Origin of the sequence: Nocardiopsis sp. CNS-639, from assembly GCF_000381685.1 — a bacterium.
In the GTDB taxonomy this organism is placed as follows: Bacteria; Actinomycetota; Actinomycetes; order Streptosporangiales; family Streptosporangiaceae; genus Nocardiopsis; species Nocardiopsis dassonvillei.
Genome location: NZ_KB906883.1, coordinates 1 through 52,461 on the forward strand (window position 1 = coordinate 1; position 52,461 = coordinate 52,461).

At 72.6% G+C, this 52,461-nt stretch carries 41 protein-coding genes; 18 read left to right on the plus strand and 23 right to left on the minus strand.

Translation table 11 applies throughout. The annotated features are described in order from the left end of the window. Positions 1-28 precede the first annotated feature (28 nt). Positions 29-1,258 (minus strand): IS110 family transposase, encoded by a 1,230-nt coding sequence (locus tag G011_RS0126995; protein WP_019611153.1) that lies wholly within the window; start codon positions 1,256-1,258, stop codon positions 29-31. Positions 1,259-1,661: 403 nt separating this feature from the next. On the opposite strand from G011_RS0126995, the gene G011_RS0127000 reads away from it, so the two are divergent. Then, positions 1,662-2,774, plus strand: coding sequence for an ABC transporter ATP-binding protein (locus tag G011_RS0127000; protein ID WP_019611191.1), 1,113 nt, complete (start codon positions 1,662-1,664; stop codon positions 2,772-2,774). Further along, positions 2,771-3,406, plus strand: coding sequence for a histidine phosphatase family protein (locus tag G011_RS0127005; RefSeq protein WP_013154491.1), 636 nt, complete (start codon positions 2,771-2,773; stop codon positions 3,404-3,406). Before G011_RS0127000 ends, G011_RS0127005 begins: the two co-directional genes overlap by 4 nt. 278 nt (positions 3,407-3,684) lie before the next feature. Here G011_RS0127005 and argG read toward each other — a convergent pair whose 3' ends face one another. Then, positions 3,685-5,133: an argininosuccinate synthase gene (gene argG, locus G011_RS0127010; protein WP_013154492.1), complete on the minus strand. Its 1,449-nt coding sequence runs from the start codon at positions 5,131-5,133 to the stop codon at positions 3,685-3,687. A 241-nt stretch (positions 5,134-5,374) separates the two neighbouring features. On the opposite strand from argG, the gene G011_RS0127015 reads away from it, so the two are divergent. The 3 genes from G011_RS0127015 to G011_RS0127025 all read left to right on the plus strand — a co-directional run bounded on the left by G011_RS0127015 (position 5,375) and on the right by G011_RS0127025 (position 8,875). Then, complete coding sequence (locus tag G011_RS0127015; RefSeq protein WP_019611192.1) at positions 5,375-6,115, plus strand: class I SAM-dependent methyltransferase; 741 nt, start codon at positions 5,375-5,377, stop codon at positions 6,113-6,115. Between the two features lie 189 nt (positions 6,116-6,304). After that, positions 6,305-6,712: a MerR family transcriptional regulator gene (locus G011_RS0127020; protein WP_019611193.1), complete on the plus strand. Its 408-nt coding sequence runs from the start codon at positions 6,305-6,307 to the stop codon at positions 6,710-6,712. 663 nt (positions 6,713-7,375) lie between these two features. Further along, positions 7,376-8,875 carry a SulP family inorganic anion transporter gene (locus tag G011_RS0127025; RefSeq protein ID WP_019611194.1) on the plus strand — a complete coding sequence of 500 codons (1,500 nt, stop codon included), beginning with the start codon at positions 7,376-7,378 and terminating at the stop codon, positions 8,873-8,875. A 192-nt stretch (positions 8,876-9,067) separates the two neighbouring features. Here G011_RS0127025 and G011_RS0127030 read toward each other — a convergent pair whose 3' ends face one another. The 4 genes from G011_RS0127030 to G011_RS0127045 all read right to left on the minus strand — a co-directional run bounded on the left by G011_RS0127030 (position 9,068) and on the right by G011_RS0127045 (position 12,080). Next, entirely contained in the window at positions 9,068-9,268 is a 201-nt protein-coding gene (locus G011_RS0127030; RefSeq protein ID WP_013154496.1) for a ferredoxin, read from the minus strand. Further along, a complete protein-coding gene (locus G011_RS0127035) occupies positions 9,265-9,957 on the minus strand; it encodes a TetR/AcrR family transcriptional regulator (protein WP_019611195.1) in 693 nt (230 codons plus the stop codon). The genes G011_RS0127030 and G011_RS0127035 overlap by 4 nt, the downstream gene beginning before the upstream one ends. After that, entirely contained in the window at positions 9,951-11,171 is a 1,221-nt protein-coding gene (locus tag G011_RS0127040; protein ID WP_019611196.1) for a cytochrome P450, read from the minus strand. Before G011_RS0127040 ends, G011_RS0127035 begins: the two co-directional genes overlap by 7 nt. A 144-nt stretch (positions 11,172-11,315) precedes the next feature. Continuing rightward, a complete protein-coding gene (locus tag G011_RS0127045) occupies positions 11,316-12,080 on the minus strand; it encodes an SDR family NAD(P)-dependent oxidoreductase (RefSeq protein WP_019611197.1) in 765 nt (254 codons plus the stop codon). A 214-nt stretch (positions 12,081-12,294) separates the two neighbouring features. Between G011_RS0127045 and G011_RS0127050 the strand changes: the two genes are divergently transcribed. Further along, entirely contained in the window at positions 12,295-12,930 is a 636-nt protein-coding gene (locus G011_RS0127050) for a TetR/AcrR family transcriptional regulator (protein WP_019611198.1), read from the plus strand. A gap of 213 nt (positions 12,931-13,143) precedes the next feature. Here the strand turns inward: G011_RS0127050 and G011_RS0127055 are convergent, their stop codons facing one another. From G011_RS0127055 to G011_RS0127070, 4 genes are all read right to left on the minus strand, one after another. Then, positions 13,144-14,478 (minus strand): MFS transporter, encoded by a 1,335-nt coding sequence (locus G011_RS0127055; protein ID WP_196808543.1) that lies wholly within the window; start codon positions 14,476-14,478, stop codon positions 13,144-13,146. A gap of 142 nt (positions 14,479-14,620) precedes the next feature. Beyond that, on the minus strand, positions 14,621-15,154 hold the full coding sequence (locus tag G011_RS0127060; protein WP_019611200.1) for a hypothetical protein: 534 nt from the start codon (positions 15,152-15,154) through the stop codon (positions 14,621-14,623). Further along, positions 15,151-16,419, minus strand: a complete 1,269-nt coding sequence (locus G011_RS0127065; protein ID WP_196808544.1) for an aconitase family protein — start codon at positions 16,417-16,419, stop codon at positions 15,151-15,153. The genes G011_RS0127060 and G011_RS0127065 overlap by 4 nt, the downstream gene beginning before the upstream one ends. A gap of 2 nt (positions 16,420-16,421) precedes the next feature. After that, positions 16,422-17,294 (minus strand): oxaloacetate decarboxylase, encoded by an 873-nt coding sequence (locus G011_RS0127070; protein WP_026338705.1) that lies wholly within the window; start codon positions 17,292-17,294, stop codon positions 16,422-16,424. A 226-nt stretch (positions 17,295-17,520) separates the two neighbouring features. On the opposite strand from G011_RS0127070, the gene G011_RS0127075 reads away from it, so the two are divergent. Then, a complete protein-coding gene (locus G011_RS0127075) occupies positions 17,521-19,131 on the plus strand; it encodes a long-chain-fatty-acid--CoA ligase (RefSeq protein WP_196808545.1) in 1,611 nt (536 codons plus the stop codon). Between the two features lie 110 nt (positions 19,132-19,241). Then, positions 19,242-20,066, plus strand: a complete 825-nt coding sequence (locus G011_RS0127080; RefSeq protein ID WP_019611204.1) for an IclR family transcriptional regulator — start codon at positions 19,242-19,244, stop codon at positions 20,064-20,066. 278 nt (positions 20,067-20,344) lie between these two features. On the opposite strand, the gene G011_RS0127085 is transcribed toward G011_RS0127080, so the two are convergent. From G011_RS0127085 to G011_RS0127100, 4 genes are all read right to left on the minus strand, one after another. Then, positions 20,345-22,648 (minus strand): rhamnogalacturonan lyase, encoded by a 2,304-nt coding sequence (locus G011_RS0127085; RefSeq protein WP_026338706.1) that lies wholly within the window; start codon positions 22,646-22,648, stop codon positions 20,345-20,347. Between the two features lie 464 nt (positions 22,649-23,112). Beyond that, entirely contained in the window at positions 23,113-24,138 is a 1,026-nt protein-coding gene (locus G011_RS0127090) for an NAD(P)-dependent alcohol dehydrogenase (RefSeq protein WP_019611206.1), read from the minus strand. Then, on the minus strand, positions 24,135-24,950 hold the full coding sequence (locus G011_RS0127095) for an iron-sulfur cluster assembly protein (RefSeq protein WP_019611207.1): 816 nt from the start codon (positions 24,948-24,950) through the stop codon (positions 24,135-24,137). The genes G011_RS0127090 and G011_RS0127095 overlap by 4 nt, the downstream gene beginning before the upstream one ends. Before the next feature lies 1 nt (position 24,951). Then, positions 24,952-25,962 (minus strand): amidohydrolase family protein, encoded by a 1,011-nt coding sequence (locus tag G011_RS0127100; protein WP_019611208.1) that lies wholly within the window; start codon positions 25,960-25,962, stop codon positions 24,952-24,954. A gap of 271 nt (positions 25,963-26,233) precedes the next feature. Between G011_RS0127100 and G011_RS0127105 the strand changes: the two genes are divergently transcribed. After that, on the plus strand, positions 26,234-27,652 hold the full coding sequence (locus G011_RS0127105) for a helix-turn-helix domain-containing protein (protein ID WP_019611209.1): 1,419 nt from the start codon (positions 26,234-26,236) through the stop codon (positions 27,650-27,652). Between the two features lie 97 nt (positions 27,653-27,749). On the opposite strand, the gene G011_RS30350 is transcribed toward G011_RS0127105, so the two are convergent. From G011_RS30350 to G011_RS31455, 3 genes are all read right to left on the minus strand, one after another. Next, the gene (locus G011_RS30350; protein WP_019611210.1) at positions 27,750-27,965 is read right to left on the minus strand and encodes a hypothetical protein; all 216 of its coding nucleotides are present in this window, start codon (positions 27,963-27,965) and stop codon (positions 27,750-27,752) included. Positions 27,966-28,916: 951 nt separating this feature from the next. Further along, complete coding sequence (locus G011_RS31930) at positions 28,917-29,429, minus strand: hypothetical protein (RefSeq protein WP_155979848.1); 513 nt, start codon at positions 29,427-29,429, stop codon at positions 28,917-28,919. Positions 29,430-29,462: 33 nt separating this feature from the next. After that, complete coding sequence (locus G011_RS31455; RefSeq protein WP_081643044.1) at positions 29,463-30,626, minus strand: RHS repeat-associated core domain-containing protein; 1,164 nt, start codon at positions 30,624-30,626, stop codon at positions 29,463-29,465. A 510-nt stretch (positions 30,627-31,136) separates the two neighbouring features. Between G011_RS31455 and G011_RS0127120 the strand changes: the two genes are divergently transcribed. Together G011_RS0127120 and G011_RS0127125 are read left to right on the plus strand one after the other, a co-directional pair. Then, positions 31,137-32,780, plus strand: coding sequence for a glycoside hydrolase family 10 protein (locus G011_RS0127120; protein WP_019611211.1), 1,644 nt, complete (start codon positions 31,137-31,139; stop codon positions 32,778-32,780). A gap of 388 nt (positions 32,781-33,168) precedes the next feature. After that, the gene (locus tag G011_RS0127125; RefSeq protein WP_019611212.1) at positions 33,169-35,604 is read left to right on the plus strand and encodes a GH92 family glycosyl hydrolase; all 2,436 of its coding nucleotides are present in this window, start codon (positions 33,169-33,171) and stop codon (positions 35,602-35,604) included. Between the two features lie 270 nt (positions 35,605-35,874). Here the strand turns inward: G011_RS0127125 and G011_RS0127130 are convergent, their stop codons facing one another. Then, positions 35,875-37,152 carry an MFS transporter gene (locus tag G011_RS0127130; RefSeq protein ID WP_019611213.1) on the minus strand — a complete coding sequence of 426 codons (1,278 nt, stop codon included), beginning with the start codon at positions 37,150-37,152 and terminating at the stop codon, positions 35,875-35,877. A gap of 45 nt (positions 37,153-37,197) precedes the next feature. On the opposite strand from G011_RS0127130, the gene G011_RS0127135 reads away from it, so the two are divergent. Then, positions 37,198-38,619, plus strand: coding sequence for a PLP-dependent aminotransferase family protein (locus G011_RS0127135; RefSeq protein WP_026338707.1), 1,422 nt, complete (start codon positions 37,198-37,200; stop codon positions 38,617-38,619). 21 nt (positions 38,620-38,640) lie between these two features. Here the strand turns inward: G011_RS0127135 and G011_RS0127140 are convergent, their stop codons facing one another. Continuing rightward, a complete protein-coding gene (locus G011_RS0127140) occupies positions 38,641-41,157 on the minus strand; it encodes an ABC transporter permease (RefSeq protein ID WP_155979850.1) in 2,517 nt (838 codons plus the stop codon). 163 nt (positions 41,158-41,320) lie between these two features. Next, on the minus strand, positions 41,321-42,088 hold the full coding sequence (locus G011_RS0127145; protein ID WP_019611216.1) for an ABC transporter ATP-binding protein: 768 nt from the start codon (positions 42,086-42,088) through the stop codon (positions 41,321-41,323). 365 nt (positions 42,089-42,453) lie between these two features. Here G011_RS0127145 and G011_RS0127150 point away from each other — a divergent pair, with 365 nt between their 5' ends. Together G011_RS0127150 and G011_RS0127155 are read left to right on the plus strand one after the other, a co-directional pair. Continuing rightward, a complete protein-coding gene (locus tag G011_RS0127150) occupies positions 42,454-43,374 on the plus strand; it encodes a carbohydrate kinase family protein (protein WP_019611217.1) in 921 nt (306 codons plus the stop codon). Between the two features lie 218 nt (positions 43,375-43,592). Then, positions 43,593-44,387: an SDR family NAD(P)-dependent oxidoreductase gene (locus G011_RS0127155; RefSeq protein ID WP_019611218.1), complete on the plus strand. Its 795-nt coding sequence runs from the start codon at positions 43,593-43,595 to the stop codon at positions 44,385-44,387. A 54-nt stretch (positions 44,388-44,441) separates the two neighbouring features. On the opposite strand, the gene G011_RS0127160 is transcribed toward G011_RS0127155, so the two are convergent. Next, the gene (locus G011_RS0127160; protein ID WP_019611219.1) at positions 44,442-45,410 is read right to left on the minus strand and encodes a YafY family protein; all 969 of its coding nucleotides are present in this window, start codon (positions 45,408-45,410) and stop codon (positions 44,442-44,444) included. Between the two features lie 370 nt (positions 45,411-45,780). Here G011_RS0127160 and G011_RS0127165 point away from each other — a divergent pair, with 370 nt between their 5' ends. Further along, positions 45,781-46,149 (plus strand): hypothetical protein, encoded by a 369-nt coding sequence (locus tag G011_RS0127165; protein WP_231391606.1) that lies wholly within the window; start codon positions 45,781-45,783, stop codon positions 46,147-46,149. Positions 46,150-46,364: 215 nt separating this feature from the next. Here G011_RS0127165 and G011_RS0127170 read toward each other — a convergent pair whose 3' ends face one another. After that, a complete protein-coding gene (locus tag G011_RS0127170) occupies positions 46,365-47,867 on the minus strand; it encodes a nitrilase-related carbon-nitrogen hydrolase (protein ID WP_019611221.1) in 1,503 nt (500 codons plus the stop codon). A gap of 425 nt (positions 47,868-48,292) precedes the next feature. Between G011_RS0127170 and G011_RS0127175 the strand changes: the two genes are divergently transcribed. Next, a complete protein-coding gene (locus G011_RS0127175; RefSeq protein ID WP_081643046.1) occupies positions 48,293-49,459 on the plus strand; it encodes a sensor histidine kinase in 1,167 nt (388 codons plus the stop codon). Further along, positions 49,450-50,094 carry a response regulator transcription factor gene (locus G011_RS0127180; protein ID WP_019611223.1) on the plus strand — a complete coding sequence of 215 codons (645 nt, stop codon included), beginning with the start codon at positions 49,450-49,452 and terminating at the stop codon, positions 50,092-50,094. Before G011_RS0127175 ends, G011_RS0127180 begins: the two co-directional genes overlap by 10 nt. A gap of 148 nt (positions 50,095-50,242) precedes the next feature. Here the strand turns inward: G011_RS0127180 and G011_RS0127185 are convergent, their stop codons facing one another. Beyond that, positions 50,243-50,932: a lytic polysaccharide monooxygenase gene (locus G011_RS0127185; protein ID WP_019611224.1), complete on the minus strand. Its 690-nt coding sequence runs from the start codon at positions 50,930-50,932 to the stop codon at positions 50,243-50,245. 921 nt (positions 50,933-51,853) lie between these two features. On the opposite strand from G011_RS0127185, the gene G011_RS0127190 reads away from it, so the two are divergent. Next, positions 51,854-52,461, plus strand: a 608-nt coding sequence (locus G011_RS0127190) for a cellulose-binding domain-containing protein (protein ID WP_019611225.1), incomplete at its 3' end; no start/stop codon positions are given.

Below are 52,461 nucleotides of genomic sequence, written 5' to 3' on the forward strand. Positions count from 1 at the left end.
CCGAAAGACATCTCAGGTGGCCAAGTTGTCAAGCCGCGACCGCTAGATCGGAGGTGAACGCGCGTTGCTCGTCGAAGGCCTGGCCGGTTTGCAGGCAGTGGAACAGCTGTCCCAGCATCCGGTTGAGCAGGTGCCGCTGGGCCTGGGCGTGCCAGTCGCCTCGGTCCCGGCGCCGCCGGTAGTGTGCGTAGGCTCCAGAGGACCTGGTCAGCGCGGAGAACGCCCACAAGAAGCCAGCGCTGATCAGCCGGTCGTTCTTGATGAACCGCCTGCCCACGAACCGTTTCCGCCCAGAGGCGCGGGTGATCGGGGCGGACCCGGCGTAGGCCTTCAGGCTGCGTGCGTCGGCAAAGCGAGCGCGGTCGTCTCCGATCTCGGCGAGCACCCGGGCACCGAGCTGAACGCCCATGCCGGGGAAGCTGAGCAGGATCTCAGCGTCCGGGTGCGCGCGAAAAGACTCCTCCACCGCCTGGGCGAGCTCGTCGGCCGCCGCACAGGCGGCGTCCAGCTGGCGGATCAGCGCCAAGAGCTGGATGCCCATGGCGTCCTCGATCCGCTGGGGCTGGTGGGCCCAGGTGGCGCGGAAGATGCCCCGCAGCCGCTTGGCTTCTTCCTCGATGCCGCGTTGGCGGCCGGCGCGTTTGAGCGCCGATCTGAGCTGGGCCAGGGACAGGCGTGCGGCTCGCGCCGGGGTGGGTGCGGCGGCCAGAACCGCTCTGGCCTCGGAGCGCGCCAGCCCGTGCTGGCGTCCCTGGAAGGCCTCCAGAGCGGACGGGTAGTAGTCGCGCAGCAGCGAGCGGACCTGGTTGACCAGCTGCTGGCGTGCCCAGACCGTGTCCTGTTGGGCGCGGGCCATCACCGCCAAGGCGCGCACCTGTTCGCTGTCGGCGGGCAGGGGCCGGTGCGCCGCCATATCGGTGCGCAGGATGTTGGCCAGTACCAAGGCGTCGCCGGGGTCGGACTTGGCCCGGGAGACGCTGTGCCGGTCGCGGTAGCGGGCGGCGGCCAGCGGGTTGATCGCGTACACCCTCCTGTCGCCGGTGCGCAGGGCGGCGACGAGCAGACCACGGCCGGTCTCGATCGCGACCGGGACCGGGGTGGCGGCGCTGTCGCCGTGTTCGGCGAGCAGCTCCAGCAGATGCCGGTAGCCGTTGGCGTCGTCGCTGATCCGGCGCTTGGCCAGCAAGGTCCCGTCGGTATCGACCAGGGCGACGTCGTGGTGGGCCTCGGCCCAGTCAATCCCGCAGAACACCGCCATCTACTTCTCCCTCGTTGGTGTGCTGGTGGTGGGCCTGTGCGGCCCGCGCGGCGCCCTAATTCCAAGGCTCTGGGGCCTGCCATCTCAGTAGCCGTTCGCGGTACCAGCGCACCGCAGGGGCCCCGGTCTTGTTCAGAGCTCTCAGGCTCGGGATCAAGAAGTGGGGGTCGCCCTGCGGTCGGCTCGCACCACAAAGCTCAACGTTCACACCTGGGGTTGGGTTTCGCGACGGCCCGAAGGCACCGGGCGCCACCGGTCTTTCGTGAGGCCTCATCGGGCCGGGACCCATCGGGGGTCTGCCCGGTGCCCACGTGGCCGCAGCGAAACCTGTTCGTCTTTGACCAGTCCAACGGTCCCTTCAACGGGTCTGGTTGGAACCGCTTACACACGAATTAGGACCGACATGCGCTCCGAAACCTCCTCGGCCTCCCTGACCATCACCGACCTGCGCAAGGACTTCGGTGACACCGCAGCCGTGGACGGCGTCTCGATCGACGTCCCGGCGGGCTCCTTCCTCGTGCTGCTCGGACCCTCCGGCTGCGGGAAGACGACGACCCTGCGGATGCTCGCCGGACTGGAGAACCCCACCGGGGGCGAGATCCGGTTCGGCGACCGCGTCATCGCCCGCGGCGACGGGACCGAGATCGTGCCGCCCGCCGAGCGCGAGGCCGGTCTGGTCTTCCAGTCCTACGCGCTGTGGCCGCACAAGACCGTGCGCCAGAACATCGCCTGGCCGCTGACCGTGGCCAGGTGGTCCAAGGCCGACCGGCGGGCCCGCAGCGAGCAGGTGCTGTCGATGCTGTCGATCGAGGACCTGGCCGACCGCTATCCGGGGGAGATCAGCGGCGGCCAGCAGCAGCGGGTGGCGATCGCCCGCATGATCGCCCCGCAGCCCAAGGTGCTGCTCTTCGACGAACCGCTGTCCAACCTCGACGCGAAACTGCGGGTGGACACCCGGGGCGAGCTGATGCGCGTGCACCGGTCGACCGGCGCCACGAGCGTCTACGTCACGCACGACCAGGTGGAGGCGATGACGATGGCCACGCACATCGCGCTCATGAAGGACGGCCGGATCGAGCAGTTCGGCACGCCGCGGGAACTGCTGGAGTCGCCGCGCACCGCGTTCGCCGCGACGTTCGTCGGCACTCCCCCGGCCAACATCATCGAGTGCCGGGCCGGGGGCGGTCGGCTGTCGGCCCTGGGCGCCGACTGCGGCGCGGCTCCGGCGTCGGTCCCGGACGGAATCGTCCGGGCGATGTACCGGGCGGGTTCGCTCGGGATCGACCGCGACGCCTCCGCGCCCGGGTCCCTGGAGGCGGTCTTCGCCGACCAGGTGCCGATGGCCGACAGGTGGGTGGTGGGCGTGGACCTCGCCGACGGAACCCGGGTGAACGTCTCCCGGGACACGCCGGTGGACCTGCGGCCCGGGGACGCGGCCGGTCTGCGGCTGCCCGAGGCGCCGGACGCCTACTTCGACGCCGCGGGCGACCGCCTGGACACCGGGGAGGCCCGATGACGCGGCTGATCCTGGTCCGCCACGGCGAGACCGAGTGGAACGGAGAGCGCCGCCTCCAGGGGCAGCAGGACATCGGGCTGTCGGAGGCCGGACGCCGCCAGGTCGCCGCGCTGGCGGAGACGGTCCGCTACCTGGACCCCGGCTACGTCGTCACCTCCGCGCTGCGCCGCACGCGGGAGACCGCCGAGGTCCTCGGGGTCAGCCCGCACGCGCGCGACCCCCGGCTCAACGAGGCCTACCTGGCCGGGTGGGAGGGGCGGTACTCGGCGCAGATCAAGGAGGAGGACGGCGGTGTGTACGCCGCGTGGCGCGCGGGGCGGTTCCATCCCCCGGGCGCGGAGAGCTTCGGCGAACTCACCGACCGGGTGGTCGAGGGGATCGGCGCCGCCGCCCGCCGGGCGCACGCCGACGGCCACGGGACGCTTCTGGCCGTCACCCACGGGGGGCCGGTGCGGGCCTTCCTCCTGGCCGCCGTCGGGCTCGACCCGGCGCGCACGGTGCCCAGCCACCCGGCCAGTCTGAGCATCCTGGACGTCGACCCCGGGGCCGCGTCCCTCACCGAACCGGGTGCGGCCAGGCTCCGGCTGTTCAACTACTCCCCGGCGATGTCGCCGCTGGACCCGCCGGACTGACAGGCGGGGCACCGGCCCACGGCGGCACGGCCCGGCGGCTTCCGGCCGGGCGGGCGCCCGGTGCCGGATTCCCGCCCCGTGTCGGCTTCCGCGCGGGCCCGTCGGCTCGGAAGGGCCGGTCACCGCCGGGGCGGGAGCGCTCGTGCGGCGCTCCCGCCCCGGCCGCGGGTCGGTCCGGCGGGCCCTGCGCACCGGTGCGCAGACCGGAGGCCCGGATCAGCTCCGGGTCGAGGTCCGACCGGCCCCCGCGCACTGGCGCGCGGGCCGGGTCCGGATCCTCAGTCGTTGCCGGACTCCATCGCGGCGTGGTCGAGCAGGTCGTCGCTCTCAGGGGCCTGGCCGCGGGAGGCGATCGCCTCGGCGCCGCCCTCGGGCATCGCGCCGATGAGCCCGGTCGAGGCCGCCTGGGCGGCGCCGATCGACGTCGGGTGCGAGGTGCCGACCATGCCGACCCTGGAGTACTCCTCCAGCTTGGCGCGGGAGTCCGCGATGTCGAGGTTGCGCATGGTCAGCTGGCCGATGCGGTCGACCGGGCCGAACGCGGAGTCCTCGGTCCGCTCCATGGACAGCTTGTCCGGGTGGTAGCTGAACGCCGCCCCGGTGGTGTCCATGAGGGAGTAGTCCTCGCCGCGCCGCAGCCGCAGGGTCACCTCGCCGGTGACCGCCGTGCCCACCCAGCGCTGGAGGGCCTCGCGCAGCATCAGCGCCTGGGGCTCCAGCCAGCGGCCCTCGTAGAGCAGCCTGCCGAGCCGTCGGCCGTCGTTGTGGTAGCTGGCGAGGGTGTCCTCGTTGTGGACCGCGTTGACCAGCCGCTCGTAGGCCGCGTGCAGCAGCGCCATGCCCGGGGCCTCGTAGATGCCGCGGCTCTTGGCCTCGATGACGCGGTTCTCGATCTGGTCCGACATGCCCAGGCCGTGCCGGCCGCCGATGGCGTTGACCTCGTTGACCAGGTCGACGGCGGTGGCGAAGGTCTTGCCGTTGACGGTCACCGGGCGGCCCTGCTCGAAGCCGATCGTGACGTCCTCGGGGGTGATCTCGACCTCGGGGTCCCAGAACCGCACGCCCATGATGGGCTCGACGATCTCGATGCCGGTGTCGAGGTGTTCGAGTGCCTTGGCCTCGTGCGTGGCGCCCCAGATGTTGGCGTCGGTGGAGTAGGCCTTCTCGGTGCTGTCCCGGTAGGGCAGGCCGTGGGCCAGCAGCCACTCCGACATCTCCTTGCGGCCGCCGAGCTCGTTGACGAAGTCGGCGTCCAGCCACGGCTTGTAGATCCGCAGGGAGGGGTTGGCGAGCAGGCCGTAGCGGTAGAACCGCTCGATGTCGTTGCCCTTGAAGGTGGACCCGTCGCCCCAGATCTGCACGCCGTCCTCGAGCATCGCGCGCACCAGCAGGGTGCCCGTGACGGCCCGCCCGAGGGGGGTGGTGTTGAAGTAGGTGCGGCCGCCGGAGCGGATGTGGAAGGCTCCGCAGGCCAGCGCCGCGAAACCCTCCTCCACCAGCGCCTCCCGGCCGTCCACCAGGCGGGCGCCCTCGGCGCCGTAGGCGGTGGCGCGGCCGGGGACCGAGGCGATGTCGGGTTCGTCGTACTGGCCGATGTCGGCGGTGTAGGCGTACGGGACGGCGCCCTTGTCGCGCATCCACGCGACCGCCACCGAGGTGTCGAGGCCACCGGAGAAGGCGATACCGACGCGCTCGCCGACGGGGAGGGAAGTGAGTACCTTGGACATGGAAATAAGTATGCGCCCTTATGAATGAGCATGCAATCTGGGGGGCCGCATGTCGGTGTGGGATACATCCCTGACCTGCCGCGCGGGGCATCGGGGCCGGGGCCCGCTCCCCCCACCCTGCCCGGGACCGGGGCCGCCCGACCGGCGACGCGCCGGACGCTCCCGGGCGGTCGCGCCCCGCGCCCGCGGGGCCGCGGGAAAACCGCGTGCGCCCCGGGGGAGCGCGGGTTAGCGTTCCGAGATGAGCGCACAGGAGAACCACTTCGCGGAGAGCGTCGCGGCGACCTACGACGAGTCGTCGGCGGAGATGTTCGAGCCCGCCGTCCTGGGTCCGGCCGTCGACCTCCTGGAGGAGCTGGCCGGTGGCGGCCGGGCCCTGGAGCTGGGGATCGGGACGGGGCGCGTCGCGCTGCCGCTGGCCCGCCGCGGGGTTCCGGTGCACGGCATCGACCTGTCCGAGGCGATGGTCGAACGGCTGCGGGCCAAGCCCGGCGGCGACGCGGTCGGGGTGACGGTCGGCGACTTCGCGACGACCCGGGTGGAGGGCGCGTTCTCCGTCGCCTACCTGGTCTTCAACACCATCATGAACCTGACCACGCAGGACGAGCAGGTGGCCTGCTTCCGCAACGCCGCCGACCACCTCGAACCCGGGGGCCACTTCGTCATCGAGGTCGGCGTCCCCGACCTGCGCAGACTGCCGGAGGGCCAGGACGCCGTGCCGTTCCACGTGGGTTCGAACCGGCTGGGGTTCGACGTCTACGACGTCGCCACGCAGGCGATGAGCTCGCACCACGTCACGGTCGCCGACGGGCGCGGCACGTACCGGTCGGTCCCCTTCCGATACGTGTGGCCCGCCGAACTCGACCTGATGGCGCGGCTCGCCGGGATGCGCCTGCGCGACCGGTGGGACGGGTGGACCCGGGAGCCGTTCACCAGCGCCAGCCGCCAGCACGTCTCGGTCTGGGAGAAGCCCGTCGGCTGAACCCGGGGCAGGCCGGTCCTCCTGACGCGGGCGCACCGCGAGGTCCCGGTGTTCCCGCCGGACCGACAACGGCTTTACGGAGGGGGCGCGCCCGGCGGGGCCGGGTTCGCGGGGGCCACCGCGCCCGACGGCGGGCCGCGCCCCGCCGGAACCGACGTTAGAGTCGAGTGGACGAGAGGGGGTGCCGCGATGTCCGGGGCGCAGCACATGCAGATCGGCGAGGTCGCCGAGCGGACCGGCCTGTCCCTGCGCACGATCCGCTACTACGGCGAGGTCGGCCTGGTCGAGCCCTCCGCGCGCTCCCGCGGCGGCTTCCGGCTCTACACCGAGACGGACGTGGACCGCCTGAACCTCATCAAGCGGATGAAGCCGCTGGAGTTCAGCCTGGAGGAGACCCGCGAGCTGTTGGAGGCCGTCGACCGGCTGGGTTCGGCCGAGACCGGCCCCGAGGAGCGGCGGGCCCTGAGCGAGAGGCTCGACGCCTTCGAGGCGGCCATCGTCGCCCGCTGCCAGGCCCTGCGCGACCAGTTGGCGATGGCCGAGGAGTTCGCCGAGCGGCTGCGCGAGCAGCGCGCCCGGGACAACGCCACCGCCTAGCGTCCGCCGGGACCGAGCCGCCAGCACCCCGGGGCGGGAACCCGCTCCCCCGGCTCCCCGCTTCGCGGGTCACCGCACACCGGCACCGCTCCGGGACGGAACCCGCGCCCCGCGCCCGAGCCGGGGACCGGGGCGTTCCGCCGCGGCCGTGGAACACGGCCGCCTTCGCCCCCCGGGCGCGCGCCATGGACCGCGCCCCACCCCACCAGCCGCAGGCTGAAACCGTTCCCGCGAGACGCGGGCCACGGACACGGACCCGCGGCCCCGACCGCACCCGCACCCGCACCCGCACCCGCACCCGCACCGACGGTCACGGTGCGCCGCCACCAGTGGAGCGCCCACCCCCGCCCGGAGGAACAGCCGCACCCTTCCGTCGTGTGAGGGTTGTCTCAGTCGCCGCGAGTGAATCAGACTCTCACGTAAGAGTAGAGTTTCTCCGGGTCGTCACCCCGCACACGAGCGGAGGACCACCACACCCTCTTCCCGGCCCGGCCCAGGGGCACGGCCGGGCCCGCGGCGACGAAGCCGCGCCGGGGCGTCACCGACACCGCACCGGATCCCCGTGCGCACCAGCGCACCCCCGCCTCACCCGGCGCGCGTCCGCGCCGTGCACGAACGCCTGACCCGACACCGCGGTCCTCGTTGTGGGCTGCCCGAAACCCGATGGGTGCCATGAAACTGCCCGTGAAGACCCCCAGGTCACTCAAGGCCCGGATCCCCGCCGCCGCGCAGCTGCGCGCCGACGTGCTGGCCGGACTGGTCGTCGCCCTGGCCCTGATCCCCGAGGCCATCGCCTTCTCCCTCATCGCCGGGGTCGACCCCCGCGTGGGCCTGTACGCCTCCTTCGTGATGGCCGTGTCCATCGCCTTCCTGGGCGGGCGGCCCGCGATGATCTCCGCCGCCACCGGAGCGATGGCCCTGGTCGCGGCGCCGCTGTCGATGGAGCACGGCGTCGACCACCTGATCGCCGCCACCATCCTGGCCGGGCTCATCCAGGTCGCCCTGGGCCTGCTCGGGGTGGCCAGGCTGATGCGGTTCGTGCCGCCCAGCGTCATGACCGGGTTCATCAACGCCCTGGCCATCCTCATCTTCACGGCCCAGCTGCCCTACCTGGAGGGCGTGGGCGTGCCGATCTACGTCATGGTGGCCGTGGGCCTGGTCATCGTCTTCGGCCTGCCCCGCCTGACCAGGGCGGTCCCCGCGCCGCTGGTGGCCATCGTCGTGCTCACCGCGGCCGCGCTGGCCCTGGGCATCCCGGCGCAGACGGTCGAGGACATGGGCGAACTGCCCGACACCCTGCCCGTGCCGCTGATCCCGGACGTGCCCTACACGCTGGACACGCTGGTCCTGATCGCCCCCTACTCGCTGACCCTGGCCCTGGTGGGGCTGATGGAGTCGCTGATGACCGCCAAGGTCGTCGACGACCAGACCGAGACCGCCTCGAACCACGGCCGCGAGGCCCGCGGACAGGGCATCGCCAACGTGCTGGTCGGGTTCTTCGGCGGTATGGCCGGGTGCGCGATGATCGGCCAGACCATGATCAACGTCAAGTCCGGGGCCCGCACCCGCGTCTCGACCTTCCTGGCCGGCGTGTTCCTGATCATCCTGTGCGTGGCCCTGGGCGACCTGGTGGGCATGATCCCGGTCGCGGCGCTGGTCGCGGTGATGTTCTTCGTGGCCATCGTGACCTTCGACTGGCACAGCGTCGCCCCGGCCACCCTGAGGCGGATGCCCTGGACCGAGACCCTGGTCATGGTCATCACCGTCGCCGTGGTCGTGGCCACCCACAACCTGGCCCTGGGCGTGATCGTCGGGGTCGTGGTGTCCATGGTGCTCTTCGCCCGCCGGGCCGCCATGCAGGCCGACGTCACCAGCGTGCTCGACCCCGAAGGCGGCACCCGCGTGTACTCGGTCAACGGCGAGGTGTTCTTCGCCTCCACCGGCGAGCTGGTCAACCGGTTCGACTACACCGAACAGGGTCTGGAGAAGGCGGTGGTGGACATGTCCAACGCGCACGTGTGGGACTCCTCGGCCGTGGCCGCCCTGGACCAGGTCACCGAGCACTTCCGCAGGCACGGGGTGCGGGTGGAGATCACCGGCCTCAACGGGCCCAGCGCACACCTGCACCGGGAGCTGTCCGGGACCCTCACCGGCGGCCACTGACCCGGGGCGCCGGGGGGCGGTCCGCCGGAAGCGTGGCGGGCCGCCCCCGTGTTTCCTCGGACTGTGCCCCGGCCGCGGCGGTGCCGGGGAAGGACGGGCACGGCCGGGCGGGACGGGTACGGCCGGGCGGAACGGACGAGCCTGACCGGGCACGGCCGGTCGCGGGACGCGCACTCCCCCCGCCCGGCGCGGTCAGGCCTCCTCGTCCACGTGGATCGCTCCGGTGGGACAGACCTGCCCCGCCTCGCGCACGGCCGGGTACAGGTTCTCCGGCGGCCGTTCGGTGAGCAGTTCGACGATGCCGTCCTCCTCCCGCTGGTCGAACACCTCCGGGGCGAGCAGCACGCACTGACCGGCGCCGCAGCACCAGTCCTGGTCGACGGTCACCCTCATGGTCGCTCCTCCTTCGTCGTCGCGGCGTGGTCGTGCCCCTCGGCCGGGGTCGCGGGGGCGAGCCAGACCCCCGTGAGCGCGTCCACCAGTCCGGTCGCCGTGTCCTCCCAGCTGCACCGGGGCGTCGCCGTCTCCTCGGCGAGCGCGCGCTCGCGTTCGGCGCACGTATGCACGATCAGGTGGCGGGTCATGTCCTCGCGTTCGGCGCGCACCCGCGGCGGCAGGTCGGGCAGGCTGGCGCGCAGGCCGAGGAGGACCCGCCCGAGCGGGGGCGAGGTGAGCGTCTCCTCGGTCATGATCACGCGCAGGCCCGGGTCGGTCATGACCTGCGCGGAGAAGCGGGCGAACCAGCTCGGGACGCCCAGGTCCGCGAGGTGCCGGGTCACCGGCCGGACCAGGCAGGCGATCCAGTCGCCCGCCCCGGCCGGGTCGCACGCCTCCTCGACCGCCCGCGCCCACAGCGGTTCGAGCCGGTCGGTGTGCGTGCGCACGATCGCGCGCACGAGGTCGGTCCTGGTGCCGAAGTGGTAGCCGACCGCGGTGTTGTTGCCCTGACCGGCGGCCGCGCCGATGCCGCGGTTGGACACCGCGAACAGGCCGTGTTCGGCGAACAGGCGCTCGGCGGTGGACAGGATCAGTTCCCGAGTGGCGCCGGCCCGTTCGGTCCGCGTCCGCGGCACGGTCACCACCGGACCGGGACCTCGCGCAGTCCGCCCACGACCAGGCCGTCGAGTCGCCGCAGCTCCGCCGCGGGGACGGCCAGCTCCAGCGTGGGGAGTCTGCGCAGCAGCACGTCGAGCACGGCCTGGAGTTCGGTGCGGGCCAGCGCCTGCCCCAGGCACGAGTGCGCCCCGGCGCCGAAGCCCAGGTGCGGGTTGGGCACGCGCCCCAGGTCCATCTCGTCCGCGTTCTCGAACGCGCTCTCGTCCCTGTTGGCGGCGCCCATGCTGCACATGACGGTGGTCCCGGCGGGGACGGTGGCGCCGCCGATCTCGGTCTCCTCGGTGATGTAGCGCGGCAGGCCGAGCCCGGAGTTGGCGTCGAAGCGCAGCGCCTCCTCCACGGCGGAGCGCACCAGCGTCCGGTCGGCCAGCAGCCTCTCCCAGCGGCTCCGGTCGTCCAGCAGCATCGCCACCATCTTGCCGATCATGTTGGCGGTGGTCTCGTGCCCGGCGACCAGCAGGCCCATGCTGGTGGCGACCAGCGCGGAGGTGGGCAGGTCGTACCCGGCCTCGGCGGTCTCGGTGATCAGGGAGCTGATCAGGTCCTCGCGCGGCTCCGCCCGCTTGGCCTCGACGTGGCCGCCCATGTACGCGAGGAACTCGGCCTGGGCCCGGTCCATCTCCTCCTGGGTGTAGCGGGTGAGGTTGAGCAGCGCGTCCGACCAGTGGGAGAAGCGGTCGCGGTCGGAGTCGGGCACACCGAGCATGTCGCAGATGACCCACACCGGCAGGGGGAAGCCCAGGTCCGCCCTGAGGTCGGCCGGGTGGCCGCGCTCGACCATGCCGTCGACGAGCTGGTCGGCCATGGCCTCGATGCCGGGCCGCAGCGCGTTCATGCGCCTGGCGGTGAACCATTTGCCGACCAGCCGCCGCCACTGCCGGTGCTCCTCCCCGCTGTCGGGAACCGCCGCCGCCAGGTCGCTGTTGAACACGCCGCCCGTCGCGCTGGCCGAGACCCGGGCCGCGTCCTCGGCGTCGAGCCGCCGGGTGAAGCGCGGGTCGGAGAGCACCCGCCTGACGTCCTCGTAGCGGGTGACCACCTCCGCCCGGTCGCCGCTGGGCAGCCGTACCCCGGCGACGGGGCACCGCCGCCTCAGCTCGGCCCACTCGGCGGGCGGCTCCAGCGCCTCCGGGCCGGGGAAGGGGTAGTCCAGCAGCGGTTCGGTCCCGTCGGCACCCACAGCCCTCACTCCTCTGCGTCAGCGGCGTGTACACGTACAGTGAACGTCCGCCGCGGCGTTGAGTCAAGCGACTGACTTAAGAAGTGGGGCGTCGGGGCGGCCGCCGTCGCGGACCCGGGGCCGGGTCCGCGCGCGGTCGTCTCCTCAGACGGCCGACCAGCCGTTGTCCACCGGCAGCACCGCGCCGCTGATGCTGCTCGCCGCGTCGGAGGCCAGGAAGACGACGGCTGCGGCCAGCTCCTCGGCCCGCGCCACGCGGCCCATGTTGGACATGAAGGTGCCGAGGGTGGTCGGGCCGTGGGGCGCGGAGGCGACGTCGACGGTGATCGAGGTGGCCGTGCCGCCCGGGGCGACGGCGTTGACCCTGATCCCCTTGTCGCGGTACATGACCGCGGTGGACTTGACCAGGCCGACCACGCCGTGCTTGGAGGCGGTGTAGGCGGCCCCGGCGGCGCTGCCGCGCAGGGAGGCCTCCGATGCGGTGAAGACGACCGATCCCCGGCCCTGCTCCGCCATCAGGGGCAGGACGGCGCGGGTGAGCAGGAAGGGCGCGGTCAGGTTCACCCGCAGGAGCCGCTCCCAGACCGCGTCGGTGACGTCGGCGGTGGCGGACATGTCGTCCATGATCCCGGCGTTGTTGACCAGGACGTCGACACCGCCGAGGCGTTCGACGGCCGTGGCGACGACCTGGTCCACGACCTCCTGGCTGCTGAGGTCGCCGACCACGGTCTCGGCGGTGCCCCCGGCCGCGCGGATCTCCTCGGCCGCCTCCCGCGAGGTGTCGGCGTTGAGGTCGGCGATCAGGACCCTGGCGCCCTCCTCGGCGAAGCGCAGCGCGCTCGCGCGGCCGATGCCGGAGCCGCCTCCGGTGACGATGACGTTCTTGTCCTTCAGGCCCAGGCCGGTCATGGGAAGCCCTCTCGTTGCCGCTGGTGGCGGCCACGGCGGCCGCTATTGTCACTGTAGGACTTTTTGTCACTCAGAGACAAATATTGTTGTGCCTGGTCCGGGCGCCAGTAGAGTGGATCCGCCCAGGCAGCGTGCACACGGGAGGGGGACGGTCGTGCCGGGAACACCGTCCGCGCAGACGCCCCGCGCACCCTCGGGGCGGGGACGCCCGCCCATGACCGAGCGGCGCAGGGAGATCGTGCGCATGGAGATCGCGCGCGCGGCCGTGCGGCTGTTCACCGAGAACGGGGTGTCGGGCACCACGGGCGACGACATCGCGCACGCGCTCGGTATCTCCACCAGGACGCTGTGGCGGTACTTCCCCAGCAAGGAGAGCTGCGTCCGGCCGCTGCTGACGACGGGCCTGGAGCACATGGCCGAACGCCTGCGCGCCTGCCCTCCCGGGATCCCCCTCCTGGAGTACCTGGAGCGGGAGCGGTTCTTCGACGGCGAGCCGCAGGTCGTGGAGGGTCCCGTCGCCGACCTCATCCGGATGACCCGCGGCGAGCCCGCTCTCATGGCGGTGTGGCTGGAGGTCCACCACGCCGCCGAGTCCGTCTTCGCCCGGATCATCGCCGACCGCACCGGCGAGTCCCCCGACAGCCTGCCCGTCCGCGTCCAGGCGGCCACCCTCAACTCGGCGCTGCGCCTGGCCGCCGAGGAGCGGGCGCGCCTGGGGGACGACGGGCGCGGCCTTCCGCCGGAGGGAGTGGGGCCGCTGCTGCGCACCGCGCTGACCACCGCGGCCCGCGGCCTGCCCGCCTTCGGGCACGGCGGCGGGGACGAGCGCGGGGACACGCCCCCGGACTGAGACCCCTCCGGCCGCCGTGCGCGGGGGCCTGCGCACGCGGGAGCGCCGGACCGTGAAGGCGGGCCTTCGGCCGCCCCATGCGCCGGGATCCGCGGCGACCGCGGGTGCTGCGGAACCGTCCTGTCCACCGGCCGCCGTGCGCGGGGCCCGCAACCGGACGGGGTGACGCTGGGGGCTCCGGCCCGGCGGCCGCGGGCCGGGCCGGAGCCGGGTTCAGGCCGGGAGCTCCCCGTCGCGGGTGGAGCGGACCGTGAACGCCGTGACCAGGCCGACCACCGCCACCCCCATCACCCAGTACGCCGGGGACACCGGGTCGCCCGTCGAGGCGACCAGTTGGGCCGCGATGTAGGGGGCGGTCCCACCGGCGACGATGGTTCCGATGTTGAAGCCCAGGGCGACCCCGGTGTAGCGCACGGCCCGCGGGAAGAGTTCGGTGAACAGCGGGAACGCCGGGACCTGGAGCGCCGCGTTGAGGACCATGAACACCAGGTACATCAGCCCGATGACCAGCAGCCCCGAGGCCTGCGACATGACGAGCAGGATGGGGTAGGCCAGGAAGACGTACCCGACGCACCCCGCGGTGAGCACCCTCAGGCGTCCGAAGCGGTCGGCGAGCAGGCCCAGGAACGGCATGCACGCGCAGGCCGCGGCGATCACGGCGGCCGAGAGCCAGTACACGTCCTGGGAGTCGTGGCCCAGATCGTTGATCAGGTACACGTTCATGTACGTCAGTCCGACGTACCCCGTGCCGTTGGTGGCGATGGCCAGGCCGACGACCTTGAGGACGGCGCCCGGGTTGCGCCGCAGCACGTCGGTGAAGGGGCTGCGGGCCACCTCCGCCCTGGTCTCCATCTCCCTGAAGTCGGGGGTGTCCTCCAGCTTCAGCCGCGCCCACAGGCACAGCAGGGTCAGCGGGACGCACAGCAGGAACGGGATGCGCCACCCCCATGCCGTCATCTGCTCGGGGGCGAGGAGTCCGACGACGGCGCCGGTCACGGCGGCCGCGACCGCGAAGCCGAGCGTGGAGCCGGTCGGGGTGAACGCGCCGAAGAAGCCGCGCGTACCGGCCGGGGAGGACTCCGCGATGTAGGTGGCCGACCCGCCCACCTCGCCTCCGGCGGAGAAGCCCTCGGCCATGCGCACGACCACCAGCAGGATCGGGGCGATGATCCCGGCCTGCGGGTAGGTGGGCAGCATGCCCATCAGGGCGCAGCACACGCCCATGCTGACGACGGTGGAGACCAGCGCGACCTTGCGTCCGGTCCGGTCACCGAGGCGGCCGAAGAAGATCCCGCCGAGCGGCCGCATGAGGTAGCCGGACCCGAACACGGCGAGGGTGGCCAGCACCGAGGTGGCGGGGTTGGAGCTGGGGAAGAACAGCGGGGCGATGACGACGGTCAGGAAACCGTAGACGCTGAACGCGTAGTACTCGATCAGGGTCCCCACCCCACCGGCGACCGCGGCTCGCAAGGCGGTGCGCCGGTCGCGCACGGGCGCGCCGACGGGGGTCGGTGCCGGGGAGCTCCCGGCGCTGTCTGGAGAGGACAAGGCGATGCCTCCTGGTGAGGACGGGACGTGGGCGCCCGTCGGGGGTCCACGGGGAAGGACGCCTCCCCGTGGGCCGGGGCGGCGGGACGGGGCGCCGGTCCGGCGCTCCCGCGTGTCGGTGGGGCGGTCCTGACCCGGCCGGTCAGCCCGCGGTGTGTGTCGAGCGGTGCTCGGACAGGAGCAGGTTCAGGCTTCCTCCCGCCTCGATGACCTTGACCACGCGCTCGGTGAGCGGGTTTCCGGTCAGTTCGGCGTCCCGGTCGGGCATGCGTACGGACGGGCGCCGCCAGTCGACCTCGACGCGGTCCCACCGCCGGACGGCGCGGGTGATGCCCGGGACGGTCAGCAGCGGCATGCCGTTGTAGGTCTCCCCGCGCCAGAAGCCGGGTGAGAAGGACTCGGCGATCACGGCCGTCACCCCCAGGTTGCGCAGCGCGACGAGCGGGGGGTAGTGCGGGTGCCCGTAGCCGAAGTTGCGGCCCCCGACGACGACGTCGCCGGGGCGCACCTCGTCGACGAACGCGGGGTCGTAGTGCCGCATGCACACGCTCCGCAGCACGTCGGGGTCGTAGTACTTGATGTTCTCCACGCCGATGATGAGGTCGACGTCGAAGTCGTCCCCGAAGACCCAGGCGACGCGTCCCCTGATGACGTCGGGCGGCGGAAGCGGACTCATGACCCGGTCACCTCCCGCACGTCGCAGATCCGCCCGGTCACGGCGCTGGCGGCGACGGTGTAGGCGGAACCCATGTAGATGTTGGCGTCGGTGCTGCCCATGCGCCCGGAGATGTTGAGCACCCCGGTGGACACGCAGTTCTCCCCGGCCTCCAGGGGCTTCTGGTAACCGAAGCAGAAGTCGCAGCTGGACTCGGCCACGGCCGCTCCGGCGTCGCGCAGCACGTCCAGCAGTCCCTCCGCCTCGGCCTGGCGGTGGATCACGGCCGAGGTGGGGACGACGTTGAGCTGCACTCCGTCGGCGACCCGGCGGCCCCGCAGCACCCGGGCGGCGGCCCGGATGTCCTCCAGCCTCCCGCTGGCGCAGGAGCCGATGAACGCCTTGGTGACGGGGGTGCCCTCCAGCTCCGAGACCCCCCGCGTGTTCTGGCCCCTGGCCGACCCGGGCAGCACGACCTGCGGCTCCAGCTCCGAGAGGTCGATCTCGTGTACACCGGCGTAGACCGCGTCGGGGTCGCTGTACAACGGCTCGGGGACGGTGTCGGGCACCGTGCGGGCGTACTCCAGCGAGAGTTCGTCCGGGTTGAAGATCGCCGACACCGCGCCGGTGAACATCGCCATCCCGCACAGGCCCTGCCTGCGGTCGATGCTCATCGAGCGCGCTCCGGGGCCGGTGAACTCCATGACCTGGTGGGCGCAGCCGTCGGCCCCGAGCCGGGCGATGATGGTGTGGATGAGATCGCGGTTGTCCACGCCCTCGGGGAAGGCCCCGGTGAGCTCGAAGCGCACCGACTCCGGCACGTCCAGGAAGATCTGACCGGTGACCCACGCCTCCAGGAGGTCGCGCCGCACCCCCCATCCGAGCGCTCCGAAGGCCCCCAGGCCGCTGATGTGGCCGTCGAAGTGGATGAGGAACCGGCCCGGGAGGGCGTAGCCGAGTTCGGCGGCGACCTGGTGGCCGATCCCCTCGGCCTCGTGCAGGGTGATCCCGTAGAAGTCGCACCAGTCGCGGGTGACCTGGTGGACCTCCGCCTCCTTGGCGCTGCCCCGCGTGAGCATGTGGTCGATGAAGACCAGGTAGCGCTCGGGGTCGGCCAGTTCCGTGATGCCGAAGTCGTCGTGCATCTGGCGGAACATCACGTCGGTGTAGCCGGGGAAGTCGTAGGCGATCATGTGGTCGGGCCGGAACGCGCGGTTGTCGCGGGCGCGGACCTCGGTCCCCCCGGCGGCCCGGCCGAGGATCTTCTCGGTGATGGTCAGGCCCATGCTCACTCGCCTCCCCGCGCGGCGGGCAGGTAGTCCCGCTGGGCGGCCTCGACCTCGGCGAAGCCGATCAGGTCGACGAACTCGTGGTGCTGGAGCGCGTCGGCGCTCACCTGGGCGGGGGGCTCTCCCCCGGCCAGCCTGCCCAGGGCCCGGCGCATGGCCCCCGTCGCCGCCATCAGCACCTGGGTGGGCAGGAGCGCGAGCGCGACCCCGACCTCCTCCAGCACCCGGGGGGTGAACTCGCGCTCGGTCCAGGTGGACGCGGTGAGCGTGGCGACGAGGGGGACCCCCGCCGCCTCCCGGCACTTCGACCACTCGTCGACGGTGGAGAAGGTCCTGGTGACCGGCATGATCATGTCGGCTCCGGCCCCGGCGTAGGCCTCGGCGCGGCGCAGCGCGTCGTCGCCCGTGGCGTCGGTGCGCGCGATGACGAGGACGTCCTCGCCGACGGCGTCCTTGACCGCGCGGACCTTCCCCTCCCCCTCCTCCGTCGGGACCAGGGGCACCGGGTCGCCGACGCAGAGGGGACAGCGCTTGGGCGACTCCTGGTCCTCCATGAAGACGGCCGCGACCCCGGCGTCGCGGAAACGGCGGCCCGCCCGCGCCGCGTTGACGGCGTTGCCGTACCCGGTGTCGATGTCGGCGATCAGCGGGAGGCCGCTCGACTCGCGGATCCGGCGGGTCGCGTCGAGGTTCTCCGTCATCGTGTAGAGCTCGGCGTCCGGGTAGCCGAGGGAGGCGGAGACGGCGAAGCCCGAGGCGCACAGGGCCGAGAACCCGGCCTGTTCGGCCAGGCGCGCGGTGAGCCCGTCCCAGACCCCAGGCGCGTAGACCACTCCCGCGTCCATCAGCTCGCGTAGTCGCTGGGCTTCCATACCGCCTGCCTTTCGTATAGCGGAACGCGTTTCAAAAGGAGGCTAAGGAGGCGTATGATCCTGTGTCAAGGATCACTTCGGTACGTAACTCAGCCGACACTCGACGGGTCTACGTGCCGGAACGCCACATACCGACCGGGCGGTCCGTGCACGGGGGATCCCGTGTCCACACCACACGGAACACGTTTCGCACAGAACGGGAGAGTGAGCCGCGATGATCTCCGTGATGCAGACCGAACCGCTGGGGCTGCACCAGGTCTTCGACCGGGCCGAGACGACCTTCGCCGACCGCGGGATCGTCGGCCGGGAACCGGACGGCGTCCGCACCCTGGACTACGCCGCGCTGTTCGCCGGGGCCCGCGGACTCGCGCAGGTCCTGACCGGCCTCGGGCTCCGTCCCGGCGACCGGGTGGCGACCTACGCCTGGAACACCCTGGACCACATGCGCGCCTACGTCGCGATCCCCGGCGCGGGCATGGTCATGCACACCGTGAACATCCGCCTCAGCGCCGACGAGATCGCCTACACGCTCGGCCACGCCGACGACCGCGCGGTGCTCGTGGACGGGTCCCTGTGGGAGGCCTGGTCCGCCGTCGACCTCCCCGACACCGTCGAACACGTCCTCGTCATGGGCGATGCCCCCGAGCTGCCCGCCGTCCAGGGCGCGGCGCGCGTGCGCAGACTGGAACTCCCCGCGGCCCCCGAGCCCCGGAGCTGGTGGCGTCCCCGTGACGAGAACGAGGCGGCGGGCGTGTGTTACACGTCGGGCACCACCGGCCGCCCCAAGGCTGTGGTCTACAGCCACCGGTCGGTCTACCTGCACGCGCTCACCCTGTGCACGACCGACGCGTTCGCCATCGGCCACCACGACGTGGTGCTGCCGGTCGTGCCGATGTTCCACGCGAACTCGTGGAACCTGCCCTACGCGGCCCTGGTGTCGGGCGCCGGCCTGGCCCTGCCCGGCCGCCACCTGGACCCGCTGAGCCTCGCGGGCTTCGTGCGCGACGCCCGGGCGACGTTCGCCGCCGGTGTCCCCACCGTGTGGTCCTCCCTGGTCCGGGCGGTGGAGGAGGGCCGGGTGCCCGCCGACGCGCTGGCGACCCTGGACCGGGTCGTCATCGGCGGCTCCTCCGCGTCCGAGAACCTGCTCGACGCGCTCGCCGGCCTCGGGGTCCGCCCCGTCCACGCGTGGGGCATGACCGAGTGCTCACCGGTCGGTCTGGTCGCCGTGGAACCGTGCGTCGCCGACGAGGCGGCGCGTGCGGCGGCCCGACGCACGCAGGGCCGTCCCCTGCCCGGCCTGGCGGTCCGGTCGAGGGCCGCCGGAGGGGAGGTTCCCCGGGACGGCGCCAGCGTGGGGGAGCTGGAGATCAGCGGTCCCTTCGTCGTCGACCGCTACCACGCCCCCGAGCAGGACGACGGCGCCTCCTTCGACTCCTCCCCCGACGGCCGCCGCTGGCTGCGCACCGGGGACATGGTCACCATCGACGCGCGGGGGTACGTGACCCTGGTCGACCGCGCCAAGGACATGGTCAAGTCCGGCGGGGAGTGGATCTCCTCGGTCGACCTGGAGAACAGGCTGGCCGCCCACCCGCGGGTGAGGGAGGCGGCCGTCATCGCGGTCCCCGACCCGACCTGGGGCGAGCGGCCCGTCGCGGTCCTGTCCAGCACGGACGGCGGGGAGATCGCCGCGGACGAGCTGCGCGGCTTCCTGGGGGAGGGGTTCGCGCGCTGGCAGCTCCCCGACCGGTTCGTGATGGTGGAGGAGGTCCCCAAGACCAGCGTGGGCAAGTTCGACAAGAAGCGGATGCGCGCGGTGTACGGCAGTGGGAGCTGAACCGGGCGGCGGCACCGCGCCCGCCGGAACCGGATCCACGGCGTCGGGCGGGCCGCGATCCGGCCGCTACCCTGTCATCGACGGCCGCACGTGCGAGGAGGTCCCCTTCGGTGGCGACGATCGACGGTGAACCGGCCGTTGGACCCAAGGGCGTGGTCAACTCGGTGCTCCGCGCCTGTCGGCTCCTGGAGTGCTTCACCCATGAGCGGCACGCGCTCACCCTGGGTGAGCTGGCGGAGGAGACCGGTCTGAACAAGACCACGGTGCACCGCCTGTTGGCCACGCTGGTACAGGTCGGCTGGGTCAGCCAGCGCGCGGACGGCGCCTACAAGGTCAACATGCGGCTGTTCGCCGTGGGATCGACCGCGCTCGCCGAACTCAACCTGCGCGACGAGGCCGCTCCCCTGCTGCGCGGCCTGGCCGCGCGCACGGGCCACACGGCCTACCTGATGGTGCCCTCGGAGGACGGCGCGGTCTGCATCGACCTCGTCGAGGGATCGGGGCCGCTGACGATCAAGAAGATCGCCGTCGGCAGCGTGCTGCCCTTCCACGCCGCGGCGGGGCCGATGACGATGCTGGCCTTCTCCGCCGACCTGCGGGAACGGTGGCTGGCCCGGCCGCTGCGGAGCTTCACCGCGCACACCATGACCGACGAGCAGGCCCTGCGGACGCACCTGGAACGGATCGCGTCCGAGGGCTACACGGTCAGCGACGAGGACTTCCTGGACGACGTGGGCGCCGTGGCGGCCCCCGTCTTCGACTCCTCCGGAGGGCTCGCCGCCACGGTGAGCCTGGGCGGCCCCGCGACGCACTTCCGGGGGTCGGGCCTGGTCGGCCTCATCGCGGCCGTCCGCGAGGCGGCGGCCGAGCTGTCGGTCCAGTTGGGCGCCCGGCCCCGGAGCGGCCCGCCGGAGGCCGGCCCCTCCGTCCGGTAGGAGGCGGCGGTCCGCCCGCCGCCTCCCGCCGGGGCCGCCTTCGCTCGGCGCTTTCTCCGCACAAGAGGTGTCCCCCGGTGGCCGCAGTGGCCGCGCAGCACCGGCCGGGGCGCCCTCCGGCCCCCGGGCGCGGCCCGTCCCGACCGCGTGAGGACACTGCGCGGACACGACTTCCACACGGACGGCCGGTGTCGTGGTGACACCAGCCGTAAGGGGCCCGGGCCGGGAGTGTGCCGCTCCCGGCCCGGGGCCCCGACGCCTCTTCGCGCTCCCGCCCCCTACTCGGGGTAGACGGCTTCGGGGACCTGCACCCGCGCCCAGTCGGTGTCCGTGCCCAGGTGGAAGGACGTGTACGCGGGCTGGTTGTAGCCGGTCTGCTGCCGGGCCACGTCCACCCGGTACTGCGGGTCGTGCATGAGGGTGTGCAGCCGGTGTCCGGTCACCTCGGTGCTGGTGAGGATGCGCAGCGCGCCGCTGTCGCTCGTGCGCAGGACCAGCTCCTCGCGCCAGTCGCCGAGCACGTCCGCGACCAGGGCGGGGTTGCCCTTCGTCCCGTTGTTGGTGAGCGTGCCCTCGGCGGTGAGCAGGGTGCCGCGCCGCCAGTCCCCGATCCTCGGGTCCTCGGTGCCCTCGACGATCTGCGTGGTCATGTCGGCGGACCAGCGGATGCTCATGTTCGTCCCCGGGGTGCGGTCGCCCAGGAACTCCCCGTCCGCGCTCCACAGGCCCGCCTCGCCCCCGCCTCCGGGCGGCATCGAGGACCACGCCTCCAGGCCGGGGACGTCCGGGTCGACGTCGCCGACCATGCCCCGGCCGGTGTCGGTGCCCGTGTACCCGCCGAACAGCACCTCGCCGGTGGCGGCGTCGCGCATCGCGAACCCATACGGCGCGCTCGCGCCGCCCTCGTGCACGGTCCAGACCTCCAGGCCCTCGCGCCGCGAGTCGAGGTCGCCCACGTGCATCGCGTCGCCGTGCCCGAGCTTGGTCGTCTGGCCCTCGATGGCGCTCCCGGGAGGCCCCTCGGCGTGCGAGGAGTACAGCAGCGACCCGTCGTCGTCCAGGGTCGCGGAGCCGTAGACGATCTCCTGGCGTCCGTCGGCGTCCACGTCGGCCACGCCGAAAGAGTGGAAGCCCTGACCGGCCAGCGTGCCCAGTTCGGGGTCGGAGCCCCGTCCCCCGTGCGGGGAGGCGTGGAACGGGTTGTCCATGGGCACGTGGCCGCTGTCCGCGACCCAGCGCGTGCTGATGTCCTCGCCGTCGAAGTCGTAGGCGGCCACCGCCGAGCGCGTGTAGTAGCCCCGGGCGAACACCGCCGACGGGCGGGTGCCGTCCAGATAGGCCACGCCCGACAGCAGCCGGTCCACCCGGTTGCCCGGTTCGATGCGCGCCATCGCGTAGTCGCCCCACAGCAGGCCGTCGTCGCCCCGGCCCGGCTCGTAGCGGACGGTGTCCAGCTCCGCGCCGGTCTCGCCGTCGAACACCGTCAGGTACTCGGGGCCGTCCACGATGAAGCCCTCGAACTCGCGCAGTTCGTTGCGCGCGCTGCGCGAGGGCGCGTACTCGTCGAGGAAGAGGTCCGCGAGGGCCCCGGCGTCCTCCTCGCTCAGGGGGTAGTCGTACCTGGGCCCCCCGCCGAAGGCCTCCTCCAGGGTGGCGGGCCAGTTCCCGGCCACCACCTCGGGGTGCCCGTGCCAGCCACGGAACACCTCCACGACGTGCTCGCGGTAGTCCTCGGCGCTCATCCGGTAGTCGTCTCCGTGATCGACTCCGGCCTCGACGTCCTCGTCCGGCAGGGTGATGTGTTCCCCGGCCGCTCCGCCGTCCCCGTCGAAGGTCAGCGTCCGGGTGCCCGGGGCGGTCTTGAGCATGATCTCCGAACGGCCGTCGCCGTCGAGGTCGTAGACGACGAACTGCGTGTAGTGCGCGCCCGAGCGGATGTTGACGCCCAGGTCGATGCGGTGCAGCAGCTCGCCGTCCAGGGTGTAGGTGTCCACGTACGTCGGACCGGTGTAGCCCCGCTGCGAGACGTCCTTGGAATTGGTGGGGTCCCACTTGACGACGAACTCGTACCGCCCGTCGCCGTCCATGTCGCCGACGCTGACGTCGTTGGCGGTGTAGCCGTACTCCTCCCCCGCCGGGGTGGTGCCGCCCTCGGGTTCGCGGAGCGGCAGGTCGTGGTGCCCCTCGGCCCACACGGAGGACTCGCCCTCGGGGCCGACGCCGGGCCTTCCCCGGGGGACGGGGACCACCCGGTACTCGGAGTCGGCGCCGCCCTCCCCGTCCAGGAAGTTGGTGCTGTCGCGCACGATGGCGATGACGTCACCGTCCCGGTACACCCGGAACTGCGGGCCCCGGAGCCCGGAGCCGGTGTGCCCGCCGACCTCGGAGGCGAGCAGGCGCCAGCTCAGGAAAACGCCTTCCGGGGTGTCGACCGCGACCAGGCCGCGATCCAGCCGTTCGAGCTGGACGCCGGAACCGGTGTCCGGCTCGGCCAGCGCGGCGGAGCTTCCGGCCATCACCAGGGCACATACGCCCGCGAGCAGCGGACTCGTTCTTCGGACGGAACGCGGGGGGATCCCCATGGGCACGCCTCCTTGAACAGCGGGAGTGACCCACGTTACAAGGCAAGCGCTTTCCGACCAAGGCCCCCACCGAGGGGGCCGCCGCCGCTGCGCCGGGGACACACCCGCGCACGACCGGGGCCGCACCCGCCTGTGCCAGGCCACCGCCCGCGACCGGGACCACCCCCCACCGGGAGGCCCCGCCCGCACCGGGACACCCGGCTCGCGATCCGAACGCCCTGACCGCAACCGGGACCGCCTCCCGGGCCGGGACACACCGTCGCGCACCGGCGACACGCACCGGCGGCACGCGAACGGGCGCGGCTGGCACGCCGGACCTCCCCTTCCGCCCTCCGGCGGAGGCGGTGTCCGTCCCCTCGACGCGGACCGCCCCTCACCTCGGGCGGACCCGGCGTGCCGCCGCGGGCCCGACCGGTCCCGTGGGCCCGGCCGGGCGCTCCCTCCCGGCGTGGTCGAAGATCCCCCTACGGGACGAGGATCGCGCGGCCCCGGATCCGCCCGGCGTCGAGGTCGTCCAGCGCGTCCTGGAAGCGGTCGAGCGGGTACTTGCTGGTGTGCAGCCGCACGTGTCCCCTCGCCGCCAGCACCATCAGCTCGCACAGGTCGTTGTAGGAGCCGACGAGGTTGCCGACGAAGTTGATCTCCGCCGAGATGACGTCGATCGTCGGCACGTCGATGTTCTCGCCGTACCCGACGACGTGGTAGTCCCCGGCACGGCGCAGGAACCGCACCCCGTCCGAGGTCGCCCCGCCCTCCCCCACGAAGTCGATGACGGTCTCGGCGCCGTGGCCGCCGGTGAGTTCGAGGACCTGCTCGACCTGCGTGCCGTCCGCGACCACCCCGTGGTCGGCGCCGATCGAGGTGGCCAGGGCGACCGCGTCGGCGTTGCGGTCCACCGCGATGATCTCGGCCGCGGTGATCGCCTTGAGCACCTGGATGCCGATGTGCCCGAGACCCCCGGCGCCGATCACCGCGCAGCGGTCGCCGGGACGCAGGCGGCGCGCGGCCTTGGCCGCCGCGTGGTAGGCGGTCAGCCCGGCGTCGGCGAGCGCGGCCACGTCGGAGGGTTCGAGGGAGTCGTCGATGCGCACCACGCTGCGCGCGGAGGTCTTGAGGTACTCGGCGTAGCCCCCGGCCGTGTCGATGCCGGGGAAGAGGTTGTTCTCGCAGTGGACGTCGTCACCGGAGCGGCAGGCCCGGCACAGGCCGCAGGTGATCAGCGGGTGCACGATGACCTTGTCGCCCTCGGAGACGTTGGTGACGCCGCTGCCCACGGCGTGCACCCAGCCCGCGTTCTCGTGGCCGATCGTGTAGGGCAGGGTGACACCGGACTTCTGGGCCCACTGCCCCTCCAGGATGTGGATGTCGGTGCGGCAGACTCCGGCGCCGCCGATCCTGACGATGACGTCGAAGGGACCGGTGACCTCCGGGGCGGGCACCTCCTCCATGCGCAGGTTCTGGCCGTAGCCGACGACCTGGACTGCCTTCATGACTGCCTCGCTTGAACGGTGAGCGGAAGTGTGTGGGCGGGCGGGGCCTGGTCGGCCTCCGACCCGGGGTAGCGGGTGCGCAGCAGCCCGCGGCAGAAGTGCGAGTTGCCCTCGATGGAGATCCGGGTGGAGCGGGCGAACCTCAGCCGCAGCGGGACCTCCTCTCGGGGGAAGGGGGCGCCGTGGTCGTCCACGAGCACACGCGCGGACGGGTCGCGGTTCAGCCCGAGCGCCGCGCGGCGCCGCAGCAGCGCCCGCCCCGCCCGGTCGTCGGGCAGGTCGGCGAGGGTGAGGTCGTGCAGGTCCTCCTCGGCCAGGCCGGGGTCCGCGCGCAGCAGCAGGGTCAGCGCCCGCTCCATCGCGGCGGCGTGGGCCTTGCGCCGGAAGACCAGGCGCAGCTCCTCCAGGTCCTCCTGCGCCTCGTCCCCGAACGTGCCGCGGTAGCCCGCGTCCGCGGCCAGGCCGCGGTTGATCCTGTCCGAGTCGTGGTGGTCGTCGAGGAGGACCGCGACCTCACGTACGCCGGACAGGTCGGTGAGCACATCCTTGGCGTCGGAGGCCATGAGGTAGGCGAAGTTGGGCGCGCAGAACGAGGTGGGCAGCCGCAGGTGGACGGTGAGCGCGCCGCCGTCGGCCCTGACCGAGCGGACGAAGCCCAGGTCGGTGACGGGCTCGTCCAGCTCGGGGTCGTACACCGCGTCCAGCGCCCGCAGCGCCGCGAGTTCCAGTTCGGCGTCCTGCGGAGTGCCGGGTTCGGAGGCCGTGTGCGCGGTTTCCGGGCGCTCCAGTTCGGCGTGTCCGTGCGGGCGCATGTCAGGCCACCGCCTTGGCGTCGGCGTCGGCCGTCAGACCCAGCCCCTGCGGCACCTCGATGCCGTACATCGCGGCCGCGTTGAGCCCGAGGATCTTCTTCTTCTGGTCCACGGTGACCGGCGCGTACTCGGTCATGTCCTCGGGGATCTGGAAGTCCACGAACTTCTCCACCAGCCAGCGCGGGGTCCACAGGGCGTAGTCGCTGGAGAACTGGATCCGGTCCTCGTCCAGCCAGTACAGCAGCTCGCCGAGGATCTGCGCGAAGTAGCGCGGCCGCGTGTGGATGAAGGGGATCGCCACCGCCAGGCCCGCGTGCACGTTGGGCTCCTGGGTCGCGATCCAGCAGAAGTCCTCCAGGCGGGGCAGCCCGCAGTGCTCCACCACGAAGTTGAGGTCGGGGAAGTCGGTCGCCGCGTGGTCCACGTCGGCCACGTCGAAGGCGTCGCGGTCCAGCGGCCGGATCGTGGGCCCCTTGTGGACGTGGATGTTGCGGATCCCGAGTTCCTGGCAGGTCTCCAGGTAGCGGTAGGTCCACGGGTCGTCCAGCTTGTACCCGCGCGAGCCCTCCTTCCACTCGGCGGTGTAGAGCTTGACCCCCTGGAGCCCGAACCGCTCGGCGTCGCGGCGCAGCCACTCCAGCCCCTCCTCCTCGAAGCGCGGGTCCCAGCAGTGGTTGTAGGTGAGCTTGTCGGGGTGGGCCTGGGTGAGCGCGAAGGCCTCCTCGGCCTGCCCGAACCCGTTGCGGTAGAAGGCGCCGAGGTGGGCGGGCTGGAAGATGGCGTGGTCGACGTAGCCGTCGGTGAACAGGTCGCGCATCAGGCGCTCGCCGCCGTAGTAGAGGAAGTCCTCGTACGGCCACAGCTCCGACTCCGGGCCGAGGTTGCGGTGGTAGTCGTAGAAGCAGTCGATGAACTGCTTGCCGTGGATGTTGAGCTGGTTCTCGGGACGCGCGTCCCACAGGGCCACGTGCGCGTCCACGACGAAGTAGTTCTCGCCGTCCTTGCTGTACATGCTTCCTCCCACGGGGCCGGGTCGAATCGGCCGTTTCGCTGGAAGACTAGGGAGACGTACGCAACTCCGGCCTGTGTCGCGTGTCTCAGTTTGAGACAGCCGCTCCGAGGCCTCCGGGACACGGGCGAGTAACCTGGCCGTCACGCGGCCCGGGTGGGCGTACCGACCGTCCGCCCAGGTCGCGGCCGCAGAACCCCTGGAGGCCGACGTGCACGACCGGACGTGTTCACCGCCCAGACACGCACCCATCGACACCGCCGGACGGACACCGGTGAAAGCCCCGCGGCTGCGCGCCTCGTGGCGGCGCAGCGAGCACTACGGCGTCTCCGCCGAACGGGTGGAGCCCGCGTTCACCGGTTCCGTGGACACGGAGTCGCTGTTCTACGAGTGCGGCAACGAGGTCCTGCGGGGCATCCAGCGGACCATTGCCAACGAACCGGTGAGCCTGATGATCACCGACAGCGAGGGGCTGGTGCTGAGCAGGCTCGCCAACGACGCGGCGATCCTGCACTCGCTGGACCGGGTCCACCTCGCCCCCGGGTTCTCCTACGCCGAACGCGACGCGGGCACCAACGGCCTCGGCCTGGCCCTGGCCGACCGCGCGCCGTCGCTGGTCAGGGCGGAGGAGCACTACTGCACGGGGCTGCGCGGGTACACCTGCGCCGCCGCTCCGGTCCTGGACCCGTCCGACGGCACGCTGGTCGGCAGCGTCAACCTGACCACCTGGTCGGAGTCCTCGTCGGCCCTGCTGCTGGCACTGGCCCAGTCCGCCGCGCAGAGCACGTCCGCGCTCATGCTCGCCCGGGGCACGGGGCGCCGGGTCCAGCCCGCGCCCAGGGGCGCGGTGTTCCGCTTCCGCGCCGCCGGTGGCGGACAGGCCGACGCCTGCGCGTCGCGGCTCTGGCGCGGCGCCGTCGCCGAGGCCCGCGAGGCGGTGGGCGGGCGGACGCTGGCGGTCGTGGGCGAGCCGGGTTCGGGCCGGACCTCCCTGGCCTCGCTCGCGCGGCGGCAGGTCAGCGCCCGGGAGAGGGTGCTCAACGCCCGTCCGCCCGCCCCGGAGGACGTGGACTCCTGGCTCACGCTCTGGACCCCCGAGCTGGCCAAGGACGACACGTGCGTGATCGTGTCCGGGGTGGAGGCGCTTCCGGCGTGGGGCGCGAGCGAGCTGGCCCGGCTGCTGGCCGGGGCGCGGCGCGGGGGCGGACGCCCCCAGCCCTTCGTGGTCACGGCGCGGAGTTTCGACGCGCTCCCCGAGGCGCTGCGGGAGCTGGTGGACACGGTGGTCGAGGCCCCCGCCCTGCGCCGCCGCCCGGAGGACGTGCTGCCGCTCGCGCGGCACTTCGCGCAGGGGGCCCGGGGGCGGGCGATCGGCCTCACCACGGCGGCCTCCCGCGCGCTCACCGACTACCACTGGCCGGGCAACGCCACCGAGCTGAAGCGGGCGGTGTGCGACGCGGCGCAGCGCGCGGACGTGGTCGACGTGCACCACCTGCCCGCCGAGGTCTTCCGCAGCAACGGCGGGCGCCGCCTCAGCCGCATCCAGGCCGTGGAACGCGACGAGATCATCCGCTGCCTGACCGCTCCGGGCGCGACCGTCGTCGGGGCCGCCGCCGAGCTGGGGATGGGACGGGCGACCGTCTACCGCAAGATGCGCCAGTACAACATCCGGATGCCCCACCAGCAGGAGTAGGCGGGTGTCCGGCTGCGGTCGGCGGTGGGCCCTCCGCTGAGTCACGGGTGGGCCGGGGCCGCTGGTGGCGGTTCCGGCCCGTGGTGGGAGGGACCGGTCAGGCCGGTGCGAGAGTGAGGGCCTCGACGGCCAGGGCGGGCGGTATGAACGGGGCGTTGTGCGGCCACAGGGCCAGGAGGAGGGCGTCAGCGTTCGCGGCTTCGAGGAGTCCGGTGGGGGTGACAGCCCAGAAGGACTGCGTGGCCTCGCCGTAGTAGACGATTCCCTCCTGGGAAGCAAGCGTCCCACCCGCCTCGTCCGCCTCCCGCCTCACCCCAGGGAGTTAAGGATGAACAGAAGCAGGGCGGTCAGCGCCACCGAGACCACCAGCGACATGACACAGCCCAGACGGTTGCTGAAGAAGACGAACACGGCACTCCCTCCGTTCGCTGCCGACCCCGAAGGGCCGAGCACGATCACCGGCCCCCTACCCCACCTGCCCCGTCCCAGTACGGGCGTCTCCGGTCGTATCTTCAGCCAAGTCAGAAGAGCAAGGAAAACGGAGAGAAGCCGACGAAGCTAGCATCCGAGACTCAAGAGGCAAAAAAGAACAAAAGATGCGAGTGATGCACAAGCAAGAAAAACCAGATTGAGGTGCAGCGAAGTCACGACGCCAGAATCTTCCACGGCTACAGGCTCAGTCTTACTCCTTTCCACGAAATCCTCGATCTCCCTGGCACACCTCCGGTTTGTTGGGTAACCAGCGAGCCGACCGACCAGAGATCCCCCCAGATTGAGACACCACCACTTACTACCATCTTCAAGAACAATATCTACGCCCCCTTCCCAAAGAACCCTAGAAACGAGTCGAGCAGGAATGACATGCTTCACCAGAAGTTCTTAACAACAACAGCATCACCTCGCAGTTCAATATGAGTGAAGTATGAGACCTTCAGAAAAAACCAATAAGCAATGGGGTGGAACATCGAGTAGAAGAACCACTCCCATCGGTAAACTCCACTCTCAGAACCGAGGGCTTGCGTTACACCGCCAAGCCAAAAAAATCCGATAAGAAAGCAGGCGGAGATACCAAAGGAAGCTGTCCACCGGTTCCGCAGTGTCTTGGAAGATCTTTTCCGCCGAGACTTCTGAAAGACAGTCACCAGACAACCCCGACCAGGACCAACTGTTCCCCCCGACCGCGACCGCCTCACCCGAGCGCTCGAAATAAAGCGTGCCCTCCTCGGTTCCCGAAGACGGGGCCCAGGCCACCTAGCTTGCTTCCTCAAGAAACAAGAAAGCTCAAGCCAAGGTAGCTGGAAAACACAAGCACCCATATTACCGGGAAGGCAATGAGATTCAGATGAGGACTGACTTTAGCACCAGGGTCCTCCATTGCGCCGCCCGCACAGCAATCACCAACACACTGGCTGAGAATGCGCACAGCACGATTGGCGCTCGGGCTGCCGAACAAGGCCGTGAGGAGTGACCCTTCAAACGCCGCAGGCTTTAGGGTATCACCATTCTCCAACTCTATGACCAAAGCACCGCCCGGCGCCACAACATCACGCACCTGAATCAGCGGAACCGAAGTCTTCTTTATATAATCACGGATAATCAGAAGATTAACATCAACCTCAATGCTTCTCCAGAAGCCAACCTTGATACTCAACCATATCGATAGGCTTGCCATGGTAGCCACGATAAGAGCGGAGGGAATTTGGAATTCCCCAGAAGCCGCCCATAGGGCAAACAATGCCCAAATCAAGAACGCGAGAACACATGCCAGTGCCTGCATTCCTCTATTTCGAACGATCATTTCAACCAATCGCTAACGCCCAGCGAAGGGATTGCTGTACGGGACCGGTCCGCCGAACGTGGAGCCGCTGGCAATGTTGACTGCATAGTTGGCGGACGAAGCACCCCAATCAACAGGACCCGAACTCATGTCCCAGCCTTGGAAGATTCCCTCTCTGCGCTGAGGGTTTCCTGACCTGGGATTATAGTCCCACCTCTGAGTGCCGGTTCGTACGGTAGGCCTTGATCGCATTGAACTCAGCGCACCTCGCCACGTACCAGTTGCCAACCTACCGACACCGAGAGCGGCGCCTCCGCCCATGCCAAGCATCAGAGCGCTCCACCCATGTTCTCTCCAGTTGACAGAACCATCGATAGCCGCGTCCATCCCAACGTTTGCCGCAAGAACTGCCCCACCAGCAATGAGGCAGGAGCCCGCAGAGACGAATACGCAAGCGCCAAACGCAGCCCACCCAGCAACTTGGGAGATCGTTCCCCAATTGTCTTTGGTCCAGTCCCAGGCTCCACTCGCCCAGTCTCCAGCCTGCGAGAACCAACCAGCAGCGTCAATAGCTTGCTCTTGCGGAGATTTGGCATAGCTGACCGGAGGCCTCTTCGGAACAGGCGGTTTGGCGACAGTCTTCCAGCCGCTCCAGCCACCGGAAGCCATGGTGTAACGGTTCGTCTGGTAGCCGCCGCCTGAAGACGGCCGGTACCTGGTATAGGAGGTCTGACGCCATCCGTGCTTACTGCCGTAATGCCAGTGCTGAGTACCGCTGCTGCCGTTCTTCTTCTTGTAGGAGACAGTCGCCCTGTTCCCCGAGAGGCAGATACCGTCCGCAGGAGTGCAGTACGACAGCCCTGACCCGTCCCAGTAGGTGGTCGGACTGTTGTTGGCGTATGCGTACCCGTTCATCGTCTGCGCGTCAACGAGGTTCGTCAACGGGTCCACCGAGATGAACCGGCCCAGCGCCGCGTCATACGCACGCGCTCCGAGCTGGGTCAGTCCCGTGGACTCGTCGACCGTGCCGTCCACGAACCCGCGCTCGCCCGGCCACTCCCCTGCGGCCTCACGGTTCTCACCGAACACGGTCATCCGCCGCTGGACGACCTCTCCCCAGATCGCATCCACCGCCATCTCGCCCGTGCCGTGGTGGTCGGAGAACACCCAGTGCAGGTCCCCGTCGTTCTCGCGCACAGCGACCGTCTCACCCGCGTGCTCGAAGTAGCGCGTGACTTCCTCGCACCGCTACCTGGGTCAGGGGGAGAGCATGGGGGATGCCTGTCTTGTGCTGTTGTGGTGGGACTCTGCCCCCGAAGGGACTTAGTCCAGCTACTTCAAACCGGGCAGAAAGTTACTAGTTACACCTATGACTACACAAGGCACACAAAGTCACTTTTATCCACCGAAGCGAGGTTCAAGCGATGACTGAGGACGCTGACATGGACGCAAACCCTCGTGACCGGATCCGGCCACGGAATATTTGACCGAGCTACTGGCGGGGTCTCGCTCGATCCAGGCAAGTCGGCACCACGCAGCTCCCGCGACACATCGGTATCAACCTGACGTAGGAGTCTTGCATCTGCCCGGCAAATCATGAAGGTTTTCTCCTAGGGCAGACCCGGACGCCGCGCGCGGTGACCGCACCGGAGCGCGTCCCTTCCGGCTGCTCGCTGTCCGCACGACAGAAGCCGGAAGGAGCCCACGTTGGCGAAACCGCACCGGAACCGTCCCGCTCACCCGCCCGCCCGGGGGGCGGGCCGCGCCTCCCGAGCCGTCGCCCTCGCGGCGGTGCTCACCGCGTCGCTGCTCCACGCGCCGCACGCGGCGGCGGCCGCACCGGCCGTCCCGGCGACGAACACCTCCGCCGAGCCGTGCGCGGTCGATCCGCAGGTGCCGCCCAAGCGGCAGATGCGCGCCGAGTGGATCTCCTCGGTGGTCAACATCGACTGGCCCAGCGAGCAGGGCCTCTCGCCCGAGGCTCAACAGGCCGAGCTGATCGACCTCTACGACCGGGCCAAGGCCGACGGGCTCAACGCCGTGTTCGTGCAGATCCGGCCGACCGCCGACGCGTTCTGGCCCTCGCCGCACGAGCCCTGGTCGGAGTGGCTCACCGGCACGCAGGGCACCGACCCCGGCTACGACCCGCTGGCGTTCGCGGTCGAGGAGGCGCACGCCCGCAACCTGGAGTTCCACGGCTGGTTCAACCCCTACCGGGTGGCCATGCACGACGACCCCTCGCGCCTGGTGGCCGACCACCCGGCGCGGGTCAACCCGGACTGGGTGTTCGCCTACGGCGGCAAGCTCTACTACGACCCGGGCATCCCCGAGGTGCGCGCGTTCGTCGTCGAGGCGATGATGCACGCCGTCGAGAACTACGACCTGGACGGCGTCCACTTCGACGACTACTTCTACCCCTACCCGGTCGCGGGCGAGACCGTGCCCGACCAGGACACGTTCGCCGAGTACGGCGACGGGTTCGGCGACATCGGGGACTGGCGGCGCGACAACGTCAACCGCATGGTCCAGGAGATGGACGAGGCGGTGCACGCCGCCAAGCCGCACGTGAAGTTCGGCATCAGCCCGTTCGGGATCTGGCGCAACGACACCAGCGACCCGAACGGCTCCGACACCGGCGGGTTCGAGTCCTACAGCCAGATCTACGCCGACAGCCGCAGGTGGGTGCGCGAGGGCTGGGTGGACTACATCAACCCGCAGGTCTACTGGGAGATCGGCCTGCCCGTGGCCGACTACGCGGTGCTCGTCCCCTGGTGGGAGCAGGTCACCGAGGGCACCGACGTACACCTCTACATCGGCCAGGCCGCCTACAAGGTCGGCAACGCGGGCGCCTGGTCCGACTCGGACGAACTCTCCCGGCACCTGGACCTGAACCGCGAGTACCCGGGCGTGGACGGGGACGTCTACTTCAGCGCGAACTCGCTGCGCACCAACGCCAGGGACGCCATGGACGTCGTGGTCGAACAGCACTACGCCAACCCCGCCCTGATCCCGGTCAAGGAGGACCTGGGCGGGGCCGCTCCCGCACCGCCGGTGGTCACCGCCGCCGCCCGGGCCGACGGCGGCACCGAGCTGACCATCCGCCCCGGACGCGGCGGCAGGCCCGCCTACTACGCGGTCTACGAGCTGGAGGGCGCACCCGGACGGCAGGAGGTCCCGTGCGAGGTGCAGGACGCGCGCGCACTCATCGGCACGGTGCGCGCGGCCGAGGACGGTGGCGAGACGGTCTTCACCGCGCCCGGCGGCGGTGACGTGACCTACTACGTGACCGCCCTGGACCGGCTGCACCACGAGAGCACGACGAGCAACCCGAGGCACGTGCCCCGGGGCTGACCGACGAACCGCGGGGCCCGGCGCGCGTGCGCCGGGCCCCGCGGCCGTTCCCCTTCGGACCTCGAACCGCGAACGTCACCCGCACACGCCTCGAACCGCACCCCTTCCTCCGCCCGGGGGACGGACAGCACCCCCGCAGCGCCCCCGCGGACCGGCGCCGCCGCGGTCCCCTCCCCCGCTTCCGTCTCCGCACACCACCGCCCCCGCTCCGGACCCGCGCCCCGGTCGCGCGTCCGCGCCGCCGCGGTCCGCACCGTGGTCGGTCCGTGACACCACGGCGACGGACCGGCGAAGAACGCGCCAACTCCCCCGCCCGGACCTGGCCACGGCCCGCACCGCTGGGCCAGACTCGCCGGGAACGTCCGCTCCCCGCTAAGGACCGCAGAGGATGACCCTCCCTCCACGCTCCCCCCGACTCCTACCCCCGCTGCTCGCCCTCGCCGTCGGCGCCGCCCTGCTCTCCCCCGCACCGGCGGCCTCCGCGTCGCCGCTCCCGGCCGAGACGGCCCAGGCCGTGGCCTCGCCCGTCGATCACGTGGACCCGTTCATCGGCTCCACGAACGGCGGCAACACCTACCCCGGCGCGGTCCGGCCGTTCGGGATGATCTCCTGGAGCCCGACCACCACCCGCGGCGACCAGACCGACACCGGCGCGGCCAACGGCTACTCCTACGACGTCACGCGGGTGCGGGGCTTCGCCCTGACCCACGTCAACGGCGCCGGGTGCCACCCCGGTGCCGCCGGTGACGTGCCGATCATGCCGGTCACCGTGCCCGTGGAGAGTTCGCCCAGCGCCGACACCCGCGACGAGGTGTACGCGAGCGACTTCGACCACGCCGACGAGTCCGCCTCCCCCGGCCGCTACACCGTGGCCCTGGAGAACGGGGTGCGCACGGACCTGAGCGTCACCGACCGGGCCGGCGCCGGGGAGTTCGACTTCCCCTCGGACACCCCCGCCAGCCTGCTCTTCCGCACCTCCAACTCGCTCAACGGCAGCGAGGACGCCGACATCCGCATCGACGCGGAGGCCCGCACGGTGAGCGGTTCGGTGCTCACCGGCGCCTTCTGCGGACAGCGCGCCAACGGCGGCGAGAACAACCGGAACTCCTACTACCGGCTGCACTTCACCGCGCACTTCGACACCCCCTTCACCGAGGTGGGCACGTGGGAGGACGGCGAGCTGAAGCCGGGGGCCACCACCGCCTCCGGGGGTGAGGGCTACGTCCGCGACCAGCGGCGTGGCAGGGGCTCGGGCGGTTACGTCTCCTTCCCCGAGGGCTCCGACGTGGGCGTGCGCGTGGGCATCTCCTACGTCAGCGCGGAGAACGCCGAGGCCAACCTCGCCGCCGAGATCGCCCCCGGGCAGAGCGTGGACGCGGTGGCCGCGTCGGCGCGCGAGGCCTGGAACCGGCGCCTGCGCGCGATCAGGGTCGGCGGCGGCACCGACGACCAGCGCACCGCCTTCTACACGGCGCTGTACCACTCCCTGCTCCAGCCCAACCTGGTGAGCGACGTCGACGGCCGCTACCCGGGCATGGACGGCGAGGCGCACCGCGTGGCGGACGGACAGGACGCCCAGTACACGAACTTCTCCGGCTGGGACCAGTACCGCGCGCAGGTCCAGCTGCTCGCGCTGCTGGAGCCCGAGGTGGCCGGGGACTTCGCGCAGTCCCTGCTCAACTTCTCCGAGCAGAACGGGGGCGTGTGGGACCGCTGGGTGCACATCAACGGGCCCACCCACGTGATGACGGGTGACCCCTCGGCCGCGACGCTGGCGACGTTCGCCGCGATGGGTGTGGACGGTTTCGACGCCGAGGCCGCCTACGCGTCCCTGCGGACCCAGGCCACCGAGCCGCACCCCGACGGCCTGTCCGACGCCGGGTGCCCGGGCCAGTGCGAGGGCCAGCGCCCGAACCTGGAGCGCTACCTCGAACTCCGCTACGCGCCGCAGGACGACTGCCACTGCTGGGGCGGGGCCGCGGAGACGCTGGAGGCCTCCGTGGCCGACAACGCGCTCGCCCAGTGGGCGGAGCGTCTGGGGCGCGGGGACGACGCCGCGATGTTCGCCGAGCGCGGCGGGTACTGGCGCAACGTCTACAACCCCGAGGCCACACCGGAGGCGGGCTACGCGCAGGCGCGCGACGCCGACGGGTCCTGGGTGACGCCCTTCGACCCCGGGCGCGACACCGGGTTCGCGCAGGGCACGAGCGCGACCTACACGTGGATGGTGCCGCACGACGTCGGCGGCCTGGCCGAGGCGATGGGCGGCCGGGAGACCGCGGCCGAGCGCCTGGACGGGTTCTTCCGCACCCCCGACGGCGCGTGGTCGGTGGGCGGCGGCGATCCGCTGCGCTACGACCCCACCAACGAGCCGGGCATCCACGCGCCGTGGATGTACAACGCGCTCGGGCAGCCGTGGAAGACGCAGGAGACGGTGCGCGAGATCGTGGACACCCAGTACGGGACGGGGCCGGGCGGCCTGCCCGGCAACGACGACCTGGGCACGATGTCGGCCTGGTACGTGTTCTCGGCCCTGGGTCTGTTCCCGCAGGCGCCGGGGCGCGGCGAGCTGCTGCTGTCGGCCCCGGTGTTCTCCTACGCCAGGATCGCGCCGAGCGGGCGCGAGCCGATCACCGTCGTCGCCCCGAACGCCGGGCCGGACGCGACCTACATCGGTTCGGTGCGCCTGGACGGGCGTGAGCACAGGCGCTCCTGGCTGCCGGAGTCCTTCCTCAGCGAGGGCGGGCGCGTCACGCACGTATTGGTCAGCGAGCCCGAAACGGAGTGGGCGACCGCTCCGGAGGACCTGCCGGTCGACCACTGAGGGGGTGGGCGGGCGCCGCGCTCCCGCGCGCGGCACCCGCCCGCGACCGGGTATCCGGAGGGGCGCGGTGCCCGTCCACGACCGGGTTCCCGAGCGAGTGCGGTGCCCGCCCGTGATCGGGTTTCCGAACGGTCGTGGGGGCCGAGCCGACCTCCACGTGGACGGATTCCGGAAGGGTCGTGGGGACCACCGTGACCGTCGCGGGGCCCGGTGAGCGCCGGGCCCCGAGGCTCCTCACCCGGGCGCGGTGTCCGCCCGGGCCGACAGTTCTCAACGGCCTCCCACGTGCCGCGCCTCCGGAGACCCCGGTACGGGCCCGGAGAGGGAGAGCAGGACCAGGACCCCCGCGGCGGCGGCCATCACGGCTCCCAGCACCGCCCAGCCCGGCGTCCCGGCGGACAGCACGAGCGGGAGTGCCAGCGCGGACCCGAGCACGCGCGCCAGGGACGCCGCCATGCCGAACACCGACTGGTACTGGCCCTGGAGACCCGCCGGGGCGCGGCGCAGCGCCAGGTGCCAGGCGGGTGGTCCGCCGCCGACCTCTCCGACGGTCAGCAGGACGATGCCGGCGAGGATCAGAGCGGCGGCCGCCACCGGGCCGCCCGCGGACGCCGTCCCGAACAGGACGCAGGCGGCCGCGAGCGAGGCGCCCGCGACGGCCGCCGACCGGGCGGCGTGCGTGTCCGTGCGTACCCGCGCGGACCACGGCGTCTGGAGGGCGAGGACCAGGGCCGTGTTCAGTCCCAGCGCGACGGCCGCCACCCACTCGGGCGCCGACGTGCGCGTGCTCAACCACAGTGGAAGGATCACCGACAGCACGGGCATGCACATCTGGACGAGGGCCGACGCGCCGGTGACCGCGGCCAGGCGCGGGTCCCGCAGGGCGGGGAGTCCGCGCCCCGCGGACCCCGGGCCGGGCCCGCCGCGGTCCAGGGCGCGGGGCAGGCCGTGGAGCAGGGCCGCGCACACGAGCGCGACCACCGCACCCGCCGCGAAGACGGCGAGGAAGGCCGGCCGGGTGCCCACCGCCAGGACCAGGGCCCCGGCCACGGTCCCCGCGCCCAGGCCAGCGTTGAGGAGGGTGTGCATGCGTGCCCGCGCCCGCACCCGCTGGGCGGGAGGGACCTGGGAGGCGACCAGGGCGTGCCGGGCCGCGCCCACCCCGGCCTGCGCCACCACGAACAGAACCGCTCCGACCGCGTAGGTCCACAGGCCGTCCGCCACCAGGTGGACGGCCAGCGCGACGGCGACCAGCACACTGTGGGCGACCGCCGCGCGGCGCAGGCCGACGGCGTCGGCCACCGCTCCCAGCGGCGCCGCCGACAGGAGGGCGCAGCCGGCGGCGAGGGCGAGGACCAGCCCGATCATCCGGGCGGGGAGTCCCACCAGGGTGCCGAAGTACAGCACGGTGGTGGCGAGGACGGCCCCGTCGGTGACGGCGCTGACGAACTGGACCGCGTATACGCGCCGTACCGATGGCGAAGGCGCGGCGGAGGGCTGGGGGCCGGTCGCGGACGGGCGGGGAGGGTCGTGTGCAGAGAGGGACATACCCTGACGTTAGAAACCGGTGGCCCCGGTATACAGTCCGATTCCGTGGACAGAACGTGGGCCGTTTCGGGGATCGACCTGCACGTGGAGGTGGCGGGGACCCGGGTCTCCCGTTCGCTGGAGGACGCGCTGCGCCGAGCCGTCGCCAGCGGCGGGATTCCGGGCGGCACCCGCCTTCCCGCCACCCGCACGCTCGCGGCCGACCTGGGAGTGTCCCGCAACAGCGTGGCGCGGGCCTACGAGCAGCTCACGGCCGAGGGCTGGCTCGACGCCCGTGTCGGAGCCGGGACGTGGGTGTCAGACCGGGTCGCGCGACCGGTCGCGCCCCCTCCGTCTCCGGTGCCGACCGGTCCGGTCCTGGACCTGCGCGGCGGTGTCCCCGACCCGACCGCCTTCCCCCGGCAGGAGTGGGCGTCGGCCGTCCGGCGAGCGGTGTCGGGCGCTCCCGCGGACGTGTTCGGATACACCGACCCCCGCGGGGTGCCCGCACTGCGGGAGGCCCTCGCGGAGTACCTGGCCCGGGCCCGCGGTGTACGCGCCAGCGGCGAGAACGTGTTCGTCGGCAGGGGGTTCGCGGACGTGCTCGCGGTGGTGTGCGGGGCCCTGCGGGCGCGGGGCGCGCGCCGTTTCGCGGTGGAGGAGTACGGGCACGGAGCGCATCGCCGTATCATCCGCGCCCACGGCCTGGAGGTGCTCGCGCTTCCGGTGGACGAGGGCGGTGCGGACGTCTCCCTGCTCGACGGCTCCGGTGCCGAGGCGGTCCTGCTCACACCGGCCCACCAGTTCCCGACGGGTGTCCCGCTGGCCGCTGACCGGCGTGTGCGGCTCGTCCGCTGGGCGGAGCGCACCGGCGCGCTGGTGGTGGAGGACGATTACGACGGCGAGTTCCGCTACGACCGCAGGGCCGTCGGCGCGTTGCAGGCCCTGGCCCCGGAGCACGTGCTCTACGCCGGAACCGCCAGCAAGTCGCTCGCCCCGGCGGTGGGGCTGGCGTGGGCGGCCGCGCCCCCGTCGCTGGTGCCCGCGATGGTGGCGCGGAGGGAGTCGACCGGCGGGGGCCAGGACACGCTCAACCAGCTCGCGCTCGCGGAGTTCGTGGGCTCCCACCAGTACGACCGCAACGTCCGCCGCCTGCGCCACCACTACTGCGCCCGCCGTGAGGCCCTGGACACGGCGGTCCGTGAACGGCTTCCGGGCTGCCGGGTCTCGGGGCTGAGCGCGGGGCTGCACTGTCTGGTGGAGCTTCCCGAAGGGACCCGGGAGAGTGACGTGGCGGCCGAGGCGGCCCGCCGCGGCCTGGCCTTGGAGGGCCTGTCGTCCTTCGCCGCGGCTCCGGGCCGCGTCGACCGCGTCCCCGGGCGTCGTCCGAGTGTGGTCGTCGGCTACGGCGCCCCTCGCTCCCACCAGTACGCTCGTGCGCTGGCGGCTGCCGTCGCCGCCGTCTCCGCCGTGGCCGCCCCGCGCTGACGCGCGGGGCGCGTCTCCCCCTCACCCGGCGGCGTGCAGCGGACGGGCGCGCAGGGCCGCGACGGCCGGGACCAGGCTCGCGAGCAGCCCGATGCCCACGACGGCACCGGCCAGCGGCAGATACTGGTCCAGGGGGACGGCGAGCACCACCGTCCCGCCGCCGACGAGGGCGTGGCCCACGGCGGCCACCCCGGTCAGCGCCGTGGCGGTGCCCAGCGCCACCCCCGCCAGCGACACCGCCAGGGCCTCCCCCGCGACCATCCCGGCGACCTGGGCCCGCGAGGCCCCCACCAACCGCAGCAGGGCGAAGCTCCGCGCGCGGGCCGAGACGGAGACCACGAGGGCGTTGACCGCGCTCACCCCGGCGAAACCCGCCACCAGGGCCACCATGAGGTGGGTGATCCACGCGTCCTCCTGGCCGATCCGGGCCTGGTCCGCGATGTGCTCGGCGCGATCGGCGACCCGGAGTTCGGGCCCGGCGTCGATCGCCTCCTCCACCAGGGAGGCCGTCCTCCCGGCGTCGGCCGAGGGGTCGAGCGCCACGTACAGGCCGTTGTGCAGGGTGTCGAGCATCCGGGGCGCGACGGCCTCCTCGGGCAGCAGGACGTCGGGGAAGTCGAGCCCCGCCCGGTACAGGACCGACACCCGGGCCGTGAACCCGGTGCCGTCGGGGCCGAGCAGCTCCACGGTCCGCCCCGCGCGCCACCCCTGGCTCCGGGCGGTGTCGGCGCGCACGGCGACGCCGCCGGTGCCGAAGTCCTCCCACGCGCCGTCCTCCACCATCAGGTCGTAGATCCGCGGCACCGTCTCGGGTTCGACCAGGTGGGTGGTCAGGTACGGCCCGCCCGCGGAGGTGACCGTCTGGCGGTAGCCCCCGGCGACGGCGACCCCGGGCACGTCCTCGGCGGTCTCGGCCGCGGACGCGGGCAGACCCACGCCCAGGGCCCCGGACACCACCAGGTCGGCGGCCAGGCGCTCCCCGTAGGCGCGCAGGCGGGCCTCGGTGGTGGTGGTCTCCTGGAAGAGCAGCAGGCACGCGACCGCCGTCGTCACCAGCAGGGGCGTCATGACGCCCGCCACCCGGCGGACGTCGGCGCGCGCCTCCCGGTCGGCGACGAGGGAGGCGGCCCTCCTGCGGGTGACCGGGCGCAGCAGGAGCAGCACCGCGTGGACCAGCACCGGCGAGAGCAGGACCGCGGCGGCGACGAGGACCAGCGCGGCCGAGGCGGCGGCGGTCACCGCCACCACGGTCCCGGCCAGGCCCCAGCCCGTCGCGAACAGGGCCGCCGCGCCGCACAGGACCACGGCCCCGAGCACCAGGCGGGCACGGGAGAAGGGGACAGGTTCGGCCTGCGCCGCGCGCATCGCCTCCACGGGCGCGATCCGGCCCGCGGTGAGCGCGGGGCGCAAGGAGGCCGCCAGCGGCACGGCCAGGGCCAGCGCCGCGCCCGCCGCGAGCGCGGGCCAGCCCAGGACCAGCGCGAACCCGTCCGGCAGCGTCCCCAGCTCCGTGAAGAGCCAGGCCAGGAGCAGTGCCAGCGCCGTACCCACGACGCAGGAGAGCGCGGCGGCCACGCACCCCAGGACCAGGGCCTCCCCGACGACGAGTCGGCGCACCAGCCCCGGCCGGGCCCCGGCCAGGCGCAGGAGGGCGAACTCCCGGGCGCGGTCGCGCACGGTCAGGGAGAGCAGGCCCGCGACCGTGACGGCGGCCACCGCCAGCGCCAGTGCGGCCATGGTGCCCAGGAACCGGCCCATGCCCGAGGCCAGGTCCCGGTTCTCCCCGTCCAGGGCCAGCGCCGTGGAGCGCTCGTCCCCGGTGAGGACCCGGACGCCGGGCGCGGCCTCCTCGACCGCCCCGGCCAGCCGGTCGGGGCCGGTTCCCTCCCCTGGCCAGAGCGCGGCCATGACCGGCTCGCCGCCCCGCCGCGCGGCCTCGGCGGGTGGGAAGAACAGGGCCCGGTCCGGGGCGCCGCCGCGCTCGACGGTTCCGGTGACCAGAACCTGGGCGATCCCGTCGGAGGTCAGGACCCGCGCACGGTCGCCGGGGGCGAGCCCGGCGTCGGCGGCGGTGCGGGTGTCGATGACCACCTCGTTCCCGCTCTCGGGGGCCCGTCCGGTGGCGGGGGTGAGCCCCTCGGCCTCGGCGAGCGCCCAGGAGTGGCCGAAGGAGCGGTCGGAGTGGCCGCCGAGCGTGCGGTCGGAGGTGACCACGTAGGCGGAGAAGGGGGCCTCGACCGCCGTCCGGCGCACGCCGGGGAGGCGCTCCAGTTCCGCCACGGTCTCCGGGTCCAGCCGGGGCGGTTCCCCCAGCGGGGAGGCGGTGATCCCGGCCGCGGCCTCCTCGGGGACGGCCGCCACCACGACCGGCGCCCGCGACAGCGTCCAGGAGGCCCCGGCTCCCCCGGCGGCCACCCGCTCGGCCGAGTCCTGGAGGGCGAGGACGGCCGTGGCCAGCCCGGCGCCCAGGGCCACGGTCAGGACCGACAGGACCAGCTGGCGCGCGCGGTCGGCGGCGCCGCGCAGAACCATCCGCATCACGCCGCACCGCCTTCCCCGTCGCCCGGGGCCGCCTCGTGGTGGCGCGGGTCCTCACCCCGGCGACGCGGATACGGCGGCCGACCGGTCGGCGCCTCGGGTGGCATGGTGGGCGATACTGCGGCCACCGTCTCGGGCGGCACGTCGTGGTGCGCCGCGCGGTTCACCGCTCCTCCAGACGTCGGATCCGGGCCAGGACGGAGTCCGCGGTGGGGTCGGCCAGTTCCCCCTGGACGCGGCCGTCGCGCAGCATGAGCACGCGGTCGGCGCGGGCGGCGGCGACGGGGTCGTGGGTGACCATGACGACGGTCTGCCCGTGGTCGGAGGCGGCCCGGCGCAGCGCCTCCAGGACACCGGCCCCGGAGCGGGAGTCGAGGTTGCCGGTGGGTTCGTCGGCCAGGAGCACGCTCGGCCGGTGCACCAGGGCGCGGGCGACGGCGACGCGCTGCTGCTGGCCCCCGGAGAGTTCGGAGGGCCGGTGGTCGAGGCGGTCGGCCAGGCCGAGCGAGGCCACGAGGTGGTCGTGCCACGCCTCGTCCCGGGGCAGGCCGGACAGTCGCTGGCCGATGGTGATGTTCTCCCCCGCGGTCAGCGACGGGAGGAGGTTGAAGGACTGGAAGACGAACCCGAACGCCCGTGCGCGCAGCCGGGTCAAGGCCGGTTCGGCGAGTCCGGTGATCGGCTGGCCCTCGACCGTCACCGTGCCCGCGTCGGGGCGTTCCAGCCCCGCCAGGCAGTGCAGGAGGGTGCTCTTGCCCGAGCCGGAGGGGCCCATGACCGCCGTGAACCCTCCCCGGGGGAAGGCCGCGTCCACCCCGGCCAGCGCGTGGACGGGTACGTCTCCCCTCCTGTGGGTCCTGGTCAGCCCGGACGCCCACAGCGCGTGGGGGGTGGCGTCGGCTCCGCCCCGGTCCCGGACGTGCCCTTCCATGGCGAACTCCGCTCGTCTCGTCGTGTGGAAGGGGCCTCGGCGCCCTGTCCGGCCCCCGCTCAAGAGCCAAACACGGGGGCCGGTCGGCGTCACTGGGCCTGGACGGAGGTCCGGTGGTGGGGACCGCCCCACCACCGGAGACCGGCCGGGGCACGGGGACGGGCCGCGCGGGCGGGCCTCCGCCGGCGATGCGGACGCGGGCCTCCCCGACGGGTGCGGCGGCACCGGCGGGCGGGATCCGCGGGCGGGGCACGCGGCCCCGCTCCCTCCCGACGACCGCGTCCCCTGGTCGCGGTGTCCGGACGTCCCTATGCTTTGCCGAGGCCGCCTGTCTCGGGGAGGCGGACAGAGACGAGGGGGAGTCCGTGACGGACGGATACGACGTGCTGGTGGTGGGGGGCTCGGGCGTCGACACGATCGTCCGGGTGGACGAGCTGGCCCTGCCCGGCGGGGACTCGGTGTTCGTCCCGCCGGTGGTCGACTACGTGGGGCACACCGGCAACGGGGTGGCGCTGGGGTGCCACGCGCTGGGACTGGCCACCAAGTTCATCGACTACCTGGGGGACGACGCCCAGGGCCGGATGGTGCTCGACTCCTACGCCGAGCGGGGACTGGACTTCAGCCACACCGTCTCGCCGCACGGCACGCCCCGGGGCGTCAACCTCGTGGACCGGAGCGGGCGCCGCTTCTCCTTCTACGACGGGCGCCACCCGGGAGACCTGCGGCTGCCCCCGGAGTTCTACCTGCCCTTCGTGCGACGGGCCCGGCACGCGCACCTGTCGATCATCGGCCACAACCGGGACATGTACGGGGACCTGGAGCGCCACGGCCTCACCACCTCCACGGACCTGCACGACTGGGATGGGACCGACCCCCACCACCTGCACTACGCGCTGCGCTCGGACGTGGTGTTCATGAGTGCGGCGAGGGTCCGCGACGGGGTCGGGGACGTGCTGCGCGACGTGGTCGGCCGGGGGCGGGCCCGGGTCGCCGTCGCCACCGACGGCGAACGGGGCTGCCACGTCCTGGAGCGGGGCTGGGACGCGCCGCGCGGCTTTCCCGCGGTGCGGCCGAACCGGCCGGTGGTGGACAGCAACGGCGCGGGGGACGCGTTCGTGGCCGCCTTCCTGCACGCCTGGCTCGGCGGGGAGCCCGTGGAGCGGTGCGTCCTGGCCGGTGCGGTGGCGGGGGCCTTCACCTGCGGCAGCGCGGGAACGCACACCGAACTGATCGACCTGCCCACGCTGCGCCGTCTGTCCGAGGACGCCGAGTACGAGCCCGTCTGAGGGGGCGGCCGGAAGTGGTGCCGGTGTAGCGCGTGGGACGGGCCCGTGAACCCTGGCGGCCACGGCGCCGGCGGCGGGGCCGGTCCCCGCCCGGTGCCCCCGCCGCACGGGGGCGTGCGGGGTCCACGCACGTCCCACGGTCGCTCCGGCCGCCCCACACGGCCCCGGGCGCCGGGTCGCGTCGGGCGGCGGGGCACGGAGCGACGTAGCGTGACCCCATGGACATCGATCTGCGTACACGCACGGCCCTGGTGACCGGCTCGACCCAGGGCATCGGCCTGGCCATCGCCACGGCGCTGGCGCGCGCCGGGGCGACGGTGGCGGTCAACGGGCGCGGCGAGGAGAAGGTCGCCCGCGCGGTGGAGGCGGTCACCGAGCGGGTGCCCGGGGCCGCGCTGGTGGCCGCGACCGCCGACGTGACCACCGAGGAGGGCGTCGACCGGCTCCGCGAGCTGCTCCCCCGGCTCGACGTGCTCGTCAACAACCTCGGGATCTTCGGGGCTCAGGACGCGCTCGACATCTCCGACGAGGAGTGGCGGCGCTACTTCGAGGTCAACGTGCTCTCCTCCGTACGCCTGACCAGGGAGTTCCTGCCGGGGATGACGGAACGCGGGTGGGGCCGGGTACTCAACATCGCCAGCGACTCGGCGGTGGTGATCCCGGCCGAGATGATCCACTACGGCATGTCCAAGACGGCGCTGCTCGCGGTCTCGCGGGGGTTCGCCAAGGAGGCCGCGGGCACGGGGGTGACCGTCAACTCGGTGATCGCCGGTCCCACCCACACCGGCGGCGTGGAGGACTTCGTCTACCAGCTCGTCGACCGGGACCTGCCCTGGGAGGAGGCGCAGCGGGAGTTCATGCGCCTGCACCGGCCGCAGTCGCTCCTGCAGCGGCTGATCGAACCCGAGGAGATCGCCAACATGGTCGCCTACCTGAGTTCGCCGCTGGCCTCGGCCACCACGGGGGCCGCCGTGCGGGTGGACGGCGGGTACGTCGACTCCATCGTCCCCTGAGAACGCGCCCGGACGCCGGGCAGGGGCGCCCGGCGGCCGGGCGCGGCGCCGCTCTCAGCCGGTCGTGTCCACGGACCGGTGGAGCCGGTCGGCGAGCGCCGCGGTGTGGCGGGCGAACTCCGGCGGGCCCTCGACCGTGAAGGGCAGGCCGGTGAGCGCGAGGACGACCGCGAGCCACTCGTGGGAGTCCACGCGGGCGGTGTAGCGCGCCCGGTCGGGGCCGACCGCCTCCAGGTCGCCGTCGATGCGGGAGATCCGCGCCGCCACCTCCTCGGCCGACGCGTCGAACAGGACCGACACCGTGTGCCGGGCCCGCCCCGCCCCGAAGCCCCGCTCCAGGTGGTCGGCCAGCGGTTCCCCGGGCAGCCCCCGGCGGGTGAAGGGGGCCCTCGTGGGGGTGACCCCGGTGATCCGGTCGAGGCGGAAGGTCCGCCAGTCGTCGCGCTCGCGGTCCCAGGCGAACAGGTACCAGCGCCGTCCGGACAGGACCAGCCGGTACGGGTCCACCTTGCGGCGCAGCTCGCGGCCGTCGCCGCCGCGGTGGAGCATCCGGACCCAGTGCCCGTCCGCGACGGCCTCGCCCAGGTCGGTGAGGACCCGTGTCCGCACGCCCGGCCACACCCGCTGCTCCGGTTCGACCGCCGCGGCCACGGCTTTCGCCCTGCGGGCCAGGCGCGAGGGCAGTACCCGGCCGAGCCGGGCCAGGGCCCGCTCCGCGCCCTCCTCCACGCCCTCCACCCCGCCGAGCCCGGCGGCGACGATCCGCAGGCCCAGGGCGGCGGCCACGACCTCGTCGTCCTCCAGGAGCAGGGGCGGCACCGCGCGGCCAGCGGCCAGCCGGTAGTGGCCTCCGGGGCCGCGGAGGCTCTCCACCGCGTAGCCCAGTCCGCGCAGCCGTTCGATGTCGCGGCGCAGCGACCGCGGGCTGACCTCCAGGGCGGCGGCCAGGTCCGCGCCGGGCCAGGACCTGCCGGTCTGGAGCAGGGAGAGCAGGCGCAGCATCCGCGCACTCGTGTCGGCCATACGGCCCATTCTCCGGCGGGTTGTGGCCGGATTCCGACCGCAATCCCCCGGTGTGGCGCGATCGCCGATCTGGCTGGGAGTTCCGGCAGCCCGGAACACGGATTTGCGCACGGTCACGGGGGTGTCAGAAAGACACCAGTGGTGTGATCGTGGACACCGCCGACGTTTTCGTGGGATCGCTCCCGGTCGCCTGGGGTGGAGACCTCGTGCGCTGACCAGCGGTTCCCGGGAAGGGGAGCAGCGCAGAAGTCGCGTTGCGCCCCCGCGTGATCACTCTGCGCTTCCATCTCTTACTGAGAGTTTACCCGGACCGGGTAGACATAGACGGAATAGGCCCCCACGGACCTGAGATAAGGATGTGCGCGACGTGATGGACTGGTTGAGCAACATCTTCGGCGGAGCAGCCGAGGAAGCAGCCCAGGGAGTGTCCGACGCCGTGGGCGGAGTCGGCGAGGCCGTGGGCGGGATCGGTGAGACCCTGGGCGGCGCCGGAGAGGCCGCGCAGGCCTACGGCGAGGAAGCCGTCGGCGGGTTCGCCGAGGGCGCCCAGGCCTACGGCGAGGAAGCCGTCGGCGGTTTCACCGAGGGCGCCCAGGCCTACGGCGAGGAGGCCGTGGCCGGTTTCCAGGACAGCGCCACCGAGGCGGTCGGCGGCTTCCAGGACCAGGTGGACACTGTGAGCGGTATCGCGGAGGACCCGGGCGGCGCCGCCGCCGACCACTTCTTCGGCAACAACTGACCTACCACCCTCCCGGCCCCGGCCGGGAGGGCACGGCCCGCCCGGAGCACCCGTGCCCCGGGCGGGCCGTTCGTGCACCGCTCCCCGTCAGCCGGGGAACAGCCGGTCCGGGCGGTCGTCCGAAGCCCGTTTCCGACACTCGGCCGGGGACCGCCCGCGAGTCCGTGCACGGGCGCCAGGACCGCGGCCGCCCTCCCGGGCCCGGGACCCTCGGCTCACTCCCGGCGCGGCCGGGCCGCCGAGAGCACGGCGAGCGCGGCCAGGGCGGTGACGCACGTCCAGGCGAAGGCGTCCCCGATCCGGGAGTAGACCGTGGTCACCCCCTCCCGGGGCACCATGGCGACCATGGTCTGCTGCCCGGTGGTGAAGTAGTCGGTCGTCGCCAGCACCCGCCCCTGGTGGTCGGTGGCGTTGGCGCGGCCGCGGCTCGCCTGCCGGAACAGGGCCGAGCCGTTCTCCACCGCGCGGAACACCGCGTTGCGCGCGTGCATCTCCTTGATCCCCTCCCAGGTGTTGGCGCCGACCAGCAGGACGTCCACGCCCCGCGCGCCCGCCTGGCGGACCAGTCCCGGGAAGTCGGCGTCGTAGCAGATGGCCACGGCCAGCCTCCCCGCCGGCGTGTCCGCGACGGGCACCGTGCCGGGCCCCGGCTCGTAGGGCTCCAGGACGGGCACCGGCCTGCTCTTGTCGTAGGTCCACGCGACCTCGCCGTCCGGGGCGACCATGAGCATCTGGTTGCGGATGTGGGGAGCCCGCCCGGTGTAGACCGACATACCGGCGTTGACGTACACCCCGTGGTCCCGGGCCACCTCCCGGATGTCGGCCACCAGCAGGTCGCGGTCCTCCTCCAGGGTGAAGGCCGCCGACTCGGGCCACACCACGACCTCGGCGCCCGCGGCCGCCTCCCTCGCGGTGCTGGCGAGGAGTTCGTCGTTGACGACGCCGAAGCGCTCACGCAGCACGACCGGATCGGCGGCCCGCAGCGCCTCCAACGAGTCGTACTCCCGGAAGGTCGGCACCAGCTCCTCCCACGCGTCCTGCGAGGTGGTGACCCCCGCGACGCGCACGGTGTCGCCCGAGGGCGCGGCGAATACCAGGCGAGCGCCGCCCGCGACCGCGACCAGAGCGACCGTCCCGGCGCAGGCCGCCGCCACCGTGCGGGCCGCGCGGTCGGTCAGGCCGCGTGCCCACAGCAGCGCCGCCGCCGAGCACGCCCAGGCCACCAGGAAGCTCACTCCGTACACACCGGTCACCGAGGCCACCTGGATCAGCGGGAGGTTGTCGGCCTGGGTGGCGCCGAGAACGCCGTGGATGGTGCCGAAGGGGGTCACCGAGGCCACCGTGAACTCCACGGCCACGGTGGCGAGCGGGAAGACCAGGCTGACCCGCCACGGGGCGCGCTCCCCCAGTCGGCGGTACAGGAGGCGGTCGACGGCGTAGGGGGCCGCGTCGGCCAGGGCCAGGGCCAGCGCGAGCAGCACCAGCGGCGGGGAGAGCAGGTCGGCCAGCCACAGCCAGACCAGCACGGCCGTCGTGCTGGCGGCGAGGACGCCCGACAGGGCGGGCAGCGGTCGGCTGGCGCGTGCGAAGCGCAGCAGCAGGACCGGATAGACCCACGCGAGCAGCGCGATGTCCCAGGCGGCCTGCATCGCAAAGAGGGACAGGGCGGTACCGGCGAGGAGCCAGGCGTAGCGCGGGAGGGTCGGGGGCGCGGTCATGGTTCGGCCTTCGTCTCGGGAACGGGGGTCTTGGGGAACAGGAGTCTCGGGGAACAGGGGTCTCGGCCGGCCGGCACGGCCACAACGCTAGGGAGCCGCGGCCCCCGCGCCCATGGGGAATACCGCCCTGTTCGGGACGCGGCTCCCCACCCCGGAATGCGGTGTTCCGCAGTACCCGCGCGCCCGGGGGGTGGCTAGTGTCGACGCTGACGCCGACCGCGGCCTCCCCCCGTTCTCCGAGAACACGGGTTCCGAGGGCACGGGCCCGCGCGGACAACCGGGCACGGACACTCGAAGACGGGTGCCCGTCACGCACCAGCGGACGCGGGCACCCGGCGCCGGGCTACCGGGCACGGGCAGTCGGGTCCGGGTACCCGGCACGGACGCCGGAGGCGGCGGCGATCGGACAGGCGGAGAGGACGGACGTGACGACGCACGGAGACGCGTATCCGGCGGCAGCGGTGGCGCGCGCATGGGGCCGGGCAGTGACGGGCGCCGCCGCCGGAGCGGTGACCGCGCTGGCCGAGGCCCTCTTCCTCGCGGCGGCCCTCGCGACCGCCGTTCCCGCGCTGCCTCTCCTGCTCCGTCCCGCCTCGCGCGCGTCCCTGCGCCGGGCGCTGGACGGGGCCGCCCGGCCGCTGGTCTCCCTGGAGCGCGGCCGCCTGTCCGCCCTGTTCGGCGTCGACATCACCGTGCGCCCCGGGACGGCCCGACCGCTGGCCTACCTCGCGGTGCGCTGCCCGGTGGGGCTCTTCGGCGGGCTGGTGCTGGCCTTCTTCGCCGCCGGGCTCTACCTGGCGCTGTCACCGCTGGAGGTGCTCGACGGCAACGACCCCGCGATCGTGCCGATCGGCCTGGCCCTGATGTACCTGAGTGCTCAGGGAACCGTGGGCCTGGTGGGAACGGAACGCTGGCTGGCCCGGAGGTTCCTCGGCCCCAGCCGCCAGGACCTCATGGAGGAGCGGATCGGGGTCCTGGTCGCGACCCGCGCGGGAGTGGTCGCCGCCGTGGACGAGGAGCGCCGCCGGATCGAACGCGACCTGCACGACGGCGTCCAGCAGCGCCTGGTACTGCTGGGGATGGCGCTGGGTCGGGCCCGCCGCGACCCGGGTTCGGAGCGGGGGCGCGCACTGGTCGAGCAGGCCTACGAGGAGTCCCGCGACGCCCTGCGCGACCTGAAGGAGGTCGCCTGGCGGGTCTACCCGGCCGCGCTCGCCGGGTCGGGGCTGCGGGCCGCGCTGCACGACCTGGTCGGCCGGTCGAGCCTGCCGATCGACCTGGAGTACGGCCTGGAGGGCGCGTGCCCGCCGACCGTGGAGACGGCGGCCTACTTCGTGGTCGCCGAGTCGGTGACCAACGCGGTCAAGCACGCGCGCGCCGAACGGGTCAGCGTGCTGGTCGGCGCGCGGGGCGAGGAGGGAGCGAGGTCCGTGGTGGTGCGGGTACGAGACGACGGGGTGGGCGGGGCCGACCCCGCGGGAACGGGGCTGGCCGGTCTGGCCAGCCGGGTCGAGGCGCTCGACGGCCGGCTGTCGGTGGACAGCCCCGCGGGCGGGCCGACCACGGTCAGGGCGGAGCTGCCGTGCGGGTGATGTTGGCCGAGGACTCGGCGCTGCTACGCGAGGGGCTGGTGCGGCTCCTGGAGGACGAGGGGCATCAGGTGCTCGCCTCGGTCGGGGACGCCGACGCCCTGTTGGCGGCCGTCCGCGAGGAGGCGCCCGACGTGGCCGTGGTGGACGTGCGCATGCCGCCCACGCACACCGACGAGGGGTTGCGCGCCGCGCTGCGCATCCGCCGGGAGCAGCCCGGAGTGGGTGTGCTGGTGCTGTCCCAGTACGTGGAGAAGCGGTACGCCACCCGGTTGTTCGGTGAGAACACCACCGGTGTGGGCTACCTGCTCAAGGACCGGGTGGTGGAGGTCGACGAGTTCCTGGAAGCCCTGGTCAGGGTGGGGAGGGGAGGCGCGGCCTTCGACCCGGAGGTGGTGCGCCAACTGCTCGCGGGCAGCAGCCGCAGGGACCCGTTGGGGCGCCTGACCGAGCGTGAGCGCGACGTCATGGCCCTGATGGCGCAGGGGCACATCAACTCGGCGATCGCGGCGCGGCTGTTCGTGTCGCAGAGCGCGGTGGAGAAGCACGCCAACGCCATCTTCGACAAGCTGGAACTGGGCGACACCAAGGGGTACAGCCGTCGCGTGCTGGCGGTGCTGCGCTACATGGAGGCCTGAGCGCGGGCGGGACCGGGCACGGGGGCGCCGCGCGGCGGTGAGCGGTGTCCGCCGCGCGGCCGTCGGCCGCGGGTCCGCCGGGGGTGGAGGTCCCGGCGGACCCTGTCCGGAGGAGGGGTCCGGACGGCCGGTCGGTTGGTCGTGGGGATCAGGTGAAGTTCACGTCACTGCACAGGTAGTAGACCTGGTCCATGTGGGAGGCCTGCCAGATCGTGAACACGATGTGGTGGCCGGACCTGCCCGAGGTGCTGACGTCGATGTAGCTGTCCAGCGCGGGCGCGTAGGGACCGGTCTCCTCGACCAGCTCGAGGTCGTCCCAGCCCAGGGCCTGGGTGGTCGGGTCGAAGCCCTGCTCGGTGACGTAGACGCGGAAGTAGTCCGCGCCGTGCTGGGCCTGGTCGTACAGGTGGAGGGTGAAGTCGTCGCCGACGTCGGTGGTCTTCCACTCGCCGACCGCGTCCATCGAGTCGTAGCGGCCGCCCTCGGTGTTGCCGCCGCTGCACAGGGTCCCGTCGGGGATCTGGCCCTGGTGGTCGCCGCCCACGTTGTCGCGGTACAGGCCGTTCCAGTTCCACATGGCGTTGGGGTTGTCCTGCCACGCCTGCCAGCACATGGGGTCTTCCTGCGCCATGTCCGGGTTGAGGTGGTCGCTGCCCCAGCGCTCCCAGCAGCCGTAGTTGCGGCTGGCGGGGTCCACGATCGAGCCGTGCGCGGAGGCGGGGGCGGCCATCGTGGTCAGGGCGACCAGGGGTACGGAGGCCAGGACGAGCGCGCGTGCGGCCCAGGTCCGGCGGGTGGTCCCGGTGGTCTCGGTGGTTTCAGCGGTTCGGGGGGTCATGCTTTCCATTGCGTTCTCCATCGTTCTCGGCTTGGTCAGCCGATCGACGGGAGCGCTCCCATAGCGCATGTTACCCCTCGGAGCCGAGTCGAAACAGAGCGCGGGGAAAATCCCTGGCGCGCCCTTCACAGCGGCGGCTACCGCCCCCCGGTGCCCCCGGTCACCCTTCAGGAGGAACACCCGCAGGCACCGCCGCCCGACCGACCCACCCCGCTCCGACGCGGTAGCCGCGCCCCGGGCGACACGGCCGCGGGGAGAGCGCCGACGACGGCGACGGGTTCCCGGCCTCCCCGGATCCACCACTGCCGCCGGTGGTCCACCGCGACTCGTCCGGCCGGGTCGATGCCCCACCGCCGGGCCGGGTCGGGGCACCTACCGGCTGACCGAGCCGGGCGGAGCCGCCCCGGGGACGGCGGCGGGCGGCCTCCTCACCGAGTACACGGGACTTCCGGTTCCGTTCCGGGTCGCGACCGCCGCAGTGGGGCTGCTCGCCGTGGCCGCCTGGCGACCGCAGGTTATTACTGACCGGTTGTGAACCAGGTCACTACCTGCGCATTTCCCTTGTGTGAACCGCGTACCAGAAATACTCCGGTCATATGGTGTTTACATATCACCATTGTCCGGCTACCGTTCAGGAAAGCGTTCCGGACCCGTAACACTCCGTCGCGGGAACCGGTGACGCCTTCGCACACACTGTTCACGTCCATCCCCCTACACCCCCGCTCACCCCGACTGGGAGCGCTCCCAACCCTTCCAGTCCTTTTCGCTCGGCTTTACCCCGGATCTAAGGCACGCGAATGCAGCGCTCACCTCCATAAACGCAGGGAATTGTCCACACCTCCCGTCCGCCGGGCCCGAACTCGCCGGCCCGGCACTTCAGAAGGCTCCTTCTGGCAACCCGCTTCCATAAGGAAAGAAGAGATGAGCACACCCCCCCGTGCCGCGAACCTACGTTCGTGGACACGACGCGGCCTGGCCGCGACCTCCGCCCTGGTGCTCGGCAGCACCCTGGCGGTCGCCTCCTCCGTACCCGCCAGCGCGGCGGCCGGTTGCGAGGTCGACTACCAACTCAACGACTGGGGCTCCGGGTTCACCGCGAGCGTGGAGATCACCAACCTCGGCGACGCGGTCAACGGCTGGACCCTGGAATGGGACTTCGCCGGAAACCAGCGGATCACCAACTCCTGGAACGGCACCGTCACCCAGAGCGGACAGAGCGTCTCGGTCACCAACGCCGGGCACAACGCCTCGCTCTCCACCGACGGCACCGCCAGCTTCGGCTTCCAGGGAAGCTACACCGGAAGCAACGCCGCTCCCACGGCCTTCGAACTCAACGGCGTGCTGTGCAGCGGTGACGTCGAGGAGCCGGAGGAGCCGGAGGAACCGGAAGAGCCCGGGGAGCCCGAGGAGCCTGAGGAGCCCGGCAGCAACGGTCGGGTGGACAACCCGTACGTGGGCGCTGAGGTGTACGTCAACCCGATCTGGTCGGCCAACGCCGCCGCCGAGCCCGGCGGGGACGCCGTGGCCGA

Bases quoted from the DNA above. Each gene is read 5' to 3' on its own strand.
- G011_RS31930 (WP_155979848.1), bottom strand. From the start codon at position 29,429: ATGCAGGCACTGGCATGTGTTCTCGCGTTCTTGATTTGGGCATTGTTT.
- G011_RS0127070 (WP_026338705.1), bottom strand. From the start codon at position 17,294: ATGGAAGCCCAGCGACTACGCGAGCTGATGGACGCGGGAGTGGTCTAC.
- G011_RS0127125 (WP_019611212.1), top strand. From the start codon at position 33,169: ATGACCCTCCCTCCACGCTCCCCCCGACTCCTACCCCCGCTGCTCGCC.
- G011_RS0127075 (WP_196808545.1), top strand. From the start codon at position 17,521: ATGCAGACCGAACCGCTGGGGCTGCACCAGGTCTTCGACCGGGCCGAG.
- G011_RS0126995 (WP_019611153.1), bottom strand. From the start codon at position 1,258: ATGGCGGTGTTCTGCGGGATTGACTGGGCCGAGGCCCACCACGACGTC.
- G011_RS0127185 (WP_019611224.1), bottom strand. From the start codon at position 50,932: ATGACCCCCCGAACCGCTGAAACCACCGAGACCACCGGGACCACCCGC.
- G011_RS0127085 (WP_026338706.1), bottom strand. From the start codon at position 22,648: ATGGGGATCCCCCCGCGTTCCGTCCGAAGAACGAGTCCGCTGCTCGCG.
- G011_RS0127140 (WP_155979850.1), bottom strand. From the start codon at position 41,157: ATGCGGATGGTTCTGCGCGGCGCCGCCGACCGCGCGCGCCAGCTGGTC.
- G011_RS0127020 (WP_019611193.1), top strand. From the start codon at position 6,305: ATGTCCGGGGCGCAGCACATGCAGATCGGCGAGGTCGCCGAGCGGACC.
- G011_RS0127005 (WP_013154491.1), top strand. From the start codon at position 2,771: ATGACGCGGCTGATCCTGGTCCGCCACGGCGAGACCGAGTGGAACGGA.
- G011_RS0127170 (WP_019611221.1), bottom strand. From the start codon at position 47,867: ATGACCGCGCCCCCGACCCTCCCGCGCTACGCCTGGCTCCTCGCCGGT.
- G011_RS0127025 (WP_019611194.1), top strand. From the start codon at position 7,376: ATGGGTGCCATGAAACTGCCCGTGAAGACCCCCAGGTCACTCAAGGCC.
- G011_RS0127155 (WP_019611218.1), top strand. From the start codon at position 43,593: ATGGACATCGATCTGCGTACACGCACGGCCCTGGTGACCGGCTCGACC.
- G011_RS0127165 (WP_231391606.1), top strand. From the start codon at position 45,781: ATGGACTGGTTGAGCAACATCTTCGGCGGAGCAGCCGAGGAAGCAGCC.
- G011_RS0127030 (WP_013154496.1), bottom strand. From the start codon at position 9,268: ATGAGGGTGACCGTCGACCAGGACTGGTGCTGCGGCGCCGGTCAGTGC.
- G011_RS0127015 (WP_019611192.1), top strand. From the start codon at position 5,375: ATGAGCGCACAGGAGAACCACTTCGCGGAGAGCGTCGCGGCGACCTAC.
- G011_RS0127090 (WP_019611206.1), bottom strand. From the start codon at position 24,138: ATGAAGGCAGTCCAGGTCGTCGGCTACGGCCAGAACCTGCGCATGGAG.
- argG (WP_013154492.1), bottom strand. From the start codon at position 5,133: ATGTCCAAGGTACTCACTTCCCTCCCCGTCGGCGAGCGCGTCGGTATC.
- G011_RS0127000 (WP_019611191.1), top strand. From the start codon at position 1,662: ATGCGCTCCGAAACCTCCTCGGCCTCCCTGACCATCACCGACCTGCGC.
- G011_RS0127045 (WP_019611197.1), bottom strand. From the start codon at position 12,080: ATGACCGGCCTGGGCCTGAAGGACAAGAACGTCATCGTCACCGGAGGC.
- G011_RS0127050 (WP_019611198.1), top strand. From the start codon at position 12,295: ATGACCGAGCGGCGCAGGGAGATCGTGCGCATGGAGATCGCGCGCGCG.
- G011_RS0127145 (WP_019611216.1), bottom strand. From the start codon at position 42,088: ATGGAAGGGCACGTCCGGGACCGGGGCGGAGCCGACGCCACCCCCCAC.
- G011_RS0127095 (WP_019611207.1), bottom strand. From the start codon at position 24,950: ATGCGCCCGCACGGACACGCCGAACTGGAGCGCCCGGAAACCGCGCAC.
- G011_RS0127130 (WP_019611213.1), bottom strand. From the start codon at position 37,152: ATGTCCCTCTCTGCACACGACCCTCCCCGCCCGTCCGCGACCGGCCCC.
- G011_RS0127100 (WP_019611208.1), bottom strand. From the start codon at position 25,962: ATGTACAGCAAGGACGGCGAGAACTACTTCGTCGTGGACGCGCACGTG.
- G011_RS0127060 (WP_019611200.1), bottom strand. From the start codon at position 15,154: ATGAGTCCGCTTCCGCCGCCCGACGTCATCAGGGGACGCGTCGCCTGG.
- G011_RS0127160 (WP_019611219.1), bottom strand. From the start codon at position 45,410: ATGGCCGACACGAGTGCGCGGATGCTGCGCCTGCTCTCCCTGCTCCAG.
- G011_RS0127065 (WP_196808544.1), bottom strand. From the start codon at position 16,419: ATGGGCCTGACCATCACCGAGAAGATCCTCGGCCGGGCCGCCGGGGGG.